At 74.0% G+C, this 55,940-nt stretch carries 58 protein-coding genes (1 of these 58 only partly in view); 23 read left to right on the top strand and 35 right to left on the bottom strand.

Annotation, left to right across the window (positions count from 1 at the left end; genetic code table 11):
• Complete coding sequence (locus HOP40_RS17530) at positions 1-459, bottom strand: peroxiredoxin (protein ID WP_172159944.1); 459 nt, start codon at positions 457-459, stop codon at positions 1-3.
• A gap of 53 nt (positions 460-512) precedes the next feature.
• Positions 513-947, bottom strand: coding sequence for a DUF3052 domain-containing protein (locus HOP40_RS17525; RefSeq protein ID WP_172159942.1), 435 nt, complete (start codon positions 945-947; stop codon positions 513-515).
• 170 nt (positions 948-1,117) lie between these two features.
• Between HOP40_RS17525 and aceE the strand changes: the two genes are divergently transcribed.
• Both aceE and HOP40_RS17515 read left to right on the top strand, forming a co-directional pair.
• A complete protein-coding gene (aceE, locus tag HOP40_RS17520) occupies positions 1,118-3,892 on the top strand; it encodes a pyruvate dehydrogenase (acetyl-transferring), homodimeric type (RefSeq protein ID WP_240157729.1) in 2,775 nt (924 codons plus the stop codon).
• Positions 3,893-4,137: 245 nt separating this feature from the next.
• Positions 4,138-4,344: a cold-shock protein gene (locus HOP40_RS17515; RefSeq protein WP_172159938.1), complete on the top strand. Its 207-nt coding sequence runs from the start codon at positions 4,138-4,140 to the stop codon at positions 4,342-4,344.
• Between the two features lie 77 nt (positions 4,345-4,421).
• On the opposite strand, the gene HOP40_RS17510 is transcribed toward HOP40_RS17515, so the two are convergent.
• Complete coding sequence (locus tag HOP40_RS17510; protein ID WP_172159936.1) at positions 4,422-5,171, bottom strand: pirin family protein; 750 nt, start codon at positions 5,169-5,171, stop codon at positions 4,422-4,424.
• A gap of 83 nt (positions 5,172-5,254) precedes the next feature.
• Here HOP40_RS17510 and HOP40_RS17505 point away from each other — a divergent pair, with 83 nt between their 5' ends.
• The 5 genes from HOP40_RS17505 (at position 5,255) to HOP40_RS17485 (ending at position 10,082) form a co-directional block, all read left to right on the top strand.
• A complete protein-coding gene (locus HOP40_RS17505) occupies positions 5,255-6,484 on the top strand; it encodes a PucR family transcriptional regulator (RefSeq protein WP_420821825.1) in 1,230 nt (409 codons plus the stop codon).
• A 102-nt stretch (positions 6,485-6,586) separates the two neighbouring features.
• Positions 6,587-7,495 (top strand): ACP S-malonyltransferase, encoded by a 909-nt coding sequence (locus tag HOP40_RS17500; protein WP_172159932.1) that lies wholly within the window; start codon positions 6,587-6,589, stop codon positions 7,493-7,495.
• Positions 7,492-8,496: a beta-ketoacyl-ACP synthase III gene (locus HOP40_RS17495; RefSeq protein WP_172159930.1), complete on the top strand. Its 1,005-nt coding sequence runs from the start codon at positions 7,492-7,494 to the stop codon at positions 8,494-8,496. The genes HOP40_RS17500 and HOP40_RS17495 overlap by 4 nt, the downstream gene beginning before the upstream one ends.
• Before the next feature lie 55 nt (positions 8,497-8,551).
• Positions 8,552-8,794: an acyl carrier protein gene (locus tag HOP40_RS17490; RefSeq protein ID WP_172159928.1), complete on the top strand. Its 243-nt coding sequence runs from the start codon at positions 8,552-8,554 to the stop codon at positions 8,792-8,794.
• 34 nt (positions 8,795-8,828) lie between these two features.
• Positions 8,829-10,082 (top strand): beta-ketoacyl-[acyl-carrier-protein] synthase family protein, encoded by a 1,254-nt coding sequence (locus HOP40_RS17485; RefSeq protein ID WP_172159926.1) that lies wholly within the window; start codon positions 8,829-8,831, stop codon positions 10,080-10,082.
• A gap of 9 nt (positions 10,083-10,091) precedes the next feature.
• On the opposite strand, the gene HOP40_RS17480 is transcribed toward HOP40_RS17485, so the two are convergent.
• The 4 genes from HOP40_RS17480 to HOP40_RS17465 form a co-directional block, all read right to left on the bottom strand.
• Positions 10,092-10,640 carry a hypothetical protein gene (locus HOP40_RS17480; protein ID WP_172159924.1) on the bottom strand — a complete coding sequence of 183 codons (549 nt, stop codon included), beginning with the start codon at positions 10,638-10,640 and terminating at the stop codon, positions 10,092-10,094.
• Between the two features lie 58 nt (positions 10,641-10,698).
• A complete protein-coding gene (locus HOP40_RS17475) occupies positions 10,699-11,187 on the bottom strand; it encodes a DUF3145 domain-containing protein (protein ID WP_172159922.1) in 489 nt (162 codons plus the stop codon).
• Positions 11,188-11,358: 171 nt separating this feature from the next.
• Positions 11,359-12,210: a hypothetical protein gene (locus HOP40_RS17470; protein ID WP_172159920.1), complete on the bottom strand. Its 852-nt coding sequence runs from the start codon at positions 12,208-12,210 to the stop codon at positions 11,359-11,361.
• A 65-nt stretch (positions 12,211-12,275) separates the two neighbouring features.
• Positions 12,276-13,307, bottom strand: coding sequence for an MBL fold metallo-hydrolase (locus tag HOP40_RS17465; protein ID WP_172159918.1), 1,032 nt, complete (start codon positions 13,305-13,307; stop codon positions 12,276-12,278).
• A gap of 211 nt (positions 13,308-13,518) precedes the next feature.
• Here HOP40_RS17465 and HOP40_RS17460 point away from each other — a divergent pair, with 211 nt between their 5' ends.
• The 3 genes from HOP40_RS17460 (at position 13,519) to HOP40_RS17450 (ending at position 15,596) form a co-directional block, all read left to right on the top strand.
• Complete coding sequence (locus HOP40_RS17460) at positions 13,519-13,722, top strand: helix-turn-helix domain-containing protein (RefSeq protein WP_172159916.1); 204 nt, start codon at positions 13,519-13,521, stop codon at positions 13,720-13,722.
• A gap of 55 nt (positions 13,723-13,777) precedes the next feature.
• Positions 13,778-14,572 (top strand): transglutaminase-like domain-containing protein, encoded by a 795-nt coding sequence (locus HOP40_RS17455; protein ID WP_172159914.1) that lies wholly within the window; start codon positions 13,778-13,780, stop codon positions 14,570-14,572.
• A gap of 64 nt (positions 14,573-14,636) precedes the next feature.
• On the top strand, positions 14,637-15,596 hold the full coding sequence (locus tag HOP40_RS17450) for an alpha/beta fold hydrolase (protein ID WP_172159912.1): 960 nt from the start codon (positions 14,637-14,639) through the stop codon (positions 15,594-15,596).
• 25 nt (positions 15,597-15,621) lie between these two features.
• Here HOP40_RS17450 and HOP40_RS17445 read toward each other — a convergent pair whose 3' ends face one another.
• The 4 genes from HOP40_RS17445 to HOP40_RS17430 form a co-directional block, all read right to left on the bottom strand.
• Positions 15,622-16,074 carry a pyridoxamine 5'-phosphate oxidase family protein gene (locus tag HOP40_RS17445; protein ID WP_172159910.1) on the bottom strand — a complete coding sequence of 151 codons (453 nt, stop codon included), beginning with the start codon at positions 16,072-16,074 and terminating at the stop codon, positions 15,622-15,624.
• A 123-nt stretch (positions 16,075-16,197) separates the two neighbouring features.
• Positions 16,198-19,026, bottom strand: coding sequence for a vitamin B12-dependent ribonucleotide reductase (locus tag HOP40_RS17440; RefSeq protein WP_172159908.1), 2,829 nt, complete (start codon positions 19,024-19,026; stop codon positions 16,198-16,200).
• Positions 19,027-19,201: 175 nt separating this feature from the next.
• On the bottom strand, positions 19,202-19,681 hold the full coding sequence (gene nrdR / locus HOP40_RS17435) for a transcriptional regulator NrdR (RefSeq protein ID WP_172159906.1): 480 nt from the start codon (positions 19,679-19,681) through the stop codon (positions 19,202-19,204).
• 159 nt (positions 19,682-19,840) lie between these two features.
• A complete protein-coding gene (locus HOP40_RS17430) occupies positions 19,841-20,458 on the bottom strand; it encodes a hypothetical protein (protein ID WP_172159904.1) in 618 nt (205 codons plus the stop codon).
• 297 nt (positions 20,459-20,755) lie between these two features.
• On the opposite strand from HOP40_RS17430, the gene lexA reads away from it, so the two are divergent.
• Positions 20,756-21,493 carry a transcriptional repressor LexA gene (gene lexA, locus HOP40_RS17425; RefSeq protein ID WP_172159902.1) on the top strand — a complete coding sequence of 246 codons (738 nt, stop codon included), beginning with the start codon at positions 20,756-20,758 and terminating at the stop codon, positions 21,491-21,493.
• On the opposite strand, the gene HOP40_RS17420 is transcribed toward lexA, so the two are convergent.
• The 6 genes from HOP40_RS17420 to HOP40_RS17395 form a co-directional block, all read right to left on the bottom strand.
• Positions 21,471-22,340, bottom strand: a complete 870-nt coding sequence (locus HOP40_RS17420; RefSeq protein ID WP_172159900.1) for a universal stress protein — start codon at positions 22,338-22,340, stop codon at positions 21,471-21,473. The two genes, lexA and HOP40_RS17420, sit on opposite strands and share 23 nt — an antisense overlap.
• Before the next feature lie 81 nt (positions 22,341-22,421).
• On the bottom strand, positions 22,422-23,372 hold the full coding sequence (locus HOP40_RS17415) for a hypothetical protein (protein ID WP_172159898.1): 951 nt from the start codon (positions 23,370-23,372) through the stop codon (positions 22,422-22,424).
• Positions 23,373-23,407: 35 nt separating this feature from the next.
• The gene (gene hflX / locus HOP40_RS17410; protein WP_420821824.1) at positions 23,408-24,838 is read right to left on the bottom strand and encodes a GTPase HflX; all 1,431 of its coding nucleotides are present in this window, start codon (positions 24,836-24,838) and stop codon (positions 23,408-23,410) included.
• A 33-nt stretch (positions 24,839-24,871) separates the two neighbouring features.
• The gene (gene dapF, locus HOP40_RS17405; RefSeq protein WP_172159894.1) at positions 24,872-25,687 is read right to left on the bottom strand and encodes a diaminopimelate epimerase; all 816 of its coding nucleotides are present in this window, start codon (positions 25,685-25,687) and stop codon (positions 24,872-24,874) included.
• A 1-nt stretch (position 25,688) separates the two neighbouring features.
• Positions 25,689-26,579, bottom strand: coding sequence for a tRNA (adenosine(37)-N6)-dimethylallyltransferase MiaA (miaA, locus tag HOP40_RS17400; protein WP_172159892.1), 891 nt, complete (start codon positions 26,577-26,579; stop codon positions 25,689-25,691).
• Positions 26,576-27,262: a class III extradiol ring-cleavage dioxygenase family protein gene (locus tag HOP40_RS17395; protein WP_338053075.1), complete on the bottom strand. Its 687-nt coding sequence runs from the start codon at positions 27,260-27,262 to the stop codon at positions 26,576-26,578. Before HOP40_RS17395 ends, miaA begins: the two co-directional genes overlap by 4 nt.
• A 1,232-nt stretch (positions 27,263-28,494) precedes the next feature.
• Here HOP40_RS17395 and HOP40_RS17390 point away from each other — a divergent pair.
• Positions 28,495-29,760 (top strand): DUF349 domain-containing protein, encoded by a 1,266-nt coding sequence (locus HOP40_RS17390; RefSeq protein WP_420821823.1) that lies wholly within the window; start codon positions 28,495-28,497, stop codon positions 29,758-29,760.
• A 123-nt stretch (positions 29,761-29,883) separates the two neighbouring features.
• Positions 29,884-30,759, top strand: a complete 876-nt coding sequence (locus HOP40_RS17385) for a type IV toxin-antitoxin system AbiEi family antitoxin domain-containing protein (RefSeq protein ID WP_172159888.1) — start codon at positions 29,884-29,886, stop codon at positions 30,757-30,759.
• 195 nt (positions 30,760-30,954) lie between these two features.
• On the opposite strand, the gene HOP40_RS17380 is transcribed toward HOP40_RS17385, so the two are convergent.
• Together HOP40_RS17380 and miaB are read right to left on the bottom strand one after the other, a co-directional pair.
• Complete coding sequence (locus tag HOP40_RS17380) at positions 30,955-31,419, bottom strand: Rv2732c family membrane protein (protein ID WP_172159886.1); 465 nt, start codon at positions 31,417-31,419, stop codon at positions 30,955-30,957.
• Complete coding sequence (gene miaB / locus HOP40_RS17375; protein WP_172159884.1) at positions 31,416-32,870, bottom strand: tRNA (N6-isopentenyl adenosine(37)-C2)-methylthiotransferase MiaB; 1,455 nt, start codon at positions 32,868-32,870, stop codon at positions 31,416-31,418. Before miaB ends, HOP40_RS17380 begins: the two co-directional genes overlap by 4 nt.
• Positions 32,871-32,929: 59 nt before the next feature.
• On the opposite strand from miaB, the gene HOP40_RS17370 reads away from it, so the two are divergent.
• Positions 32,930-33,895 (top strand): TAXI family TRAP transporter solute-binding subunit, encoded by a 966-nt coding sequence (locus HOP40_RS17370; protein ID WP_172159882.1) that lies wholly within the window; start codon positions 32,930-32,932, stop codon positions 33,893-33,895.
• Here HOP40_RS17370 and HOP40_RS17365 read toward each other — a convergent pair.
• Positions 33,874-34,590 (bottom strand): TetR/AcrR family transcriptional regulator, encoded by a 717-nt coding sequence (locus HOP40_RS17365; protein ID WP_172159880.1) that lies wholly within the window; start codon positions 34,588-34,590, stop codon positions 33,874-33,876. The genes HOP40_RS17370 and HOP40_RS17365 overlap by 22 nt on opposite strands.
• A 102-nt stretch (positions 34,591-34,692) precedes the next feature.
• Between HOP40_RS17365 and HOP40_RS17360 the strand changes: the two genes are divergently transcribed.
• The gene (locus tag HOP40_RS17360) at positions 34,693-35,556 is read left to right on the top strand and encodes a hypothetical protein (RefSeq protein ID WP_172159878.1); all 864 of its coding nucleotides are present in this window, start codon (positions 34,693-34,695) and stop codon (positions 35,554-35,556) included.
• 92 nt (positions 35,557-35,648) lie between these two features.
• Positions 35,649-35,993 (top strand): ABA4-like family protein, encoded by a 345-nt coding sequence (locus HOP40_RS17355; RefSeq protein WP_420821822.1) that lies wholly within the window; start codon positions 35,649-35,651, stop codon positions 35,991-35,993.
• On the opposite strand, the gene HOP40_RS17350 is transcribed toward HOP40_RS17355, so the two are convergent.
• Positions 35,979-37,355, bottom strand: a complete 1,377-nt coding sequence (locus HOP40_RS17350) for a sensor histidine kinase (RefSeq protein WP_172159876.1) — start codon at positions 37,353-37,355, stop codon at positions 35,979-35,981. The genes HOP40_RS17355 and HOP40_RS17350 overlap by 15 nt on opposite strands.
• Positions 37,356-37,358: 3 nt before the next feature.
• Positions 37,359-38,036, bottom strand: coding sequence for a response regulator transcription factor (locus HOP40_RS17345; protein WP_172159874.1), 678 nt, complete (start codon positions 38,034-38,036; stop codon positions 37,359-37,361).
• Between the two features lie 138 nt (positions 38,037-38,174).
• Between HOP40_RS17345 and HOP40_RS17340 the strand changes: the two genes are divergently transcribed.
• The 4 genes from HOP40_RS17340 to HOP40_RS17325 all read left to right on the top strand — a co-directional run bounded on the left by HOP40_RS17340 (position 38,175) and on the right by HOP40_RS17325 (position 41,440).
• Positions 38,175-38,903 carry an amino acid ABC transporter ATP-binding protein gene (locus tag HOP40_RS17340; RefSeq protein ID WP_172168502.1) on the top strand — a complete coding sequence of 243 codons (729 nt, stop codon included), beginning with the start codon at positions 38,175-38,177 and terminating at the stop codon, positions 38,901-38,903.
• A 39-nt stretch (positions 38,904-38,942) separates the two neighbouring features.
• Entirely contained in the window at positions 38,943-39,833 is an 891-nt protein-coding gene (locus HOP40_RS17335; protein ID WP_172159872.1) for a glutamate ABC transporter substrate-binding protein, read from the top strand.
• A 93-nt stretch (positions 39,834-39,926) separates the two neighbouring features.
• Complete coding sequence (locus tag HOP40_RS17330; RefSeq protein ID WP_172159870.1) at positions 39,927-40,577, top strand: amino acid ABC transporter permease; 651 nt, start codon at positions 39,927-39,929, stop codon at positions 40,575-40,577.
• On the top strand, positions 40,574-41,440 hold the full coding sequence (locus HOP40_RS17325; protein ID WP_172159868.1) for an amino acid ABC transporter permease: 867 nt from the start codon (positions 40,574-40,576) through the stop codon (positions 41,438-41,440). Before HOP40_RS17330 ends, HOP40_RS17325 begins: the two co-directional genes overlap by 4 nt.
• Positions 41,441-41,450: 10 nt before the next feature.
• On the opposite strand, the gene HOP40_RS17320 is transcribed toward HOP40_RS17325, so the two are convergent.
• Genes HOP40_RS17320 through HOP40_RS17290 form a run of 7 tightly spaced genes read right to left on the bottom strand, consistent with a single transcriptional unit; the run spans position 41,451 to position 46,411 of the window.
• Positions 41,451-43,406 carry a S9 family peptidase gene (locus HOP40_RS17320; RefSeq protein ID WP_172159866.1) on the bottom strand — a complete coding sequence of 652 codons (1,956 nt, stop codon included), beginning with the start codon at positions 43,404-43,406 and terminating at the stop codon, positions 41,451-41,453.
• Between the two features lie 10 nt (positions 43,407-43,416).
• Positions 43,417-43,731: a hypothetical protein gene (locus HOP40_RS17315; RefSeq protein ID WP_172159864.1), complete on the bottom strand. Its 315-nt coding sequence runs from the start codon at positions 43,729-43,731 to the stop codon at positions 43,417-43,419.
• Entirely contained in the window at positions 43,728-44,240 is a 513-nt protein-coding gene (locus tag HOP40_RS17310; RefSeq protein WP_172159862.1) for a hypothetical protein, read from the bottom strand. The genes HOP40_RS17315 and HOP40_RS17310 overlap by 4 nt, the downstream gene beginning before the upstream one ends.
• A gap of 54 nt (positions 44,241-44,294) precedes the next feature.
• Positions 44,295-44,438, bottom strand: a complete 144-nt coding sequence (locus tag HOP40_RS17305) for a hypothetical protein (protein ID WP_172159860.1) — start codon at positions 44,436-44,438, stop codon at positions 44,295-44,297.
• The gene (locus tag HOP40_RS17300) at positions 44,435-45,163 is read right to left on the bottom strand and encodes a hypothetical protein (protein WP_172159858.1); all 729 of its coding nucleotides are present in this window, start codon (positions 45,161-45,163) and stop codon (positions 44,435-44,437) included. The genes HOP40_RS17305 and HOP40_RS17300 overlap by 4 nt, the downstream gene beginning before the upstream one ends.
• On the bottom strand, positions 45,160-45,654 hold the full coding sequence (locus tag HOP40_RS17295) for a hypothetical protein (RefSeq protein ID WP_172159856.1): 495 nt from the start codon (positions 45,652-45,654) through the stop codon (positions 45,160-45,162). The genes HOP40_RS17300 and HOP40_RS17295 overlap by 4 nt, the downstream gene beginning before the upstream one ends.
• 13 nt (positions 45,655-45,667) lie before the next feature.
• Complete coding sequence (locus tag HOP40_RS17290) at positions 45,668-46,411, bottom strand: hypothetical protein (RefSeq protein WP_172159854.1); 744 nt, start codon at positions 46,409-46,411, stop codon at positions 45,668-45,670.
• Between the two features lie 163 nt (positions 46,412-46,574).
• Here HOP40_RS17290 and HOP40_RS17285 point away from each other — a divergent pair, with 163 nt between their 5' ends.
• On the top strand, positions 46,575-46,853 hold the full coding sequence (locus HOP40_RS17285) for a PspA domain-containing protein (protein WP_172159852.1): 279 nt from the start codon (positions 46,575-46,577) through the stop codon (positions 46,851-46,853).
• A 102-nt stretch (positions 46,854-46,955) separates the two neighbouring features.
• Here the strand turns inward: HOP40_RS17285 and HOP40_RS17280 are convergent, their stop codons facing one another.
• The 6 genes from HOP40_RS17280 to HOP40_RS17255 form a co-directional block, all read right to left on the bottom strand.
• Positions 46,956-47,723 (bottom strand): succinate dehydrogenase/fumarate reductase iron-sulfur subunit, encoded by a 768-nt coding sequence (locus HOP40_RS17280; RefSeq protein ID WP_172159850.1) that lies wholly within the window; start codon positions 47,721-47,723, stop codon positions 46,956-46,958.
• Entirely contained in the window at positions 47,720-49,669 is a 1,950-nt protein-coding gene (locus tag HOP40_RS17275; protein WP_172159848.1) for a fumarate reductase/succinate dehydrogenase flavoprotein subunit, read from the bottom strand. Before HOP40_RS17275 ends, HOP40_RS17280 begins: the two co-directional genes overlap by 4 nt.
• A 6-nt stretch (positions 49,670-49,675) precedes the next feature.
• Positions 49,676-50,461, bottom strand: coding sequence for a hypothetical protein (locus tag HOP40_RS17270; protein WP_172159846.1), 786 nt, complete (start codon positions 50,459-50,461; stop codon positions 49,676-49,678).
• 183 nt (positions 50,462-50,644) lie between these two features.
• Positions 50,645-51,400 carry a succinate dehydrogenase/fumarate reductase iron-sulfur subunit gene (locus tag HOP40_RS17265; protein ID WP_172159844.1) on the bottom strand — a complete coding sequence of 252 codons (756 nt, stop codon included), beginning with the start codon at positions 51,398-51,400 and terminating at the stop codon, positions 50,645-50,647.
• Complete coding sequence (locus tag HOP40_RS17260; protein ID WP_205347218.1) at positions 51,397-53,337, bottom strand: fumarate reductase/succinate dehydrogenase flavoprotein subunit; 1,941 nt, start codon at positions 53,335-53,337, stop codon at positions 51,397-51,399. Before HOP40_RS17260 ends, HOP40_RS17265 begins: the two co-directional genes overlap by 4 nt.
• 2 nt (positions 53,338-53,339) lie before the next feature.
• A complete protein-coding gene (locus HOP40_RS17255; RefSeq protein ID WP_172159840.1) occupies positions 53,340-54,056 on the bottom strand; it encodes a succinate dehydrogenase cytochrome b subunit in 717 nt (238 codons plus the stop codon).
• Between the two features lie 208 nt (positions 54,057-54,264).
• On the opposite strand from HOP40_RS17255, the gene HOP40_RS17250 reads away from it, so the two are divergent.
• Positions 54,265-55,218: a LysR family transcriptional regulator gene (locus tag HOP40_RS17250; protein ID WP_172159838.1), complete on the top strand. Its 954-nt coding sequence runs from the start codon at positions 54,265-54,267 to the stop codon at positions 55,216-55,218.
• Positions 55,219-55,230: 12 nt separating this feature from the next.
• On the top strand, positions 55,231-55,940 hold the 5' portion of the coding sequence (locus HOP40_RS17245; RefSeq protein ID WP_172159836.1) for a DsbA family protein. It continues 13 nt past the right edge of the window; only the first 710 of its 723 coding nucleotides appear in the window; its start codon is at positions 55,231-55,233; its stop codon lies off the right edge, out of view.

Genomic DNA, 55,940 nt, shown 5'->3' with positions numbered 1-55,940 from the left:
TCACACGGCCGCGAGGGCCTTCTTCCAGACGTCCTGGTCGCGGGCCTCGCCGGGCCCGTTGACCTCGGCGAAGCGCACCACGCCGGTCTTGTCGACGAGGAACGTGCCGCGGACGGCCATGCCGGCCTTGTCGTGGAACACGCCGTAGGTCTGCGCGGTCCGGCCGTGCGGCCAGAAGTCGGAGAGCAGGGGGAACTCGTAGCCCTGCGCGTCGGCCCAGGCCTTCAGCGAGAAGGTGGGGTCGACGGAGACGCCCAGCACCTGCACGTCGTCGTTCTGGAACGTGGGGAGGTCGTCGCGGATCGCGCACAGCTCGCCGGTGCACGTGCCGGAGAACGCGAACGGGTAGAACACGACCAGCACGTTCTTCTCGCCGCGGAACGACGAGAGGGTCACCTCTTCGTTGTTCTGGTTCTTCAGGGTGAAGTCGGGGGCTTCGGTTCCCACCTCGGGCGCCATGTGTACGTGCCTCTCCAGAATTGCCGGTTGCTCGGGCAACAGGAGCCTACTGTTCAGCGGCGGGACTTGGCCGCCTTCGGGGCGACCAGGCGGGCCCCGGCCCACTTGTCGCCCACGCTGACGTTGGAGGTCTGGGAGAGCCCGGCCGTCGGTGCGGCCTCGGCGATCTCGCTGGGCTCGACGTGCCCGGGGCGGCCGGTCTTGGGGGTGAGCACCCAGATCACGCCGCTCTCGGCGAGGGGCCCGCCCGCGTCGACGAGCGCGTCGACGAGGTCGCCGTCGCCCTCCCGCCACCACATCAGCACGAGATCGACGACGTCGACGGCGTCCTCGTCGAGCAGGTCGTCGCCCGCTCTCTCCTCGACGGCGTCGCGCACCGCCTCGTCGACGTCGGTGTCCCACCCGAGTTCCTGGACGACCATGCCCGGCTCCACGCCGAGCTTGCCCGCGATGTCGGACTGCCGTCCGGCATCTTCCGCGGCGACCACGCCTGTGTACCCCACTCTCCTGCTGTCGGTCCGGATCTCAAATCCGAACACGTGACCCGATGACGCGCAACCACGCGTTACGGGATCCTACGTCGGAGGGCACGATAGGGGATGACCCCGACGGACACCGAGTCCGAGACCCCACGAGCTACGCCATGCAGGGAGATCCCTTGACCGGCCAGACCACCGGCGGAGCACCGCGCGTCAACATCATCCGCGACGGGCTCGCCGCCCACCTGCCCGACATCGACCCGGAGGAGACCGCGGAGTGGATCGACTCGTTCGACGCGGTCCTCGACGCGGCCGGGCAGCAGCGCGCCCGCTACCTGATGCTGCGGATGCTGCAGCGCGCCCGGGAGCGCCACGTCGGTGTCCCCTCGCTGACCAGCACCGACTACGTCAACACCATCCCCACCGACCGCGAGCCGTGGTTCCCCGGTGACGAGGAGGCGGAGCGCACGTTCCGCCGCTGGATCCGCTGGAACGCCGCGATGACGGTGCACCGGGCACAGCGTCCCGGGATCGGCGTCGGCGGCCACATCTCCTCCTACGCCTCCTCGGCGACCCTCTACGAGGTCGGGTTCAACCACTTCTTCCGCGGCAAGGACCACCCGGGCGGGGGCGACCAGATCTACATCCAGGGCCACGCCTCCCCCGGCGTCTACGCCCGCGCCTACCTCGAGGGCCGCCTCACCGAGGACCGCCTCGACGGCTTCCGCCAGGAGCTCAGCCACGGCGGCCCCGGCCACGGGCTGCCCTCCTACCCGCACCCGCGGCTGATGCCGGACTTCTGGGAGTTCCCCACGGTCTCGATGGGCCTGGGCCCGATGAACGCGATCATGCAGGCGCGCTACAACCGCTACCTGGGCGATCGCGGCTTCACCAACACCGAGGACCAGCACGTGTGGGCCTTCCTCGGCGACGGCGAGATGGACGAGCCCGAGTCGCGCGGCCAGCTGCAGATCGCGGCCACCGAGGGGCTCGACAACCTCACGTTCGTCGTCAACTGCAACCTGCAGCGCCTCGACGGCCCGGTCCGCGGCAACGGCAAGATCATCCAGGAGCTGGAGGCGTTCTTCCGGGGCGCCGGCTGGAACGTCATCAAGGTCGTGTGGGGCCGGGAGTGGGACGCCCTGCTGCACGCCGACCGCGACGGCGCGCTGATCAACCTCATGAACACCACGCCCGACGGCGACTTCCAGACCTACAAGGCCAACGACGGCGCCTACGTCCGCGACCACTTCTTCGGGCGCGACCCGCGCACGAAGGCGCTGGTCGAGCCGATGACCGACGCGCAGGTCTGGAACCTCAAGCGCGGCGGGCACGACTACCGCAAGGTGCACGCGGCCTACGCGGCGGCGCTGGAGCACCACGGCCAGCCCACCGTCATCCTGGCCAAGACGATCAAGGGCTACGGCCTGGGCTCGCACTTCGCCGGCCGCAACGCCACGCACCAGATGAAGAAGCTGTCCCTGGCCGACCTCAAGGAGTTCCGCGACTCCCAGCGCATCCCGATCACCGACGCGCAGCTCGAGGCCGACCCGTACCTGCCGCCGTACTACCACCCCGGCGAGGACGACGACGCCCTGCAGTACATGCGGGAGCGCCGTCGCAACCTGGGCGGACCGCTGCCCAGCCGCCGCGTCACGGCCAAGCCGCTCGTGCTGCCCGGCGACAAGGTCTACGACTTCGTGCGCAAGGGGTCGGGCAAGCAGGAGGTCGCCACGACGATGGCGTTCGTCCGGCTGCTGCGCGAGCTCATCAAGGACAAGGACGTCGGCAACCGGTTCGTGCCGATCATCCCCGACGAGGCGCGCACGTTCGGGATGGACTCCATGTTCCCGACGCAGAAGATCTACAACCCGAACGGGCAGCAGTACACCTCGGTCGACGCCGAGCTCATGCTCGCCTACCGCGAGTCCGAGCAGGGCCAGCTGCTGCACGAGGGCATCAACGAGGCGGGGTCGGTGGGCTCGTTCACCGCCGTCGGCACCTCGTACGCCACGCACGGGCAGCCGATGATCCCGGTGTACGTCTTCTACTCGATGTTCGGCTTCCAGCGCACCGGCGACTCGATCTGGGCCGCCGCCGACCAGATGGCCCGCGGGTTCCTGATCGGCGCCACCGCCGGGCGCACCACGCTCACCGGCGAGGGCCTGCAGCACAACGACGGCCACTCGCTGCTGCTCGCGGCCACCAACCCGGCCGTGCTGGCCTACGACCCGGCGTTCTCCTACGAGGTCGCGCACATCGTCAAGGACGGCCTGCGGCGGATGTACGGCGAGGGCGGCGACACCCTCGAGGGCGAGAACGTCATCTACTACATGACGGTCTACAACGAGCCCTACGTGCAGCCGGCCGAGCCCGCGGACGTGGACGTCGACGGCCTGCTGCGCGGCATCCACCGGATCGCCACGACCGCGCGCGAGGACGGGCCGCAGGTCCGGCTGCTCGCGTCGGGCGTCGCGGTGCCGTGGGCGCTGCAGGCGCGCGACATGCTCGCCGAGCAGTGGGGCGTCGGGGCCGAGGTGTTCTCGGTGACGTCGTGGGGCGAGCTGCGCCGCGACGGCGTCGAGACCGAGCAGCACAACCTGCTCCACCCCGACGGCGAGCGCCGCACGGCCTTCGTCGCCGAGGCGCTGGCCGGGGACGCCCCGGTCGTCGCGGTGTCGGACTGGATGCGGGCCGTGCCCGACCTGATCCGCCAGTGGGTCCCGGCGCGCTTCACGACGCTGGGCACCGACGGGTTCGGCCTGTCCGACACCCGGCCCGCGGTGCGGCGCCACTTCAACGTCGACGCGGAGTCCATCGTGGTCGCGGCGCTGCAGTCGCTGGGCGCCGAGGGCGCCCTCGACACGTCCGCGGCGGCCGAGGCGGCGGCGAAGTACCGGATCGACGACCCCCGGGCCGCGGGGCCGCAGACGAGCGACAGCGGCGTCGCCTGACGGGCGCGGGGCCGCCTCCGGCGCACCGGCGGCGGCCCCGTGCGCGGCTCTTTACCACCTCGGCGCCCCGGAACCACAAACACACAGGTCATTTGGGTCTCGGCAGACGGCGATTCTCGCGATACGCTCCGCGCGACGCCGACCTCGTGATCGCGGACGGCGTCCCGACCGGGCCGCGTACTCCAGGTCTCCGGGCGGACGTTGCCGGGGCGTGGGCCCTGGCTGAAGGTACGAGGAGAGCAAGAATGGCAGAGGGCACCGTCAAGTGGTTCAACAGCGAGAAGGGCTACGGCTTCCTCGCTCCTGACGGTGGTGGCGCGGACGTGTTCGTGCACTACTCGGCAATCCAGACCAACGGCTACAAGAGCCTCGACGAGGGCCAGCGCGTGTCGTTCGACATCGAGCAGGGCCAGAAGGGGCCGCAGGCCACCAAGGTCGAGCCGCTCGGCTGAGCACCCCGCACGTGGTCACGCCGGACGGTGGGCTCCGTCCGGCGTGACACCCCTGTCGAGCCGCCCTCCGGGGCCGCTCAGCCGAGGGTCGCGTGCATCTCCCACACGAGCACCTCGGCGCCGTCGGGGCCGGCCGCCAGCGTGCGGCCGTCCGACGCCGTGACCCGCGCCGAGTCGCCCGCCTGCAGGACCCCGACCCCCTCCAGGTCCACCGCGCCGCGCGCCACGAACAGGTGCGCCAGCGGGGACGTCGGGAGGGACACGACCGCGCCCGCCGCCGGGCGGGCCGCGTAGAGCGCCGCGTGCCGCTGGCTGATCGAGATGGCCCGGTCCGAGGCGTGCTTCCCCATGCCCGAGGCCACGACCACGAGCCCTCCCCCGTCGAGCTCGGAGGAGATGTCGAGCTGCTCGTAGCCGGGCGCCACGCCGCTCTCGTCGGGCACCACCCACATCTGCACGAAGTGGACGTCGGTGGCCGCGCCGACGGCGTCGTTCTTCTCGGAGTGCAGGATCCCGGTGCCGGCGCTCATCCGCTGCGCCAGCCCGGGCGTGATGAGGCCGGAGTGCCCGGTCGAGTCCTGGTGCACCAGCGAGCCGTCGAGCACCCAGGTGACGATCTCCATGTCGCGGTGCGGGTGCGTGTCGAAACCGCTCCCCGCGCGCACGACGTCGTCGTTGCTCACCATCAGCACGCCGAAGTGGGTGTTGTCCGGGTCGTAGTGCGGGCCGAACGAGAAGCTGTGCTTCGAGTCGAGCCAGTCGATCCGGGTGGCGTACCGGTCACCGGCGCGCCGGACGTCGACGGCCGGGGTCAGGGTGGTGGACATCAGGGCCTCCTCACGTGGTTGTTGACTCTGCAACTACCGGTGGTCTCGCGCCATTCCCGGCGCTCGCGCGCGTGCCTGCGATGATGCCCCACGTGCCGGTCCGCAGGTCCACCGTGCGCCGCCTGGAGCTCGCGGCGGGCGGCCTCGCCACGGCCTGCCTGGGTGCCATGGAGGACCGCCTCCCCTGGTTCGCGCGCCTGCCCGCCGAGCAGCGGGCCGGGGTCCTGCTCGTCACCCAGACCGGCGTCAGCAACTTCGCCGCCTGGCTGACCCATCCCGGCGAGACCATCCGCCTGACGGCCGAGGCCTTCCGGATCGCCCCCCGCGACCTGGCCCGCCGGCTCTCGCTGCGCCAGACCGTCGAGCTCGTGCGCGTGGCCACTGACGTGTTCGAGCAGCACCTGCCCCCGCTCGCGGCCGACGACGACGAGCACCGGGTGCTCGTCGAGGCCATCCTGCGCTTCGGCCGGGAGATCGCGTTCGCCGCGGCCACGGTCTACGCGGGGGCGGCCGAGACCCGCGGCGCGTGGGACGCGCGGCTGGAGGCACTCGTCGTCGACGCCGTGGTGCGCGGCGAAGCCGATGACGCCATGGTCTCCCGCGCCGCCGCGCTGGGCTTCGACCCCGCCGCCGCGCTGCGGGTCGTCGTCGGCTCCACGCCCGTCGACGTCCCGGAGGAGGCGTTGGGCGAGGTGCGCCGCCACGCCCACCGCTCGGGCCGCTCGGTCCTCGTCGGGGTGCAGGGGCAGCGGCTGATCGTGCTGCTGTCGGAGCCGTCGGGGGGCGCCGCGCGCACGCCGGCGGGGTCGCTGCGCGGGCTGGGGCGGATCGTCGACGGCTTCGGCCCCGGCCCCGTCGTCCTGGGGCCGGTGGTGGGCGACCTGACCGCCGCCCGGGCCAGCGCCCGCGAGGCGCTGGGCGGGCTGCGCGCCGCTCCGGGGCGCCCGGACGCGCCCCGCCCCGTCGCGGCCGACGACCTGCTCCCCGAGCGCGCGCTCTGCGGCGACGCCGACGCCCACCGCGCGCTGACCGCCCTGCTCGCCCCGCTGCACGCCGCGGGCGGGGCGCTGCTCGACACCCTCACCGCCTACCTCGACGGCGGCGGCGCGCTGGAGTCCTGCGCCCGCGCGCTGTTCGTGCACCCCAACACCGTGCGCTACCGGCTGCGCCGGGTGAGCGAACTCACCGGCCGCCACCCGTCCGAACCGCGCGACGCCCAGGTGTTGCGCACGGCGCTCGTGACGGCCAGGTTGAACGCCGATGAGCTGCGGAATCCCTACAACGAACGGCAGGACGGCGATGTGCTCCGGTGAGGTCGGCACGCGTGGCTTGGTAGGAGTCCCACAAAAGGGCGCGGGAGGATTCGTGCCCCCCGGCATGCCCGCGACGGCCCTGCGCCGTGTTGGGTTCGAGCTGTGATCGCGCTGCTCGCTCCCGGACAGGGATCCCAGACCCCCGGCATGCTCGCCCCCTGGCTCGCCGACCCCGACGCCGAGAAGCAGCTGGCGGCGTGGTCCGACGTCGCGGGGCTCGACCTCGTGCGCCTGGGCACCACCGCGGAGGCCGCGGAGATCAAGGACACGGCGGTGACGCAGCCGCTCGTCGTCGCCGCGGCGCTGCTGGCCGCCGCCCGCCTCGACCTCCCCCTCGACGTCCCGGTCGCCGGGCACTCGGTCGGTGAGCTCGCCGCGCTGGCGGTCGCGGGCGTCATCACCCCCGACGCCGCCGTGGCGCTGGCCGCCGTGCGCGGCCGGGAGATGGCCGCGGCCTGCGCGCTGGAGCCCACGGGCATGAGTGCGGTCCTGGGCGGGGACCCCGACGCCGTGCTCGCGCGCCTCGAGGAGCTGGGACTGGACCCGGCCAACCGCAACGGCGGCGGCCAGGTCGTGGCCGCCGGGCCCGTCGACGCGCTCGCCGCGCTCGCCGAGAACCCCCCGGAGCGGGCGCGGGTGATGCCGCTGCCGGTGGCCGGCGCGTTCCACACGCGCTTCATGGCGACCGCCCAGGACGCCCTGCGCACCCACGCCGAGGGACTGTCGACGAGCGACCCGGTCCGGCCCCTGCTGTCCAACGCCGACGGGGCCGTCGTCACCGACGGCGCCGACGCCCTGCGCCGCCTGGTGGACCAGGTCACCCGCCCCGTACGGTGGGACGCCTGCATGGACGCGCTGCGCGAGCTCGGCGTCACCGCGACGGCCGAGCTGCCGCCGGCGGGGGCGCTCACCGGGCTCGTGAAGCGGGCCCTGAAGGGCACCACCACGCTCGCGCTCAAGACCCCCGGGGACCTCGACGCGGCGCACGAGCTGATCGGAGCCGACCGATGACACCGGTACTGCGTCTGGCCGAACCCGCCGCCGGGGCCCGCCTGCTGGGGCTGGGCAGCCACTCGCCCGAGCGCGTCGTCACCAACGACGAGCTCGCGCAGCGCATCGACACCAACGACCAGTGGATCCGCGAGCGCGTCGGCATCCAGAGCCGCCGCGTCGCCGCCGAGGACGTCTCGCTCGTCGACATGGCGTCCGACGCCGGGGCCCGCGCGGTCAAGGACTCCGGGCTCGACCCGTCGGAGATCGACGGCGTGCTCGTCGCGACCTGCACGATGCCCAACTTCATCCCGAACGCCGCGGCGCAGACCGCCGAGCGCATCGGCATCCGCGCGCCCGCCGCGTTCGACCTCAACGCCGCCTGCGCCGGGTTCTGCTACGGCCTGGGCATGGCCGCCGACATGGTGCGCGGCGGCTCCGCCCGCAACGTGCTCGTCATCGGCGCCGAGAAGCTGTCGGACTGGCTCGACTGGGACGACCGCTCCACCGCGATCATCTTCGCCGACGGCGCGGGTGCCGCGGTGATCGGTCCGGCGGCCGACGCGGCGTCGGTGGGCGTCGGCCCCGTCGCCTGGGGCAGCGCGGGTGACATGAACCAGGCCATCCGGATCCTCGACGGCCACGGCTCCAAGGCGGGCGGCGCGCTGCACCAGGAGGGCCAGGCGGTGTTCCGCTGGGCCACCACGCAGGTCGCGCCGGTCGCGCTGCGCGCGATCGAGCTGGCCGGGCTCACCCCCGCCGACATCGACGTGTTCGTGCCGCACCAGGCCAACCTGCGGATCGTCGAGGCCGTCGCGAAGAAGCTGCGCAAGCAGGGTGCCCGCGAGGACATGCGGGTGGCCGACGACATCGTGCACTCCGGCAACACCTCGTCGGCGTCGGTGCCGCTCGCCCTGGACCACATGCGCGCCGACGGCCGCATCCGCTCGGGCGACACCGTGCTGCTCGTAGGCTTCGGCGCGGGCCTGTCCTACGCCGGGCAGGTCGTCCGCTTCCCGTGAGCGGCGCGGTCGCCAGCACCACCCCCTGATTCCCCCACCACCAGAAGGAGTTCCCGTGGCAGACAAGACCGAGATCCTCGCCGGCCTGGCCGAGATCGTGGAGGAGGTCGCCGGCATCGACACCGCCGAGGTCGACGCCGACAAGTCCTTCGTGGACGACCTCGACATCGACTCGCTGTCGATGGTGGAGATCGCCGTGCAGGCCGAGGACAAGTTCGGCGTGAAGATCCCGGACGACCAGCTGGCCGAGCTCAAGACGGTCGGTGACGCGGTGGACTACATCGCGAAGAACCAGTGACGGCAGTAGGCACACACATCCCCGCGGAGGCGCGATGAGCACGGGCGACATCGAGGTCGTCGTCACCGGACTGGGAGCGACGACCCCACTGGGTGGCGACGTCACGTCCACCTGGGAGGCGCTGCTGGCCGGCAAGTCCGGCGTCCGGCGCATCGACGACGACGAGCACGAGTGGGTCACCCGGCACGACCTGCCGGTGAAGATCGCCTCGCCGCTCGCGGTGTCGCCGCTCGAGGTCATCCCGCGCGTCCAGGCGCGCCGGCTCGACCGCTGCGAGCAGGTGGCGATCGTGGCGGCAAAGGAGGCGTGGGCGCATGCTGGTCTGGGTGGGCGGGACGACATGCAGGTGGAGCCCGAGCGGCTCGCCGTCGTGATCGGCACCGGGATCGGCGGCGCGGTCACCCTGCTCGACCAGGACGACCTGCTGGAGGGGCCCGGCCTGCGCAAGGTCTCCCCCCTCACCGTGCCCATGCTCATGCCGAACGGGCCCGCGGCCTGGGTCGGTCTCGAGCTGGGCGCCAAGGGCGGGGTGCACGCGCCGGTCTCGGCGTGCGCGTCCGGCGCCGAGGCGATGGCGTGGGCGATGCGCCTGCTCCAGGCGGGCGAGGTCGACGTCGTGGTCGCCGGCGGCGCGGAGGCCTGCATCACGGGCATCACCGTCGCCGGGTTCGTGCAGGCGCGCACCCTGAGCCAGCGCAACGACGACCCGGCGCGGGCCTCGCGCCCGTTCGACACCGGGCGCGACGGCTTCGTCCTCGGCGAGGGCGCCGGGATCATGGTCCTGGAGCGCGCGGAGTTCGCGGCGGCCCGCGGGGCCACGGTGCACGGCCGGCTCGCCGGTTTCGGCATCACCGCCGACGCGTACCACATCACCGGGCCCGACCCCGAGGGCACGGGACAGGCCCGCGCGATCACGAAGTCGATCGAGAAGGCCGGGGTCGCCGCGGCGGACGTCACGCACGTCAACTGCCACGCGACCTCCACGGTGGCCGGCGACGTCGGCGAGACCCGCGCGGTCCGCAAGGCGCTCGGCGACCACCCGGTCCTCACGGCGCCGAAATCGGCGATGGGTCACCTGGTCGGCGCGGCCGGGGCGGTCGAGGGCATCATCACGCTGCTCTCGATCAAGGAGGGGATCATCCCCGCCACGCTCAACCTCGACGAGCTCGACCCGGGCGTCGAGCTGGACGTGGTGGCGGGCGAGCCCCGCAAGCTCGACATCACCGCGGCCGTCAACGACTCGTTCGGCTTCGGCGGGCACAACGTCGCGCTGACGTTCGTGAAGTAGGAGGCCTGCTCAGCAGGGCACGGCGATCGAGCTGCCGGCCCCGGTCTGCTCGATGAGCGGCGGTTCGCCGCTCATCGGCAGCGAGCTGTGCCAGCAGATGCGGCGGGCCGGCACGCTCGGCGGGGCGTCCTCGACGTCCTGGATGCTCACGAAGCGGACGCGGACCAGCACCCGCGCGCCCTCCAGGTCGTCGATCCGGTCGATCCGGACGGTGCCGTCCTGCGAGGAGTCGTAGGCCTCCCGCCACGCGGCCTCGTCGAGCGCGGCGCTCCGCTCGGGCACGACGGTGGTCACCCACGCGGCGTAGTCCTTGGCGTTGATGGCGTCGTAGTGGCGCTGGAGCTGGGCCCGCACGAGCTCGTGCGCGGGGTGGGCCAGCGCGTCGGCGGAGAACAGCACCTCCGACGACCCGACGCCCGACGCGGGCACGGGCGGGGCCGCGCGCAGCGGCGGCGCGAGCGAGGCGCCCGACCCCGTCCCGAGCCGCGCCAGCAGGAACCCGGCCAGCAGCAGGACGCCGAGCAGCGCCACCGTCAGCGTCGCGCTCCTGATCCGCACGCGGTGCATCCTGCCGCAGGCGGCACGCGGAGCAGTCCCGGGTACTCCGGTGGGCGGACTACCCGACCTGGTGCAGCCAGGTGACCGGGGCGCCGTCGCCGGCGAGCCGGAACGGCTCCAGGGCCTCGTCCCACGCGGTGCCCAGCAGGTCGTGCAGGCGGCCGGGGATCTGCGCGGGCGTCGAGCTCGCCATCAGCGTCCGCAGCTGGTCCTCGGCCACGACGATGTCGCCGTTGGCGCTCGTGCGCCCGCTCCACAGCCCCAGGTTCGGGACGTGGCAGAACCGCTCCCCGTCGACGCCCGGCGTGGGCTCCTCGGTCACCTCGAACCGGAGCATCGACCACGCCCGCAGGGCGCCCGCGATCGCGCCCCCGCTGCCGGCCGGGCCGTTCCAGGTGCACTCCGCGCGGAGCTGACCCTGGACGGCGGCCTGGGGGGTCCAGTGCAACGAGACCTTGGTCCCGAGCACGCCAGAGATCGCCCACTCGACGTGCGGACAGACCGCAGTCGGCGACGAGTGGACGAAGACCACGCCGCGTGCGTTCACTGCAGACCTCCAACGTCGACGAGGATCGTCTTCCCCTACGTCCTCGCGTCGTGGCGCGCCTGCTGCTTGAAGCTGTCCGGGTGGCACCCGGGCTCGGTGATGTTGGGCGCGAGTCTGCCCGGTCCCGCCCGCCGCTGCCAACACCCGCGGCACGCCGGGCGTGTCGCGCGGTCAGCGCACCGGCGCCCCGTCGACGTAGGTGTTGCCCGCGGCCTCGGCGGCCGCCGGGAGGCGCAGCGGGGCCCGCACGGCGTCGTGGGCGAAGCGGTTGTCGACGACGTGCACGTCGTCGCCCGTGCCCTCGTCCTGCAGCACGGAGTACTGCCCGCCGCCCAGCACGTTGGAGCGGACGACGATCGGCCCGTCGCCGCCCGCGGGCGAGACGCGGACCGCGCTGCGGTGCTCACCGCCCATCCGCACGGTCGTGTCCTCGACGACCACGTCGGACGCCGTCAGCGTCAGCCCGTCGACGTCGGAGCCGGGGGCGAAGCGCGACAGGACGCTCGCGCGGAGCCTGCTCCCCCGCCCCGCGTGCGCGCCGTCGCCGCCGACGCCGACGACCTCGATCCGCTCGGCGGTCCACCGGTCACCGCCCACGGCGGCCTCGGTGAAGCGCCCGGTGAGCGTGGTGTCCTCGATCCGCACCGACCCCGCCGCGGTCGTGACGATCCCGTAGGCGCGCGACCCGTCGCCGGTGATCCGGCTGCGGCGCACCACGACGTCCGCCGCGTCGACGACGATGCCGCCGCGCAGGTCCATCCCGTCGACGACCGTGCCCGGCGTCGTGATCGTCAACGGGCCGGCCGTGCAGAGGCGGACCGAGGGCGGCAGGCCGACGCTCCCCCGCTCCGGCGCGGCGTAGGGCCCGGCGGCCGCGCACCCCGTCGACGCCACGGGCGCGAGCGCGACGACGGGCGGCGCGACGGCGGGCACGACCCCGTCGGTGGCGACCACCACCCCGGACACGGCGACGCCGAACGCGACGAGGGCGAGGCACAGGCGCCCCGCTCCGGGAACGGACACGGCGGCGAGAGTACGGCCGATCGGAGCAGCACCAGCGCGGATCGCCTACCTGGAGTGAATCGTTATCACGATGTGTAGTGAGCGACTCCGTCCTGCAACGTGATCGTCACGGCGCCCCGCTCGACGAGCACGTCGAGGTGCGCCAGCGTCTCCATGACCGCCAGCATCGCGTTGAAGGTGTCCATGTCGGGCAGGCGCCTGCGGTGGCGCGTCCAGGGCAGCGCCTCCGCCACGGCCAGGCCCGTCGAGCGGCCCTCGCGGACGGCGGCGAGGGTGGCGTCGAGGCGCTCGCCGTGGTGCTCGAGCAGGGCGTCGACGCGCTCGTGCACGCGCATCCCGACCGCCCCGTGCGCGGGCAGCAGCACCGCGTCCTTGCGCGAGCGGATGAGCTGCAGGGAGGTCAGGAAGTCGGTCAGCGGGCTCACCGAGGGGTTGGGCTCGAAGCCGATCGACGGGGTGATCCGCGGCAGCACGTGGTCGCCGGCGAACAGCAGCCCGGCGGTGTCGTCGGCGAAGACGACGTGCCCCCGCGTGTGGCCCGGCGTCTCGACGGCCGTGAGCACCCGCTGCTCCCCCACCGCGATCTCGGCGCCGTCCTCGATCCACTCGTCGGGCATCTCCCACACCGAGAGGTCACCCGCGTCCATCTCGCGCCGCTCGATCTGCTCGACGAGCGCGGAGGCCCCCGCGCGCAGGAGGCGGACGCGGTGGACCTTGAACGGGTCGCGGGCCGAGCGGTTGACCTCCTCCAGGCCGACCTGCTCGCCGCGCCCGACCGCGACCCGCGAGCCGAACTCGCGCCGCAGCGTCACGGCCTGGGTGTAGTGGTCGCGGTGGATGTGGGTGACCAGGAACCGGCGGACGTCGCCGAGGCCCGCGCCCAGCTGCCCCAACGCCGCCGCGAGCAGCTCGCGCGACTCCGCGAGCGCCCATCCCGAGTCGATGAGCGTCCAGCCGTCGCCGTCGGGCACCGCGTACACGTTGACCGCCCGGAGGCCGTCCTGCGGGAGCGGCAGCGGGATGCGGTACACGTCGGGGGCGCAGCGGAACAGACCGGCGCTGGTCCAGTCGCCGTCCGGGTCGTCGTCGAGGATCACCGCCCGACCTTATGCGCTGCCACCCGCGGGCACCGCGCACCACCCGGCCGCGCCCCGCGATCACGCACTCCGCGTGCCGAACCGGACGGATCGGGCCCCGACGCCACCCGTCGGTGCAGGTCGGATCACCCCGGAGGGTGGCCCCTGCTCCCGTACTGTCCCACCCACGGTGAACAGCGCCCCTGGGGGCGGGACGAGAGGCGTGGGCAGGATGGCTGCAGAAGTGCCGGGGATGATCGGCGCACCGTTCCTCACCGTGGCCGAGGTGGCGGACCGGATGCGGGTCTCGAAGATGACGGTGTACCGGCTCGTGCACAGCGGGGAGCTGCCGGCGGTGCGGTTCGGGAGGTCGTTCCGCGTGCAGCGCAGCGCGGTGGAGGAGCTGATCCGCGCCGCGCGGTACGAGGCGGGGTGAGGGCGGACGGCGGTGCGGACACGTGGTCGTCATCGACGGCTGCGACGATCACGGCGTGCACCGTCGTCACGTCACCGCGTTCCTCGAGCTGGACGTCACCGAGCCCGCCCTCCTCGCCTTCCAGGTCGCGGCCGCGACCCGGCCCGCCGAGGAGCGGCTCTCCATCACCCGCGACGGGGAGGCGGTCCCCTTCAGGGAGGTCGCGGCCCCGCACGAGGGGCGCCTGCACGTGATCGACGCGCAGGTGGGGCGCACGGTGCTGGAGTACTCGGCCACCGTCGAGGGCGCCCTGCCCGCGCCGGAGACCACCGAGCTCGACCTGCTGGCCTACCGCCGGCCCAGCCGCTACTGCCCGTCGGACCGGCTGCTCTCGATCGCCAACGCGCAGTTCGACGGCATCGACGACACCGGTGAGCTCGTGTCCGCGGTCCGCGACTTCGTGCACGGGCGCCTGTTCTACCTGGGCGGCTCCAGCAAGCCCACCGACGACGCGATCGACACGCTGCTGCTCGGCGAGGGCGTGTGCCGCGACTACGCCCACCTCGTCGTCGCCCTGCTGCGGGCCCGCGACGTGCCCGCACGGCTCGTCGCCGTCTACGCGCCGGGGCTCGACCCGATGGACTTCCACGCCGTCGTCGAGGCGTGGGTGGACGGGTCGTGGCGGGTCGTCGACGCCACCGGGCTCGCGCCGCGGCCGTCGATGCTGCGGATCGGCACCGGCCGCGACGCCGCCGACACCGCGTTCCTCTCGGTGCACCACGGCCTGGCCGAGCTGCTGTCGGTCAACGTGCTCGCCGTCGTCGACGAGCTGCCGAACGACGACGGGACCGCGGTCGTCGCGCTCTCCTGACCCCCGAGCACGTCACGTCGTGGAAACGGCGCGGTGACCGGGCGCTCCTACCCTCGGCCGGACCATGGCCACCGTCCACGCCCTGCCGACCGGCACCGAGCTGCAGTTCCGCATGGTGCACGGCTACCGGCGGGCGTTCCGGATCGCCGGGTCCGGCCCGCCGGTGGTGCTCGTGCACGGCATCGGCGACAGCTCGGCCACGTGGGCGCCGGTGCTCCCCGCGCTGGCCCGCCGGCACCTGGTGATCGCCCCCGACCTGCTCGGCCACGGCAGCTCCGACAAGCCGCGCGCCGACTACTCGGTGGCCGCCTACGCCAACGGCGTGCGCGACCTGCTCGGCGTCCTGGGCGTCGAGAGGGCCACGCTGGTCGGGCACTCCCTCGGCGGCGGGGTGGCGATGCAGTTCGCCTACCAGTTCCCCGAGCGCACCGAGCGGCTCGTGCTGGTGGGCAGCGGGGGCGCCGGGCCCGACGTCACCCCGGTGCTGCGGGCGATGACGCTGCCCGGGGCCGCCGCGGCGCTCGGGCTGCTGCGGATGCCGACCGCGCGGCTGCAGGTCGGCGCCGGCGTCGCGCTGCTGCGGCTGCTCGGCACCGACCTCGGGCAGGACGCGCCCGACCTGCTCCGCATGGTCGACGCCCTGCCGGACGCGACCGCCCGCGCCGCGTTCATCCGGACGCTGCGCGCCGTCGTCGACTGGCGGGGGCAGGTGGTGACGATGCTCGACCGCTGCTACCTCACCCGCGGCATGCCCACGATGCTCGTGTGGGGCGCCCGCGACGCCGTCGTGCCCGTGGCGCACGCCCACCGCGCGCACGACGCGATGCCCGGCAGCAGGCTGGAGATCTTCCCGGGCGCGGGTCACTTCCCGTTCCACACCGACCCGGTGCGGTTCGTCGACCTGCTCGAGGACTTCCTGACGACCACCGCGGCGGCGCGCTGGAGCCCGCACCAGTGGCGGGAGCTGCTGCGCGACCCCGAACCCGGCCCCCTGCACGCGCCGGACCAGCGCAACGCGACCTGACCGGGCGGGCCCGGTGCCGTGCCGGTTAGGCGCCGGTGCCGGCCAGCTCCCGGGCGGGGAGCCAGCCGTTGCGGACGTCGGTGGCCTGCCAGCGGTCGATGGTCAGCCGGACGACCGCGTGCGGCGTCGACAGGAAGGGCTCGACCGAGGGGACCTTCGCCACCAGCACCCGGACGGCCTCGTCGGCCTCCGGCCCCTCGGGCAGGATCTCCGCGGCGGCGCGGGCCTGCAGGAACGGGTCGAAGGGCGTTCCCGAGGAGACGACCAGCCCCACCGTCGGGTTGGCCCGGACCGCCTGCAGGGTGTGGCCGTGCCGGGCGAGGACCAGCACGAGCGAGTACAGGCCCGTCTCGGCGAAGTGCACCCCGCTCGCCCACGGGACGTTGTCGGTGCAGACCGCCAGGAACATCGACCCGTGGCTCGCGAGGGTCTCGCGCACCTTGTCCTCGACCTGCGCCCGTTCTACGGTCACGCTCATCGGACCATCCTCTGCGGATCCATGCGGTGCGGGGATCCAGGATGAGGGGCGACGGGCGGGCGCGCCAGCGACCGTTCGGCCCCTGACCTGCGGCAACCGGCCGCAGGTCAGGGGCGGGACGGGTCAGCTGCAGCCGCTGGTGCTGCCGCAGCCCTCGCACAGGTAGCAGGAGCCCGCGGGGCGCATCTTCGTGCCGCAGGTCATGCAGAGCGGGGCGTCGGCGGCCTTGCCCAGGCGCAGCTCGAGCAGCTCGGTGGAGCTGCCCACCTCGACCGGGGCCTTCGACGCGCCGGTCGGGACCGCCGGGGCGGCCGGCTCGGTCTCGACGCCCTGGCGCAGGCCCTCGACGTCGACGACCTCGCCGTACTGGTCGGCCACCTGGGCGGTGCGCTCGTCGGCGGAGAAGATGCCGAGCTGCGCGCGCTTCTCGTAGGGCAGGTGGTCGAGCGCGAGGCGCCGGAACAGGTAGTCCAGCACGCTCGTGGCGATCCGGACGTCCGGGTCGTCGGTCATGCCCGCCGGCTCGAAGCGCAGGTTCGAGAACTTCGAGACGTAGAACTCCAGCGGGATGCCGTACTGCAGGCCCACCGAGATGGACATGGAGAACGCGTCCATGACGCCCGAGAGCGTGGAGCCCTGCTTGCCGAGCTTGACGAAGATCTCGCCGAGGCCGTCGTCGGGGTAGGAGCCCGCGGTGAGGTAGCCCTCGGCGCCGCCGACGGTGAACGAGACCGTCTCGCTGGGGCGCTTCTTGGGCAGGCGGCGCCGGACCGGCCGCTGCTCGACGACGGTGACGGTCTCCTTCTCCCCGCCGCCCGAGGACTTCGCCGACTTGCCCGCCGACAGCGGCTGGCCGACCTTGCAGTTGTCGCGGTAGATCGCGAGGGCCTTGAGGCCGAGCTTCCAGCCCTCCATGTAGACGCGCTCGACGTCCTCGACGGTGGCCGTCTCGGGCATGTTGACCGTCTTGGAGATCGCGCCGGACAGGAACGGCTGCACCGCGGCCATCATCCGGACGTGCCCCATGGCGGCGATGACCCGCTCGCCCATGGCGCAGTCGAACACCTCGTAGTGCTCGGGGCGCATGCCCGGGGCGTCGATGACGTGCCCGTGCTCGCCGACGAACTCGACGATCGCCTCGGCCTGCTCGGGCTGGTAGCCCAGCTTCGCCAGCGCGCGCGGCACCGTCTGGTTGACGATCTGCATCGACCCGCCGCCGACCAGCTTCTTGAACTTGACCAGCGCCAGGTCCGGCTCGATGCCGGTGGTGTCGCAGTCCATCATCAGGCCGATGGTGCCGGTGGGGGCGAGCACGGAGGCCTGCGCGTTGCGCCAGCCGTTGCGCTCGCCGATGGCCAGGCAGTCCTTCCACGCGGTGGTGGCCAGCTGGTGGATGCCGCTGCTCGCCGGGAACGTGCGGACGTCGTCGTTGGCGGCGGCGTGCTTGCGCATGACCCGCTGGTGGGCGCTCGCGTTGCGGGCGTAGCCCTCGTACGGGCCGACGACGCCGGCCAGCTCCGCGGAGCGCTTGTAGGACGCGCCGGTCATCAGCGAGGTGATGGCCGCGGCCAGCGAGCGGCCGCCCTCGGAGTCGTAGGCGTGGCCGGTGGCCATCAGCAGCGCGCCGAGGTTGGCGTAGCCGATGCCGAGCTGGCGGAAGGCGCGGGTGGTCTCGCCGATCGGCTCGGTCGGGAAGTCGGCGAAGCAGATGGAGATGTCCATCGCCGTGATGATGAGCTCGACCGACCTCTGGAACCGGACGGCGTCGAACCGGCCGTCGTCGCCCAGGAACGTGAGCAGGTTCAGCGAGGCGAGGTTGCAGCTCGAGTTGTCGAGGTGCATGTACTCCGAACACGGGTTGGACGCGGTGATCCGGCCCGATTCCGGAGTGGTGTGCCAGTCGTTGATGGTGCCGTCGTACTGGATACCGGGATCGGCGCACGCCCAGGCGGCCTCGGCGATTCCGCGGAACAGGTTCTTCGCGTCGACGGATTCGATGACCTCACCGGTCATCCGCGCGCGCAGGCCGAACTGCGAACCCGATTCGACGGCGCGCATGAACTCGTCGGTGACGCGGACGGAGTTGTTGGCGTTCTGGTACTGCACCGAGGTGATGTCGGCGCCGCCGAGGTCCATGTCGAAGCCGGCGTCGCGCAGCACGCGGACCTTGGCCTCCTCCTTGGCCTTGGTCTGGACGAACTCCTCGATGTCGGGGTGGTCGACGTCGAGGACGACCATCTTCGCCGCGCGCCGCGTGGCGCCGCCGGACTTGATGGTGCCCGCGCTGGCGTCGGCGCCCCGCATGAACGAGACCGGGCCCGACGCGGTGCCGCCCGAGGACAGCAGCTCCTTCGAGCTGCGGATCCGGGAGAGGTTCAGGCCCGCGCCCGAGCCGCCCTTGAAGATCAGCCCCTCCTCGCGGTACCAGTTGAGGATCGACTCCATCTCGTCGTCGACGGCGAGGATGAAGCAGGCGCTGACCTGCTGCGGGGAGCTCGTGCCGACGTTGAACCAGACCGGGGAGTTGAAGCTGAACACCTGGTGCAGCAGCATCCAGGTGAGCTCGTGGGCGAAGACCTCGGCGTCGGCGTCGGTGGCGAAGTAGCCGTTCTCCAGGCCCGAGCGGTGGTACACCCCGACCACGCGGTCGATGAGCTGGCGCAGGCTCGACTCGCGCTCCGGGGAGCCGACGGCCCCGCGGAAGTACTTGCTGGTGACGATGTTGGTGGCGTTCACCGACCAGCTGCTCGGGAACTCGACGCCGCGCTGCTCGAAGTTGACCGTGCCGTCGCGCCAGTTGGTCATGACGACGTCGCGGCGCTCCCACGTGACCTCGTCGTAGGGGTGCACGCCTGCGGTGGTGTGGATCCGCTCGATCGTGAGGCCCGCTGGGCGGGACGAGCGCGAGGCCTTCTTCCCGCGTCCGGACGTGGTGCCGACGGTCTCGGTCATGGGTGTTCCCTCTCCTGCGCGCACGACGGACGGGGTCCGGGCGCGCCAAGTACGGCATGGGTGTCGGGGCGTGGCGGTCGAGCTGCGCGCTGTCGTAGAGACAACGGCACGGGGTGCGGTGACGGCGCGGCGATGCGTCGGGCGGCCGCGTGCGGCCGCCGATCGGACGGGTCGGTCAGGTGGGCGCGGCGCGGGCTGGTGTGTCGCGCGCCGGCGTGTCGCGCAGGTCGGCGATCTCCTTCTCGAAGTCCTCGATCGAGGAGAAGGAGCGGTAGACGCTCGCGAACCGGAGGTAGGCGACCTCGTCGAGCTCGCGGAGCGGCCCGAGGATGGCCAGGCCGACCTCGTGGCTGGGGATCTCGGCGGTGCCGCCCGCGCGGACGGCCTCCTCGACGCGGGCCGCGAGCTGGGCCAGCGCGTCCTCGTCGACGGGACGGCCCTGGCAGGCCCGGCGGACACCGCTGACGACCTTGTCGCGGCTGAAGGGCTCCGTGACCCCGCTGCGCTTGACGACGGCCAGCACCGCCTCCTCGACGGTGGTGAACCGGCGCCCGCAGGAGGCGCAGGAGCGCCGACGGCGGGTGGCGACCCCGTCGTCGACCTCACGGGAATCGATGACCCGGCAGTCGGAGTGACGGCAGAAAGGGCAGCGCACGAACACCACCTCCGACGAGCCGGAACCCCATCCCTGGGCTAACGACGTCCATGTAACCACAACATGTAGGGGCGGCAAAACCGGGGAGGCACTATCCGTGCCCCATGTCGTCCGAACGGGAACGCGGCCGCGACGGCGCCCGGCGCCGCGCGCGGAGCGTCAGTCGCCGACGGCCCCCGTCACCTGCAGGGACGGCGGCACCACCGCTGTGGGGGACGTGCTCGTCACCTCCGCGGGACGGTCGGTGTGCCGGGCTGCCGCGGCGACGTCGGCCAGCAGCCCCAGCAGGACGACGACCGCGGCCGACAGCAGCGCCATGCCGATCGTCGCCACCACCCGCCGGCGGCGCAGGACCTCCGGCGGGAGCACCGGGACCGTGCGCAGCAGGACGCGCTCGCCGCGGCGGCCGGGCTCGCCGACCCACCGCTCGTCGGCCCACCGCTCCCCCGTCCGCTGCTCCCCCGGCCGGTGCTCCCCGGGCCGCTGGTCGCCGGGCCGCTGCGGGCGCGGCGGCTGCACCGGGCGCGCGGCCGTGGCCACCACCCGCGGGCGGACCGGGCGCGGCCCGTGGGCCCGCCCGCGGCGCGGCACCGCCCGCGCCGGGCGCACCGCGGCCTGCGGGGCCTGCGGGGCCTGCGCGGCCTGCTGGGCCTGCTGAGTCTGGGCGGCCTGCGCGGCCGCGGAGCGCGCGGCCGCCCGCGGCGCCGCCGGGTGCGGTGCCACCGGGTGCAGTGCCGTGCCGCCCCGCCGCATTCCGTCCTCGATCTGATCGTGCACCGGACTCCACCTTCCGCTCGGACCCGCTCGTGCCGTTCGCCGTTCCGTTCCTGGTGGCCGTTCGAACGACGAACAGGTGTTCGAACGAGCTCTCCGCGATGTGTACCACCCACCACCGACAGAATCGAGGAATCGGGGCGTGTCGTTCGAACATGTGTTTGGCGGGAGCCGGGATCGGGGCTACGGTCGTGGTCACGACGGCGGAACCGGTGCGCGCGAGCGCGCCCGTCCGCCACGGCACGAACGGTTCCCGGACACTCCGGGAACCGCGCGGAATCGACGAGGAGGCGCGAGCACATGGCACGGGACGAGCCCGGCCGGACGGGTGGCGACGACGAGGGGGTGCGCCCCGGGCCCACCGCCCAGGTGAGCACGTTCCCCGACCCCGCGAGCGCCCCCGTCGGCCTCACTCCCCGCCAGCGCAAGGTGCTGGAGGTCATCCGCGACTGGGTGGAGCGCCACGGCTACCCGCCGAGCGTGCGCGAGATCGGCGACGCCGTCGGCCTGACGTCGACGTCGTCGGTGCACCACCAGCTCCGCACGCTGGAGCGCAAGGGCTACCTGCGGCGCGACCCCAACCGCACGCGCGCGGTCGACGTCCGCCCGCCCGACGACCAGCCCGAGGCGCCGCCGTCGGAGTCCGGCGTCGTCGAGCGGCCGGCGCCCGCGTTCGTCCCGCTCCTGGGCACGATCGCCGCCGGTGGGCCGATCCTGGCCGAGCAGGCGGTGGAGAGCGTCTTCCCGCTGCCCCGCGAGATCGTCGGCGAGGGCACGCTGTTCCTGCTGCGGGTCCGCGGTGACTCGATGGTCGAGGCGGCCATCACCGACGGCGACTGGGTCGTCGTGCGTCAGCAGCCCGTCGCCGAGAACGGCGAGATCGTGGCCGCGATGATCGACGGGGAGGCCACCGTCAAGACGTTCACCCGCCGCGACGGGCACGTCTGGCTGATGCCGGCCAACGCCGCCTACGACCCGATCCCCGGCGACGACGCCACCGTGCTCGGGCGCGTCGTCACGGTGCTGCGCCGCCTCTGATGCCACCTCCGGCACCGGCGTGGTCCGGACCGGGCACCACGATCACCGGGTAGCGGGCGGTGCGCACCAGCACCCCCGCCACCCCGCCGAGCAGCAGGCGCTGCATGAACCGGTAGCCGCGCGACCCGACCACCAGCACGTCGGTGCGGTCGGGCAGCGCGGCGAGGGTGGCGGCCACCGGTCCGACCACGACGTCGCTCAGGGCGTCGATCTCCACGGGCAGCGACGCGATGCCCTTGTGCGCGAGCGCCTGCGCGGCGGGCACGCCGTCGTCGTCCTCGGCCACGGTCACGACCCGCACCGCGGCCCCGGTCCGCCCGGCCAGGTGCACGGCCACGGTCATCGCCCGGTCGGCCTCCGCGCTGCCGTCGTAGGCCACCGCCACCACGGTCATCGTCCCCGTGCCGGTGTGCCGGTACCCCCGCGGGGCGATCGCCACCGGGCAGCGCGCGAGCGGCAGCAGCCGCTGCACCGTCCGGCCCGGCGCGAGGCGGCCCAGCAGCCCGTGGCCGGTGGAGCCCACCACGAGCACGGCCGCGCCCACGTCGTCGGCGTGGTCGGCCAGCACGTCGGCCACCGAGCCCGGTGTGAGCGCGGTGAACTGCGGTTCGGCGTCGCCCCAGCCGTCGCCGATGATCTCCCGCGCCCGCCGGAACCGGCCGGCGGCGACCGCGCGGGCCTTCTCCCGCCACCGCGGGTCGCGGGCGACGACGGCGAGGCCGCGGGCATCGACCGGGTACACCGTGGCGACCACCGCGCTCAGCCCCGTGAGCCGGGCCAGCTGCGCGCCCAGGACGAGCGCGTCGTGCCCGCCCGGCGTGTCCTCGTAACCGGTGACGATCGGCACCGCGCCCCCCTCCGACCGTGATCACGGTATCCGCGGGTGCGGCGGGTCCGGTTACGCGCGTGCTACGGCGCCCGCTCGTCCTCAGCGCCGCCGCGCGCGCAGCGACAGGGCCGCGGCGAGCAGGACGAGCACGCCGATCGTCACGCCGCCGCCGATCAGCGCGGGCAGCCACTCCGGCGCGGGTGGCTCCGCCGGGGCGGCGGGCTCCACCGCGGGCGGGGTGAACGGCTCCGCGGCGAGGGCGGCGGCCCCGGGCACGGCCCGCAGCTCGCCGGGCTCCCCGCCGCGCGTCTCGGAGCCCGAGAGCAGGGTGCCGTCGGGCTCGAACGCCACGGCCTCGCCCTGCGGCTCGCCGGGCAGCGGCACGCGGGCCGGCTCCGCCGCGAGCGCGGCGGCGAGGTCCCCGTCGGGCACCGGGAAGAGCCAGGCGTCGGTGTAGGTCCGCAGCGCGACGACCCGGCCGTCGGCGGACGCGCCGGCACCGGTGACGGTGCGCGAGCCCACGCCGCCGATCGGCCCGCCCTCGGTGTCCGACGCCGGCAGCGACACCTGCCCCACCCGCTCCAGCGGGAACGGCCCGCGGCCCTCGGGCGGCGCGGCCGGGCGGTACACCCCGGCGGGCGTGCCGACCTCCTTGGTGATCACGTACGGCACCCCGGACGCGTCGACGAGCAGCGCCTCGGCGTCGTGCGGGCCGTCGGGGTAGGTGAAGCGGTGCAGCCGGGCGTCGCCGCCGCGCTCCAGCACGATCGCGGCGACGGTGTCGCGGGAGCGGTCGTTGTCGCCGGTGTCGGCGATCCACAGCTCGCCGTCGGGCCCGAGCGCGAGGTCCTCGGCGTCGAACGGGTCGACGTCGGCCGTGCGCGTCTCCGCGACCTCGCAGTCGCCGTCGAGCCGGTGCAGGTCGACGCGGCGGCCGCCGTCGCTCATCGCCCACACCCGCCCGCCGTCGACGACGAGCCCGGACAGCTCCGCCAGCCGGTCGTCGGTGACGGTGCAGCGGGTCTCGGGCGCGGCGGGCGGCGCGGCCACCGCCGCGACGAGGGCGGCCGCGGCGAGCAGGCGGATCAGCGCGCGCCCTCCACCAGCACGTACGGCAGCACGGCGGTGGCCAGCTCGGCACCGACCCGCGCGTGCATCCGGGTGCCCTCGGGCGTGTGCTCCTCCGCGAGCACCTCGCCCTCGGCGTGCACCCGCGCGACGAGCGAGCCCTCGGTGAAGGGCACGAGCACGTCGACGTCGACCTCGGGCCGCGGCAGCATCTCCGCGATCCGCGCCTGCAGCTTGTCGATGCCGTCGCCCCGGCGGGCGGAGACGAACACGGCGTCGGGCAGCAGGTGGCGCAGCCGGGCGAGCTGGAGGTCGCCCGCCGCATCGGTCTTGTTGACGACGAGCAGCTCCTGGGGCATCCGACCCTGCTGCTCCTCGCCGACCTCGACCAGCACCTGGCGCACGGCCTTGATCTGGTCCTCGGGCAGAGCATCGGAGGCGTCGACGACGTGCACGAGCAGGTCGGCGCCCGCCGTCTCCTCCAGCGTGGACCGGAACGCCTCCACGAGCTGGTGGGGCAGGTGGCGCACGAACCCGACCGTGTCGGTGAGGGTGTAGGTGCGCCCGTCGCTCGTGGACGTGCGGCGCGTCGTCGGGTCGAGGGTGGCGAACAGCGCGTCCTCGACGAGCACGCCCGCGCCCGTCAGCGCGTTGAGCAGGCTCGACTTGCCGGCGTTGGTGTAGCCGACGATCGCGACGCCCGGGATCTCGTTGCGCCGCCGGGAGCCGCGCTGCGTCTCGCGGATCTGCTTCATCGAGCCGATCTCGCGGCGCAGCTTGGACATGCGGTTGCGGATGCGCCGCCGGTCGAGCTCGATCTTGGTCTCACCGGGGCCGCGGCCGCCGATGCCGACACCGCCGGCGGCACGGCCACCGACCTGCCGGGACAGCGCCTCGCCCCAGCCGCGCAGGCGCGGCAGCAGGTAGGACAGCTGGGCCAGCTCGACCTGCGCCTTGCCGTCCCGGCTGCGGGCGTGCTGGGCGAAGATGTCGAGGATCAGCGCGGTGCGGTCGACGACCTTGACCTTGAGCTTGTCCTCCAGCTGGCGCAGCTGGCCGGGCGAGAGCTCGCCGTCGCAGATCACGGTGTCGGCGCCGGTGGACTGCACGACGTCGCGCAGCTCGTCGACCTTGCCGGAGCCGATGTAGGTGGCGGGGTCGGGCCGCGGGCGGCGCTGGATGAGCGCGTCCATGACCTGGGAGCCGGCGGTCTCGGCGAGCCGGGCCAGCTCCTCCATCGACCCGCGGGCCTGTTCGGAGGTTCCCTCGGTCCACACGCCGACGAGGACCACGCGCTCCAGCCGGAGCTTGCGGTACTCGACCTCGGTGACGTCGGTGAGTTCGGTGGAGAGCCCGGCCACGCGGCGGAGCGAGGAGCGTTCCTCGAGCTCGTAGTCGCCGGTGGTGGGGCGCAGCTGCGTCGGAGGGGTCTGGGCGGGTTCCGTCATCGTGTTCGTCATGCTCCCACGACAACGCCGGTTCTAGGCGAGGGATTCCCAGTCGAGGTCGCCGTGGGCGACCAGGACGGCGGGCCCGTGCAGCACGGTCGTCGTGTCCGTGACGGTGACGCGCAGCCGCCCGCCCGGCGTCGAGACGCCGACGGTGCCGGTGTCGCGCCCGGCGTGGCGCAGGGCCGCGACCACCGCGGCGACGGTGCCGGTGCCGCACGAGCGGGTCTCCCCCACGCCGCGCTCGTGGACGCGCATCGTGATCTCGTCGTCGTGCAGGGGCGTCACGAACTCGACGTTGACCCCGTGCGGGAACAGCGCCGGGTCGTGGCCGGGCGGGCGGGTGAGGTCGAGGTGGTCGACGGGCACCTCGGTGACGCACGCCAGGTGCGGGTTGCCCACGTCGACGGCCACGCCCGGGAACGCCACCCCGTCGATGCTCGCGGTGCTCGACTCGCCGACGGCGGCGTGGCCCATGTCGACCGAGACCTCGTCGCCCTCGATGCGCACGGTGCGCACCCCGCCGCGGGTGCCCAGCGGCAGCTCGTCACCGGTCAGCCAGCCCCGGTGGGCGAGGTAGCGGGCGTAGACGCGCACGCCGTTGCCGCACATCTCGGCGAGGCTGCCGTCGCCGTTGCGGTAGTCCATGAACCACTCGACGCCCGGCTCCGGCGGCGGCCCGTCGCCCAGCGCGGCCCACCGGACCACGCGCAGCACGCCGTCGGCCCCGAGGCCGCGGCGGCGGTCGCACAGGGCGGCGACGCGCTCGGGCGTCAGGTCCAGGGACCCGTCCGGGTCGGGGAGCACCACGAAGTCGTTCTCGGTGCCGTGACCCTTGCTGAACTCCACGTCACGACGATAGCGCCGTCAGGGCCCGCCCGAGCAGGTCGGGCGCGGCGGCGTCGAGCCAGCGGGTGCGGGCGTCGCGGCGGAACCAGGAGCGCTGGCGCCGGACGAACCTCCGGGTGGCGCGGACGGTGTCGGCGGCGGCGGTGCTCATCGACCCGCCGGCGAGCACCTGCTGGTACCCCAGCGCGCGCGAGGCCGTGAGGCCGTCGCGCAGGCCGGCGGGCTCCAGCGCGCGCGTCTCGTCGACGAGGCCGGCGGCGAACATCCGGGCGACGCGGCGGGCGACGCGGGCGTCGAGGTCGTCGGTGGGGCGGTCGACGCCGAGCAGCACGGCGTCATAGCGGGGCACCGCGGCGGCCGGCATCCGCGCCGGGAACGGGCGTCCGGTGAGCGCGATGACCTCCAGCGCCCGCACGATCCGCCGCCCGTTGCCCGGCAGCACGACCTCCGCGGCCGCCGGGTCGAGCGCCTCGAGCCGGGCGTGCAGGGCGGCCGGACCGTGCGCGGCCAGCTCGGTCTCCAGCTCGGCACGCAGGGCCGGGTCGGTGCCGGGGAACTCCAGCTCGTCGACGACGGCCTGCACGTACAGCCCCGACCCGCCCACCAGCACCGGGGTCCGCCCGGCGGCCAGCAGCGCCTCGACCGCCGCACGGGCGTCGCGCTGGTAGGCGGCGACGGACGCGGTCTCGGTGACGTCGAGGACGTCGAGCAGGTGGTGGGGCACCGCGGCGCGCTCGGCGGGCGTCGGCTTGGCGGTGCCGATGTCCAGGCCGCGGTAGAGCGCCATGGCGTCGGCGTTGACGATCTCGCCGTCGAGGCGGCGGGCGAGCTCCAGCCCCAGCGCCGACTTGCCGGCCGCCGTCGGCCCGACGACCACGACCAGGCGGTTCACGGCGTCCAGACCGCCACGTGGTAGCCGACGCCGTAGGGGGCGCCGGAGTACAGCAGCTCGCCGGTCCACGAGCGGCCGGCGGTGGCGCCCGCGAGCACCTGCCACGGCGCGCGCCCGATGGCCCACAGCTCGCGGCCCAGCTCGGGGTCGAGCGCGGCGAGCGCGGCCGGGTCGGCGTCGCGCAGTGCGGCGGCGACGGCGTCGTCGAAGGGGCCGGAGCGCTCGTCGAGGTGCCCGGGTGCCTTGAGCGTGTGCTTGGCCGAGCCGTCGCCGACGACCAGCAGCCCGACCGGCTCGCCCGCCAGCGACGCCCCGAGCTCCGCGCACTCCCGCGGCGACGCGTCCGGCGCCACCAGCTCGCCGCGGATCCGCGCCCCCGTGCCCGCCGCGGCCCAGCCGGCGACGAGCAGCGGGAGCGGGAGGTCGGGGTCGACCGGGGCCGTCGAGGACGGGTCGAGGGCGACGACGACGTCGGCGCCGAACCCGACGAACGAGCCGCGCGTGTCGGGGTCGACGGTGCGGCGCCCGCCGGCGTCGGCGCCGACGGCGACCCACGTCGACGCGGCGGCGCCCAGGCGGGCGGCGGCGGCGCGGCAGGCGGCGCGCAGGTCGGCGGTCTCCGCGGCCGCGGCCCCGGCCAGCTCCGGCACGAGCAGCGGGGGTTGCGGGAGCACGACGACCATCGACAGCACGGACGCGAGCCTAGGCGTGCCCGGCAGGTCCACGCCGGGCCGCGGCGTTCCCGGCCGTTCCCCGCCGGGCGGCGGCGTGCCCGTCGTTCCCCGCCGGGCGGCGGCCTTCCCGGTCGTTCCCCGCCGGGCGGAGGCCTTCCCGGTCGTTGCCCATCGGGCAGGGCCGGACTCCTCGCCGCCCGGGAGCGGCCGCTGGCGGCGCACCAGCCACCCGGGCGGTTCCCGTGGCCAGGCCGAGCTGTTTGGATGGCCGGACGGCCGCCGGTCACCACGACCGGCCTCGGCCGCTGTGCACGGCCCCGCCACGGCGGGGCGCCCGCCGTCCGCGGCGGGCCGGACTACAGGAGGACACGGTGTCGGAGCAGCACACGACGGAGGACCAGGCCACCGGGACGCCCCCGGCCCCGGACGAGCAGGGAGCGGCCCCGGACGAGGTGGGGACGGACGGAGCCACGGCCGGCGCGGACGCTGCGGACGCCGAGGCCGCCTCCTCGGAGGCCGGTTCCGCGGACGCTCCCTCCGCGGACGCCCCGTCGTCGGACGCCCCGGTCGTGGACGCCCTGTCGTCGGACACCCCGGTCGTGGACGCCCCGTCGTCGGACACCCCTTCGTCGGACGCCCCTTCGTCGGACGCCCCTTCGTCGGACGCGCCCTCGTCTGATGGCCCGGCGGCGGATGCCCCGGTGGCGGACGGTGCCGCCTCCTCGCCCGACGCCTCGACTCCGGACGAGCCTCGGGTGGTGCCCGGTCCCCCGGCTCCGGCCGACCCGCCCGGCACCGCGGCCGCCTCTCCGACCGGGGCAGGGGACGCCGCTCCTACCGGGGACGGGGGCGCCGCTCCGACCGGGGACGGGGGCGCCGACCCGGCAGCCGCCGGGCCCGCCGCAGCGGCCACCGACGCCCCGCCCACCGAGGCCCCGCCCACCGAGGCCCCGCCCGCCGAGGTCCCGCCCGCCGAGACCCCGGCCGCCGAGGTCCCCGCCGTCGCACCCACCGAGGGCCCCGCCGCGGATGCGGAAGCGCCCGCCGAGGCCCCCGCCGCCGAGGCCGGCTCCGCCGCCGCCGTGGCGCGCCCGCCCGTCACGCCGGCGCCGTCCGCCCCGCAGCCGGGTTCCGCGTCCGGGGCACCCCGGCCCGGCCCGCCGCGCCCGGCCCCCCCGCGCCCCGGGCCGCCGCCCGCCGCCGCGCGTCCGGCCGCCCGGCCCACGGCCGTCGCGGCCGCAGTGGAGCCCGAGGCCGTGCCCGTCGCCCAGCCCTCGCCGGTCACGGCGGCGAGCACCGACCCGTCGCGGTGGGGCCGCGTCGACGAGGAGGGCACCGTCTACCTGCGCACTCCCGACGGCGAGCGGGTCGTCGGCTCCTGGCAGGCCGGGGCCCCCGTCGAGGGGCTCGCGCACTTCGCCCGCCGCTTCGACGACGTCCTCACCGAGGTCGAGCTGCTCGTCGCGCGCCTGGGCGCGGGCGGCGGCGACCCGAAGCAGACCCTCACCGCGGCCCGCGGGCTGCGCAGCGGCCTGGACGAGGCGTCGATCGTCGGGGACGTGCCCGGCCTCGCCGCCCGCCTGGACGAGCTGATCGGGATGGCGGAGCAGGGCGTCGCCGCGGCGCGCACGGCCCGCGACGAGCAGCGCGCGGCGGCCGTCGCGCGCAAGGAGGAGCTGGCCGCCGAGGCCGAGGCGCTCGCCCAGGAGGCGACGCAGTGGAAGCAGGCGGGCGACCGCTTCACCGCGATCCTCGACGAGTGGCGCACCATCCGCGGCATCGACCGCAAGACCGACGAGCAGCTGTGGAAGCGCTTCTCCAAGGCGCGCGAAGCGTTCAACCGCCGCCGCGGCTCGCACTTCGCCGACCTCGACCGCCAGCGCGGCGCCGCCCGCGCCCGCAAGGAGGAGCTGGCCGTCGAGGCCGAGAAGCTCGCCGGCTCCGACGACTGGGCCCCCACCGCCGCCCGCTTCCGCGACCTGATGGCGGAGTGGAAGGCCGCGGGCCGCGCGCAGAAGGACACCGACGACGCCCTCTGGCAGCGCTTCCGCTCCGCCCAGGACGCGTTCTTCGCCCGCCGCTCGGCCACCTTCGACGAGCGCGACGCCGAGTTCGCCGCCAACGCGGAGGCGAAGAAGGCGCTGCTCGCCGAGGCCGAGAAGATCGACGTCTCCGACCCGACCGCGGCCCGCAACGCCCTGCGCGGCTTCCAGGAGCGCTGGGAGGAGATCGGCAAGGTCCCCCGCGACGACATCCGGCCCCTGGAGGCCCGGATGCGCGCCGTCGAGGAGAAGGTGCGCGAGGCGGGCGACCGCCAGTGGCGGCGCACCGACCCCGAGGCCGAGGCGCGCGTCGCCCAGTTCCGCGACCGCGTCGCCCAGTTCGAGGCGCAGGCGGAGAAGGCCGAGGCGGCGGGCGACAAGCGGCGCGCCGAGCAGGCCCGCAGCCAGGCCGAGCAGTGGCGGGAGTGGCTGACGACCGCGGAGCAGGCGGTCCAGTCCCGCTGATGATCACCGGTTGGGCAGCGGATCCGTCGTTCCGCGTCGGTTCTGCTGCCCGGACGGTGATCATGCTCGACGGGTTGTCCGGAACGGCCACGGCGCGCCCCTGCCCGCGGCCATCCTCACCGGATGCGCAACCGCCGGGTGCACGACCTGCTGGCCCGCCAGGACGGGCTCATCACCCTGGCCCAGGCCGCTGACCGCGGGATGTCGGCCGCCACCGTGCAGCGCCTGGTGCGCTCCGGCGAGTGGCTGCGTCTGGCGCCCCGGGTGTTCCTGGCCGCCGGCCACCCGCCGACGGACGCGGTACGCGTGCGGGTCGTCGGGCTGTGGGCCGGCGCCGACTCCGCGGTGCACGGACAGGCCGCCGCCTGGTGGCACGGCATGGGCGTCCCGGCCCCGTCCGAGGTGGGGGTGACGGTGCCGCGGCGCCGCGCACCCGTCGCACCGGCCGGTGCCCGGGTCCGGCGCCGCGACCTGAACCCCGCCGACCGGATGCTCGACCGCGGGCTCTGGCTGACGGCCGAGCCGCTCACCGCGCTCGAGACGGCGATCAGCGTCGCCGAGGGCTCGGTGTTCCTCGACCGGGCCCTGCAGCGCCACGTCCGCTTCCCGGCCGTGTACGCGGCCTACTGCCGCAACCTGGGCGCCGAGGGGTCCGCCGCGATCGCCGCGATGCTGACCGCGGCCGCCGACCGCGCCGACTCCGCGGCGGAGCGCCTGATGATCGCCCTCCTGCGCGGAGCGGGTCTGGGCGGCTGGGAGCACGGCGCACCGTTCGGCCGGTGGACGATCGACTTCGCCTTCCACGAGGCCAAGCTGGCCATCGAGGTCGACGGGTGGGCGTGGCACGTCGACGTGGCCCGGTTCCGCGCGGACCGGCACAAGGGCAACGCGCTGCACCGCGGAGGCTGGGACCTGCTGCGGTTCACCTGGCACGACCTGGACCAGCGGCCCGGGTACGTCCTCGCGGAGGTCCGGGCGGCGCTGCGGGCCGCTGCATGATCACCGGTTCGGCAGCGGACGGTGCGGTTTCGCGAGCTTCCGCTGCCGAAACGGTGATCTTGGGGGCGGGGCGGGGCGGGGCGGAGGCGGCGGAGCGGGGGCAGCGGGCAGGAGCGGCGGCGGGCGGGAGCGGCGGCCGGCGGCGGGCGGGAGCGGTGGCCGGCGGCGGGCGGGAGCGGTGGCCGGCGGCGGGCGTCAGCGCCGCAGCGCGATCCGCGACCACGAAGCGGCCAGGACCACCATCGCCAGGACCGCCAGCACCATGCCCACGTGCGGGCCGGTGCCGCCGTCGGGCACCACCGTCTGCCGCGACCACACCGCCCAGATCCCGGTGACGACCGAGATGCCGCTGCCCACCGCGCACACCCAGGCCAGCGCCCACCAGCGCGTCGAGAGGGCCAGGGCCGAGCCGAGGACGCCGAACCCCACGGAGGTGAAGGTGAACAGACGCGGCAGCACGCCGAGGTCGGGGGCGAGCCCGGCGAGGACCTGCCAGCCCAGCACCGCGCCCGTCCACGGCAGGGCCAGGGAGCCGAGCACGACCAGCACCGCGACGGCGACGGTGACCGCGGTGGCGCCCGGGTCGGTGCGCCGCTCCATCGTGCGGGCGATGCCGCGGATCTCCGCCTCGAGCGCGGGGTCCGACGAGGGGTCGGTCATGAGGTCTCTCCACATCCACCGGTGACCGGCGCGGGTGCGCCGAAGCCGGGGAGGCCCAGTCCCGTGCCGCGCCGGACGCCCGCCTCGGACGCGTCGCCCGCGCGGGTCCTGCGGTGCGAGAGCAGCGGCGAGTCCGAGACGAGGTGGTGCGGTGCGCCGTAGGTGACCTCGACCTCGACGACGTCGCCGGGGCGCACGCGGGCCTCCCCCGGTGTGAAGTGCACCAGACGCCCGTCGCGCGCGCGACCCGACAGCCGCTGCGTGGCGCTGTCCTTCTTGCCCTCCCCCGCGGCGACGAGGACCTCGACGACCCGGCCCTCCAGCGCGCGGTTGGCCGACCAGGAGATCTCCTCCTGCAGTGCGACGAGCCGCATGTAGCGCTCCTGCACGACGGCCTTGGGCAGCTGGTCGGGCAGGTCGGCGGCGGGGGTGCCGGGCCGCTTCGAGTACTGGAACGTGAACGCCGAGGCGAACCGCGCCTGCGCGACGACGTCGAGCGTGGCCTGGAAGTCCTCCTCGGTCTCGCCGGGGAAGCCCACGATGATGTCGGTGGTGATCGCGGCGTCGGGGAGCGACGCGCGCACCTCGTCGATGATCGACAGGTACCGCGACGACCGGTACGAGCGGCGCATCGCCCTCAGCATCCGGTCGGAGCCCGACTGCAGCGGCATGTGCAGCTGCGGGCAGACGTTGGGCGTCTCGGCCATGGCCGCGATGACGTCGGAGGTGAAGTCGCGGGGGTGCGGCGAGGTGAAGCGGACGCGCTCGAGCCCGTCGATCGACCCGCACGCGCGCAGCAGCGAGGCGAAGGCACCGCGGTCGCCGAACTCGACCCCGTAGGCGTTGACGTTCTGGCCCAGCAGCGTCACCTCGAGCACGCCGTCGGCGGCCAGCGACTGCACCTCGGCGAGCACGTCGCCGGGACGCCGGTCCTTCTCCGTGCCGCGCAGCGCCGGGACGATGCAGAACGTGCAGGTGTTGTTGCAGCCGACCGAGATCGAGACCCAGCCCGCGTAGGTGCTCTCGCGGCGCGCGGGCAGCGTCGACGGGAAGACCTCCAACGACTCGGCGATCTCGACCTGCGCCTCGGCGTTGTGCCGCGCGCGCTCCAGCAGGACCGGCAGCGCGTGCACGTTGTGGGTGCCGAACACGACGTCGACCCAGGGCGCGCGGCGCACGATCTCGGCGCGGTCCTTCTGGGCGAGGCAGCCGCCGACGGCGATCTGCATGCCGGGGCGGTCGCGCTTGACCGGCGCGAGGTGGCTGAGGTTGCCGTAGAGGCGGTTGTCGGCGTTCTCGCGCACGGCGCAGGTGTTGAACACGACGACGTCGGCGCCGTCGTCGGTGGCCGAGCGGGTGTAGCCGGCGGACTCGAGGAGCCCGGCCATCCGCTCGGAGTCGTGCACGTTCATCTGGCAGCCGTACGTGCGGACGGTGTAGCTGAGACTCACTCCTGCAGGGTAGGCCGCCGCAGCTCGACGGCCCGGCCCGGGACCGGCAGGATGCGCCCATGACGGGGGCGCTCTCGCGGCGCACCGTGCTGGCCGCGCTCGCCGCGGCGGGTGCGGTGGGGGTCCTGCCCGGCTGCGCCGCCCCGTTCGCGCAGGCCCGGCTGCGGCTGGCCACGGGTTCCGCGCGCGGCGTCTACTACCGCCTGGGCACGGCGCTGGCGCAGGCGTGGAAGTCCCAGCTCGACCTGGAGCGGCCCCCGGTCGTGCTCAGCACCGCCGGATCGCTGCAGAACGTGTCGATGCTCGCGGCGGGCGACGCCGACGTCGTGTTCAGCCAGGTCGACGCCGCGGCCGAGCAGCTGGTCGGCACCGCCGCCGACGGCGCGGACGCCCCGCGCGCCCTCGCCCGCATCTACGACGACGTGCTGCACGTCGTCGTCCCCGCCGCGTCGGCGTTCACGACGGTCTCCGGCCTGCGCGGTGCCCGGGTGTCGGTGGGGGCGGCCGACTCGGGGGTCTCGGTCGTGGCCCGCCGCATCCTCGACGCCGCCGCCCTGGGCGCCGCCGACGTCCGCGCGACCCAGCTCGGCCTCGACGACTCGGTCGAGGCGATGGCCGCGGGCTCCATCGACGCCTTCTTCTGGTCCGGCGGCCTGCCCACGCCCGCCGTCGAGCAGCTGGCCGCCGCGGTCCCGATCCGGCTGCTCGACCTCACCGAGGACGGCGTGCTCGACGTCGTCCGCGCCCGCTACCCCGTCTACGCCCCCGGCACCGTCCCCGCGCTGAGCTACGCCGGCATCGCGGCGCCGGTCACGACGATGCTGGTGCGCAACCTGCTGCTGGTGGCCGCGTCGATGCCCGACGACTTCGCCGAGGCGCTGGTCCGGGTCCTGTTCACCGAGCAGGAGCAGCTCGCGCAGGCCGGCCCGGCGGCGCTGACGATCGACCCCCGCGCCGCGATCGGCACCGAGCCGGTGCTGCTGCACCCCGGCGCGGAGCGGTTCTACCGGTCGCAGCGGGACTGACCCGCGACGGTGGCGGCCGCCGCGGTGTGCCGGGCGTCGATCTCGGTGCTCATGTGGTGCATGGCCCCGGCGAACAGCGCGGCCGCGTGCTCCTGCAGGGGCTTCAGGTGGCCGAGCAGCTCCAGCACGACGAGCCCGTGCATGCGGGCGCGCAGCTCCAGGAAGAAGGCGAGGGCCCCGGGAGGGAGCGGGACCTGCGGCGCGTCGACCCCGGCGATGTCCTCGGCCCCGGGCGCCAGGGGCAGCGCGGCCAGCTCCTCGGGGGTCCAGCCGGCGAACACGACCTCGAGGAACGGCGCCGCGAGCCGGATGGCGGCCTCGCCGGTGCGCCCCTCGGGCAGCGGGGCGAAGTCGGGCACCGGCGTGCCGTAGAGCAGGAGGAACTCCGAGCCGTGGCCCAGCGCCCACGCCCGGTACGCCTCCGTCGTGACCCGGCGGCGTTCCGCCGGCGGACGGCCCAGGGACCCCTCGGCGGCGGCCGCCACGGCGTCGGCGAGCGCGTGGTGCGCGTCGGCGATGAGGGTGTCGAGCAGGGCGTCGCGACTGTCGAAGTAGTGGTAGAGCGACTGCACGGTCATGCCGACCTCGCGGGCGACCGCCCGCAGCGAGAGCGCCGCCGGTCCGACGGCGGCCAGCTGGGCCCGGGCCGCGGCCGTGATCTCGCGCAGCGTCTCGGCCCGCCGGCGCTCTCTCACCGTGTTCTCAGCTGACACCGCTCGCCTTCCTTGACACTGTTAGGCAGACAGTCGCACACTGACGCCGTTCGACGAGACTAACACTGTCAGACGGGGGTCCTCATGAACGTCCTCTCCACCGCCCGCCGCGGGCATCCCGGGCTGTACTGGTGGGCGGTCGCGATGGCCGCCCTCGCCGTCGTCCTCGCCGTGGCGGCCGTCGTCGACCAGCGGACGCTGATGGGCGCCCCGCTGTGGTTCAAGCCGCTGAAGTTCGCGGTCTCCTTCGTCGCCTACGGCGGCGCGCTGGCCTGGATGCTCGGGCAGCTGCGGGTGCCGGCGCTGCGGCGCACCGGCTGGGTGATCGTCGCGGCGTCGGCGGTCGAGATGGCGGTCATCGTCGGGCAGGCGGCGCGCGGGGTCCGCAGCCACTTCAACGACGACACCGTCGGCGACCAGCTCCTCTTCGGGCTCATGGGCGCGACGATCGTGGTGCTCTACCTCGCCACCGCCGCGATCGCGCTGCGCTTCCTGCGCGAGCCGGGCCGCGACCGCGCAGCCGGCACCGCGATCCGGCTCGGGCTGCTCGTCGGGCTCGTCGGACTGGGGGTCGGGTTCGTGATGTCGGCGATCGGGTCGCACGCCGTGGGCGTCGCGGACGGCGGTCCGGGGCTGCCGTTCGTCGGCTGGAGCACCACCGGCGGCGACCTGCGCGTCGCGCACTTCGTCGGCATGCACGCCCTGCAGGCGCTCCCGCTGCTCGCCGCGGCGCTGGCGGCGACGGGGCGGTTCACCGAGGAGGCGCGCACGCGGGCCGTCACGGTCGCGGCGCTCACCTACGGCGCGGTCGTCCTGCTGCTGACCTGGCAGGCGCTGCGCGGGCAGCCGCTGCTCGCCCCGGACGCGCTGACCCTCGGCACGCTCGCGGTGGTCGTGCTGGGCGCGGCGGGCGCGCTCGCGACCGGCCGCGAGCGGGTGCCGCGATGAGCCCGGAACTGCTCTTCTCCCTGGCCTTCCCGCTCGCCCTCCCGTTCTGGGCTCTGATGATCGTGGCCCCGGGCTGGTAGTGGACGCAGCGGATCGTCTCCTCCCCGCTGATCGTCGTGCCGCCCGCACTGGTCTACGCCCTCGCCGTGCTGCCCGACCTCGGCACGGTGCTGCCGGCCGTCGCGGACCCGCGGATCGCGGGCGTGGCCGCGCTCCTCGGCACGCCGGTCGGCGCGGCGGCCGGGTGGGCCCACTTCATCGCGTTCGACCTGTTCGTCGGCCGTTGGTGCCACCTCGACGCCCGCGAGCGCGGGATCCACCCGCTCGTCATGGCGCCGGTGCTGCTGCTGACGATCCTGCTCGCCCCGCTGGGGCTGCTCGCGCACCTCGTGGTGCGCGCGGTGGCGCCGGTGCGCGAGCCGTCACGCGCGGGGTAGCCGCGCCGTCACCCGCAGCCCGCCCCCGGCGGGCAGGTCCAGGCCCAGCTCGCCGCCCCCGAGCTCGACCGTGCGCGCGGCGATGGCCAGCCCGAGCCCCGAGCCCTCGGTGTTGATCTGGCCGGGGCTGCGCCAGAAGCGGTCGGTGGCGCGCTCGAGCTCGTCGGGGGCCAGCCCCGGGCCGGTGTCGCGGACGGCGATCTCCACCTGCCCGTCGACGACACCGGTCCGCACCCGCACCGTCCCGCCGGGCGGGGTGAACTTCACGGCGTTGTCGAGCACCGCGTCCAGCACCGTCTCGACCGCGCCCTCCGGCCCGATCGCCCGCAGCCCGCGGGTGCCCTCGCGGACCAGGTGCAGGCCGCTGTGCTCGGCGAGCGGGCGCCAGGCCTCCAGCCGGTCGTCGACGCCGGCGTCGATCCCGAGCGGTACGACCGGCCGGGTGCGCTCGGCGCGGGCGAGCGCCAGCAGCCCGTCGAGCAGCGTGGAGAGGCGCTCGGCCTCCTCCAGCGCGGCGACGTGGTCGTCGGCGGCGTCCTCGGCGACGTGGCCGTGCAGGTTGGACAGGCGCAGCCGCAGCGCCGTGAGCGGGTTGCGCAGCTGGTGGCTGGCGTCGGCGACGAACGCGCGCTGCGCCGAGTAGGCCTGCGTGACCTGCTCGGCCATGCGGTCGAACGACGCCGACAGCCGCCGCAGCTCGGGCGGCCCGGAGCCGTCCGCGACCGGGTCGGGCCGCTCCCCCGCCAGCACCGCGACGGCGACGCGCCCGGTGCCCTCGTCGAGGCGGCGCACCGGGCGCAGGATCCAGCGCACCACCGGCAGCGCGACGAGCACGCCGACGGCCAGCGCGACCAGCGCCGCCGCGGCCACCAGCGTCCAGGTGCGCAGCTCGTCGGCGCGGAGCGGGGCCGTCGAGGAGATCGTGACGACGACCCCGCGCACCTCGGTGTCGGCCAGCACCGGCTCGGCGAGCACCATCGGCCGGTCGTCCCAGGGCAGGAGCAGCGGGTAGGGCTTGGACGGCTGGCGGGCCAGCGCCAGCACCACGCGCTCGCGCCCGTCCTCGTCGAGCACCGGCGCGGGCGTCCGGGAGGCCACGACCGGCTCGCCGGCGGCGTCGAGCACCAGCACGGCGTCGCCGTAGACCTCGTCGTAACGGCGCAGGGCGGCGGCGAGCTGGGAGGTGTCGGCCTCGGTGAGCGGGCGCTCGGCCGACGAGGCGTAGTAGATGGTGTCGATGAGGCGCCGGGTGAACAGGTCCTGCTGGGCGGCCGCGGCGCTGGCCAGCGCGAGCGGCACCCCCAGGCCGGCGGCGAGCAGCCCCACCACCACGACCATGATCACCAGCAGGCGCGTGCCCACGCGTCACTCCGCCCCGGGGAGCCCGAGGCGGTACCCGACCCCGCGGACGGTCTGCACGAGCTCGGGCCGCCCGAGCTTCGTGCGCAGCGTGGCCACGTGGACGTCGAGCGTCCGGTTGGCCCCCGCCCAGCTGCGCCCCCACACCTCGGCGACGATCCGGCTGCGGGTGCACACCGCCCCGCCCGAGCTGGCCAGCAGCGCGAGCACCTGGAACTCCTTGCGCGTGAGCGTGACCGGGCGGCCCGACACCGTGACCGCGTGCCGGGTGAGGTCGACGCTCACGCCGTCGACCTCCACGACGTCGGGCGCCCCGTCGACGGCGGCCTCCGCGCGCCGGCGCCGGTACACCGCGTGCACCCGCGCCACGAGCTCGCCGATGTCGTAGGGCTTGACGATGTAGTCGTCGGCGCCGGAGTGCAGGCCCAGGATCCGGTCGTCGACCTCGCCGCGCGCGGACACCACGATCACCGGCACCCCGCTGACGGCGCGGATCTCCCGGCACACGTCGACGCCGTCGACGTCGGGCAGGCCGAGGTCGAGCAGCACCACGTCGACGCCGGCCAGGTGCTCGACGGCCCCGCGCCCCCTGGCGAGCCGCGCGGTCGTCATCCCGTGCCGGTGCAGGGCGGGGCGCAGCGCGGCCGCGATGCGGTCGTCGTCCTCCACGAGCAGGATGTGCACCGGCCCAGCATCCCCGAGAACGATCTCGTTATGGGAGCGAAACCCTATGGGTCCCTCAAGATGCTGGACTGTGCTGTCCGATCCGCCCTAGCGTCCCGCCATGCTCGGAGGCCACGCATGACCACAGCCGGCACGCCCATGATCAGGATGGCGGCCGTCGACAAGCACTTCGGCGACCTCCACGTCCTGCGCGACATCAACCTCGAGGTCGAGCCGGGCCAGGTCGTGGTGGTGCTCGGACCGTCGGGGTCCGGCAAGTCGACGCTGTGCCGGACGATCAACCGCCTGGAGCCGATCGACTCCGGCACCATCCAGGTCGACGGCACCGACCTGCCGGCCGAGGGCAAGGCCCTGGCCGGCCTGCGCGCCGACGTCGGCATGGTGTTCCAGAGCTTCAACCTGTTCGCCCACAAGACGATCCTCGAGAACGTCACGCTCGCGCCGCTCAAGGTGCGCAAGGTGAACAAGGCCGAGGCGGAGAAGGACGGGCTCGCGCTGCTCGAGCGCGTCGGCATCGCCAACCAGAAGGACAAGTACCCCGCCCAGCTCTCCGGCGGGCAGCAGCAGCGCGCCGCGATCGCCCGCGCGCTCGCGATGAAGCCCAAGGTCATGCTGTTCGACGAGCCCACCTCCGCGCTCGACCCGGAGATGGTCAACGAGGTCCTCGACGTCATGACCACGCTGGCCAAGGAGGGCATGACCATGCTCGTGGTCACCCACGAGATGGGCTTCGCCCGCCGGGCCGCGCACCGCGTCGTGTTCATGTCCGACGGCGAGATCGTCGAGGACGCCGCACCGGAGACCTTCTTCTCCAGCCCCACCTCCGACCGCGCCAAGGACTTCCTCGGCAAGATCCTCTCCCACTAGTCGCTCGTACGTAGTTCCCGACGGAAGGACCCGCTCCAGATGCGCCTCTCCACCCTCACGAAGGTCGCGGCCGTCGTCGCGGCCGTCGTCCTCACGGCCACCGCCTGCGGTGGCTCGTCGCCCGAGAGCGGCGACGGTCCCCCGGTCGCCGACGCCCCGACGTTCGAGGCCGGCACCACGATGGCCCGTCTGGCTGAGGCGGGCACGCTGCGCGTCGGCACCAAGTTCGACCAGCCCGGCTTCGGCCTGCAGGGCCTGGACGGCACCCCCACCGGCTTCGACGTCGAGATCGCCAAGATCATCGCGGCCGGCCTGGGCATCGCGCCCGACGGCATCACCTACACCGAGGCGCCGTCGGCGCTGCGCGAGGAGGTCCTCGAGACCGACCGCGTCGACATCGTCGCCGCCACCTACACCATCAACGACGCCCGCAAGGAGCGCATCAGCTTCGCGGGGCCGTACTACGAGGCCGGCCAGACCCTGATGATCCGCAGTGACTACACCGCGGTCACCGACAAGGAGTCGCTCCGCGCCTCCGGCGCCCGGGTGTGCACCGTGGCCGGCTCCACCCCCGAGAAGAACATCGCCGAGTTCATCGACCCGGCCCAGCTGACGAGGTTCGACGTCTACAGCAAGTGCGCCGACGCGCTGCGCACCAACCAGGTCGACGTGGTCACGACCGACAACGTCATCCTGACCGGCTTCGTCGCCGACAGCGACGGCGCGTTCAAGCTGACCGGCGAGTCCTTCACCCAGGAGCCCTACGGCATCGGCATCACCAAGGGCGACGTGGCGTTCTGCGAGTTCATCAACACCACGCTGCAGGCCGCTGCCGCGGACGGCAGCTACGCGGCGGCGTGGGACTCCACCGCCGGCGAGATCTCCGGGGAGCCCGCTCCCGAGCTGCCCGCGGCCGCCCCCTGCAGCTGATCACCGCCTGAACGTCGTCGGGGACGTCGACCGCCCTACCGGGTCGGCGTCCCCGACGTGCTGTGCGGGCCCCATCGAACCAGGAGGACCGGCGTGAACGCCGTCACCGACAACCTCGGGCTGTACGGGACGGGGGTGCTGACCACCCTGCAGATCTCGCTGCTGTCCGGGATCGGGGCCCTCGTCCTCGGCACGATCATGGCGGGGTTCCGGGTCTCCCCGGCCCCGCCCCTGCAGTGGGTGGGCAGCGCCTGGGTCACGGTGCTGCGCAACACGCCCCTGAGCGTCGTGCTGTTCACCATCGCGTTCGGCCTGCCGGAGATCGGCGTCAACGGGTCGTTCTTCTGGTTCGGCGTGACCGGCCTGGCGCTCTACACGTCCGCGTTCGTCTGCGAGGCGATCCGCAGCGGCATCAACTCCGTCGCGCCGGGCCAGGCCGAGGCGGCGCGGTCGGTGGGCATGACGTTCGGTCAGACGCTGACCGTCGTGGTCCTCCCCCAGGCCGTCCGGACCGTGGTGCCCCCGCTCGGCAACGTCTTCATCGCCATGATCAAGAACTCGGCGATCGTCGGCGCCGTCGGCGTCGGCGGCGACCTGTACTCCGTCGGGGTGCAGCTCACCGGGGCCGGCGGTCTCGCCGTGATCCCGGTGCTCATCGGGGTCGCGCTGGGCTACCTCGTCCTGACCATCCCGGCGGGGCTGCTGCTGGGCCTGGCCGAGCGGAAGGTGGCGATCGCGCGATGAGCGTCCTCTACGACATCCCGGGGCCGCAGGCGCGGCGCCGGATCCTGATCGGCAGCCTCATCGCGGGGGTCGTCGTCCTGGCCGTCCTCGTGGTGGTGATCCTGCGGCTGGCGGAGCAGGAGCAGTTCACGGCGGAGAAGTGGGGGCCCCTGCTCGACCCCACGACCGAGGAGTTCCCGCTGGTCTGGCAGCGCATCGGCCTGGGGCTGCAGGCCACGCTCGCCGCCGCGGCGCTGGCGGTCGTGTTCTCGCTCGTGGTCGGCACCCTGCTGGCCGTGACCAGGATCGTCAGCGCCCCCTGGTACCGCTGGCTGGTCGTCGGGGTGGTCGAGCTGCTGCGCGGCCTGCCGGTCGTGGTCACGATCTTCTTCGCGGCCCGGGCGCTCCCCGCGCTCGGCATCGACCTGCCCACGCTGGCCTACCTGGTGATCGGCCTCACCCTCTACAACTCGGTGATCATCGCCGAGATCGTCCGGGCGGGCGTCGCGTCGCTGCCGCGCGGTCAGGCCGAGGCCGCCGCGGCGGTGGGGATGACCCGGGGGCAGAGCCTGCGCCTGATCCAGCTCCCGCAGGCGTTCCGGGTGATGCTCCCGGCGCTGATCAGCCAGCTCGTCGTGGTGCTCAAGGACACCGCTCTGGGCTTCATCATCCTCTACCCGGAGCTGCTGCGGACGGCGCAGATCATCGTGCAGACGACCAAGAACCCGCTGCAGATGTTCTTCGTCGTCGCCGTCATCTTCATCATCATCAACTACGCACTGAGCCGGCTCGCGACGTACGTCGAGAAGCGCCTGTCGCGCAGCAGGACCACACCCGACGGCGCGGCGCCCGCGCCGGTCGTCCAGGAGGGCGCGGTCGTGTGAGGCGCCGGGTTCAGAGGTTCTCGACGGCCACGGGCTCGATGCCCTCGCCCTCGGGGAGCGCGAAGCCCAGCACCTGGCTGTAGAAGCTCAGCTCGGCGTCCAGCGCGCGGCGGATGTTCTCCGCGCGCCGGAAGCCGTGCTGCTCGCCCTCGAAGAGCAGGTACGCGACGGGCACGCCCTTGGCCCGCAGCGCGTCGACGATCATCTCCGACTGCTCCGGCGGCACGATCGCGTCCTCCGCGCCCTGCAGCACGATCAGCGGCGCCGAGAACTGCGTGAGCTGGTGGATCGGCGAGCGCTCGACGTAGGTCGCGCGCTCCTCCGGGTAGGGCCCCACGAGCCGGTCGAGGTAGCGGCTCTCGAACTTGTGCGTGTCGCGGGCCAGCGCCTCGAGGTCGGCCACGCCGAAGTGGTCGGCGCCCGCCGCGAAGGGCGACTCGGCCCGGGCCAGCGCCGAGAGCACCGTGAAGCCTCCCGCGGAGCCGCCGCGGATGAGCAGGCGGCCGGGGTCGGCGCGGCCGGTGCCCGCGAGGCGCCGGGCCACGGCGAGGCAGTCCAGGACGTCGATGACGCCCCACTGCCCGAGCAGCTCGTCGCGGAAGGCGCGGCCGTAGCCGGTGGAGCCGCCGTGGTCGACGCTGACGACGGCGAACCCGCGGCTGGTCCAGTACTGCACCGCCACCGAGAACGACGACGACGCCGACGACGTCGGCCCACCGTGGATGACGACGAGCAGCGGCGGCAGCTCGCCCTCGGGGCCGGTGTGCGTGGCGCTGGCCGGCGGGAAGTGCAGGGCGTGCGCGGTGCGCGGCTCCCCCGCCGCGTCGGTGGACGGGACCGTCAGGTGCTCGGCGACGGAGATCCCGGCGGGGTCGAGCTCGAGGTCGCGCGGCGCGCACAGCACGACGGCGGTGGTGTCGGTGTCGGGCCCGGGCGGGGTGACGCGGTAGACGCCGGGCTCCGCGGTCGGCGTCCCGGCGACGACGACGGCCGACTCCCCCGCCGCGCGCAGCACCGCGACCTCGCAGAACGGCAGGTCGAGGTCGGCGATGAGGCCGCCGGTGCCGCGCACGGACAGGGCGTCGGAGCCGGCGCGGCGGCGGGCGAACACGACCGACCCGTCGGCCAGCACCGCGTAGCGCGACCCGGCCAGGCGCCAGCCGGGCACGCCGACCTCGGCGTCGATGCGGACGATCGGCTCGATGTCGGAGCCGGGGAGCCAGCGGTAGAGGTTCCACCAGTCGGTGCGGTCGGAGATGAACCACAGCGATCCGTCGGGCTGCCACGACGGCTCCGACACCGACTCCCACGGCCCGCCCGCGACGACGGTCTCCTCGCCGGTCGAGAGCTCGCGCACGACGAGCTCGACGGCGTCCCAGGGCATCGACGGGTGGTTCCACTGCAACCAGGCGAGCGTGGCGCCGTCGGGGCTGATCCGGGGCGCGGCGACGAAGTCGGGGCCGCTGACCAGCACCTCGGGCTCCGACGGGCGGTCGGCGGCGAGCCGGACGACCTCGTTGCGCGGCTCCCCGTCGCCGTGCCGCTCGCGGACGCAGACGATGACGTCGCCGTCGGGGCCGGCGTGCACGTCGCCGTCGGCGTAGCGGTCGCCGCGGGGCTGCGCGGGCTCGGGCGTCAGGGCCTGCGGGGTGCCGCCGGGCGCGAGCCGGTAGAGGCGCTGGTCGGCCCACTCGGTGAACCACACGACGCCGTCGCGGACCCACCAGGCGCCGCCGCCGTACTCGTGCACCGCGGTCCGGGCGTTCGCCCCGGCGGGCAGCAGGTCGGCGGTGGCGCCGTCGGCGGCGCGGCGGACGAGCTGCGTGCGGCCCCCGTCGGCGGGGCGGGCCTCGGACCAGTAGACCTCGGCGCCGTCGACGCGGACCTCGGAGAGCGACACGGCCGCCGCGACGACGAGCTCGGAGGTGATCGGGGTGGGCCAGGATCCGAACGGCGCGGTCGTCACGGCCCCAACGCTAGTGTCTCGGGGTGCGGAAAGCGCTCCACAGGAGCGCCACGGCCTCGCGCGCCGCCCCCGGCCGCACGACCGGCAGCACCCCGACCGCACCCGTCAGCCCCGTCCACCAGCGCACGGAGCCGTCGGGGCGCACCGTGCCCAGTGCCGGGGTGCCGCAGCGGCGCACCGCGGCCGGCACCGAGGCGGGCAGCTCCGGGTCGCGGCAGGAGCGCACCGTGACGGGCACGCGGAGCAGCTCGGGCAGCTCGCGCGCGATCTCCGAGCAGCTGGGGCAGGACACGTCGTAGACCGCGACGACCGACACCGTCTTCACGCGCCCAGCATGATCCCCGCCAGCGCGCCCACCACGGTCAGGGCCAGCAGCGGCCGCACCCGGGCCTGTGTGCGCTCCCACACCGCGGTCCAGCCGCCGTCGTCGCTCCAGGCGTTGGAGAGCAGGGGCATCGCCAGCCGGCCCGCCGCGAACCCGGCCGCCACGGCGAACGCCGCCGGGAACGGCACCACCAGCACGACGGCCAGCAGGACCAGGTGCGGCAGCGCCGACGGCGAGTACGTCCGCATCCCGGTGCCCATCTCGAACCCGAACTGCAGCGCGCCCCACTCGCGCAGGTGCTGCACGTCCTCGGGCACGAGCCGCGCGTTCTCCGGCACCCGGAACGCCACCAGGCCGCACTCGCGCGCCAGCACCGCGAGCGCCGCCGCGCCGAGCAGGGCCCAGCGGACGGGCGCGGGCACGAGCGCCTGGGGCACCGCCCCCACGACGCCCGCGACGAACGCCACGAGCACCGCGCCGAGGAGCAGGCCGGCACCGAAGTACCGCACGACCGGGGATCCGCGCCAGACCGACGCGCTCAGCAGGAACGCCGAGTTGTGGCTTCAAGTGCTGCCGGAGTTGGCGAACCCGGCGCCCGCGCCGGCCACCGCGGCGAGCAGCAGCGGTGCGGGCAGCCACGCGCCGAGCCCGGCCAGCACGAGCAGCGCCACCGCGGTGGTGGCGGGGTGCAGGGCGTGGCGGGTCACCGCGCCGGGACCGGGGCCCAGCGCCCGGCCGGGAAGCGCGCGCCGATGCCGGACAGCAGGCCGCCGCCCTCGTCGTCGCCGCGGCCGGGATCGCTCTGCGTGTCGTCGTCACCGCGGCCGGGGTCGCTCTGCCCGTCGTCGCCGCCGGTGCGCTCGGGGGTCTCGGCCGGCGGGTCGGGCTCCGGGGTGTTCGCGGGCGAGCCGGCCGGCACGGGGCAGGCGGCGATGGTGATGCCGCGGTAGTCGGTGCCGTCGGCGTAGACGACCGTCGTCGTCGCGTCCGAGCAGCGGTAGCCGTTCCACCGCCAGGCGTTGCGGCCGTGGCAGCTCTGGGTGACGCGCGTGGACTCGTAGGAGTCGGGGCCGTCGGTGTAGCTGCCCTCGCGGTGGTATCCGTTGGAGCAGGGGAAGCCGCCGCGGCGCCAGCCGCCGTAGCAGACCGCCGTGCCGGTGGAGGGCCAGTTGTCGGCCTCCTCGCGGTAGCTCTCGGGCTTGCAGCCCAGGTGCTCGGCCTTGTCGTCGCCCTCGGTCGACTGCGCCGCGGCCTCGCGCCGCACCAGGAACCAGTCCAGCGGCACGAGCGCGGCGGCGGCCGCGGCGATCACGAGCCCGCGCAGCACCGTGCGCCGGCTCGGGCGCACGGCCCGGATGCGCGCGACGACGGCGCTGGGCACCGCGCCGGCGGGCGGCTGGGACGCCGTGGGGATCTCGTCGAGGCGCGTCATGCGCGGGCCACCTCGTGCTCCGCGACCAGGTCGAGCAGCAGGGCCCGGACGTCGGTGTCGGCGTAGACGAAGCGGCGGCGGACGACGACGCCGCGGGCGTCGAGGGCGAGCACGGTCGGCGAGTAGCCCTCGAACAGCGCGCCGCGGACCTCGGGGTCGACGACGAGCTCGGCCAGCGACTCGGCGAAGTCGGCGCGGTCGGCCACCGCGGCGAACCGGACGCCCGGGCGGCTGACCTCGCCGAGGAGGGCGTAGACGTCGTGGCACTGCGCGCAGTCGGCGTCGAGGACGGCCACCAGCGCGCCGCTCTCCCCCTCGCGGGGGCGCACCGCGGCGGGCGCCGGGCGTCCGACGAGCGGGGCGTAGCCCGACAGCTCGGCCGCGCGGCCGGTCTCCAGGGCGCGCACCCGCGCGTACACGGCGACGAGCGCGACGAGCGCGAACAGGGCGACGAGCAGCGCGATCAGCGCCACGGCGAGCGTGAGGGTCATGTGTCCGTTCCCGTCAGGTCCAGCGTCCGGACAGTGCGCCGAGCGCGTCGACGATCTGGTCCTCGGCCATCGTGGTGGGCGCGCGGCCGGACTCCGGGCCGAGCAGCACCAGGTCCATCGCGACGCTGTCGCCGGCGAGGACGTAGCGCCAGCTGTGCGGGCCGCCCGCGGTCAGCGCGGCGGCGCGGGCGTCCATCTCGCGCCCGGCGCGCCACAGCTCGCCGCCGGGCAGGGCGAGCCCGGCCCACTCCGGCAGGCTCGGCAGGACGTCGACGGAGCGGCGGACGATCAGCGTGGCCGACTCGCTGTGCCCGATCAGCGCGACGTCGGGCTGCGACACCAGCAGCGGCGCCGCCGGCGTCAGCGCCGCGCCGCGCGGGCCGTCGTCGTAGCGGAAGGAGGTGAGCATCGTGCTGACGCCCATGAGGTCGGGCGCGGGCCCGCCGAACCAGGTGGTGGCCTCGTGGTGCGGGCCGGCGAGGACGAGCGCGGAGTCGGAGCGGTCGCGCGCCTCGTAGACGACGGCGTCGTAGCCGCGCATCGGCTGCACGCGCTCGGTCGCGCCCGGCATCACGTGCGTCGGGATCGCGCGGTGCTGCCCGAGCGGCGCCAGGAAGAACTGCCGCGACATGTACGGCCCGGCGAACCGGGTGCTGCCGTACCACCGGAAGTCACCGAACGCGTCCGGCACCTCCAGCTCCACCGGCGCGCCGGAGGGGGCGACCAGCGACACCGCCCGGGTGGTGGCAGCCACCATCGTCGACCTCCGCGTCCGTTCCGGGACGCCGTGCGGGTCCCACGTCGTCCAACGACCGGGTGACGGTCGCGTGACGCCGCCACGCGGGTCGCGAGCTGAGCCGATCGGGTGGTCGCGGGGGTAGCGTGGCCGGGGCCCGCACCGCCCGCGCGAAAGGTCCCCGATGACCGAACCGACGCCCTCGCAGGAGCCGATCGACGCCGAGATCGTCGCGTCCGAGGAGGTCCCACCGGTCGAGGCGCCCCGTCCCGACTACGACGAGCACGGCGTCCCGAGCTTCGACTACGTCCGTGACCGGATCGAGGGTCGTCACGCCGTGTCACAGGGGGCGTCCGAGCTGGCCGACGCCACCCCGGAGGGCCGCAGCGTCGAGGAGCAGTTCACCGAGCGTGAGCGGGCGGCGAAGGCGCGGCTCGAGGAGATCCGGCGCTCGATGGGCTGACGGCGGCCGCTCTCCCGCGGCCCCCACCCCGGAATTGCAGGAAGGCCACCTTGTGGACGTTTATCGTCCACAGGGTGGCCTTCCTGCAACTCGGGCCCGTGGTTACTGCTGCGCGCGCGAGTCCCCGCGCTTGAAGATCTTGCTGCCCAGCCACACCAGCGGGTCGTACTTCCGGTCGACGACGCGCTCCTTGAGCGGGATCAGCGCGTTGTCGGTGATCTTGATGTGCTCGGGGCAGACCTCGGTGCAGCACTTGGTGATGTTGCAGTACCCGAGGCCGTGCTCCTCCTGGGCCGCCTTCTGGCGGTCGGCGGAGTCGAGCGGGTGCATGTCGAGCTCCGCGATCCGCATGAGGTAGCGCGGGCCGGCGAAGTTCTCCTTGTTCTCCTCGTGGTCGCGGACCACGTGGCAGGTGTTCTGGCACAGGTAGCACTCGATGCACTTGCGGAACTCCTGGCTCCGCTCGACGTCGACCTGCGCCATCCGGTACTCGCCCGGCTCGACACCCTCCGGCGGCGCGAACGACGGGATCTCGCGCGCCTTCGTGTAGTTGAACGACACGTCGGTGACGAGGTCCCGGATCACCGGGAACGTCCGCAGCGGCGTGACCGTGATGACCTCGTCCTCGGCGAACGTGCTCATCCGGGTCATGCAGGCCAGGCGCGGGCGCCCGTTGATCTCGACGCTGCACGAGCCGCACTTGCCGGCCTTGCAGTTCCAGCGCACGGCCATGTCCTGGGCCTGGGTCGCCTGCAGGCGGTGGATGATGTCGAGGACGACCTCGCCCTCGTTCACCTCCACCGGGTAGTCGACGAGCTCGCCCTTCTCGTCGTCGCCGCGCCAGACGCGGAAGTGCTGGTCGTGGGTCATGCCTTCTCCCCCTTGTCGGCCGCCGAACCCGCGCGGTGACCGCCCAGCTCCTCGCCGGTGTAGTACTTCTTCAGCTCGTCGAGCTCGAACAGGTCGAACAGCTCGGGCCGCATCGGGACCTGCTCCTTGCGGACAAGGTCGACGTTGTCCTCGCCGAGCGCGGACAGCACCAGCAGCACGTGCCGCCAGTCGGAGTCCATGACCGGGTAGTCGTCGCGGGTGTGCCCGCCGCGGCTCTCCTGGCGCTCGAGCGCCGCCTTCGCGACGCAGAGCGACACGAGCAGCATGTTGCGCAGGTCCAGTGCGAGGTGCCAGCCCGGGTTGAAGATCCGCTCGCCCTCGACGCTGACGGTGCGGGTGCGGACGGCGATGTCCTGCAGCGCCTTGAGCGCCAGCTCCATCTCGTCTTCCTTGCGGATGATGCCGACGAGGTCGTTCATCGTCTTCTGCAGCTCCTGGTGCACGACGAACGGGTTCTCCCCGCCCTCCGTGGCGCTGGAGAACGGCAGCAGCGCGCGCTTCTCGGCCTCGACGACGTCGTCGACGAGGACGGCGGGACGCGTGCCGCCGAGCGCGTCGACGTACTCCGACGCCCCGGCGCCGGCACGGCGGCCGAAGACCAGCAGGTCGGACAGCGAGTTGCCGCCCAGCCGGTTGGAGCCGTGCATGCCGCCCGAGCACTCACCGGCCGAGAACAGGCCCGGCACGACCGACATCGCGGTGTCGGGGTCGACCTCGACGCCACCCATCACGTAGTGGCAGGTGGGCCCGACCTCCATCGGCTCCTTGGTGATGTCGACGTCGGCCAGCTCCTTGAACTGGTGGTACATCGACGGGAGCCGCTTCTGGATCTCCTCGGGCGACAGGCGCGAGGCGATGTCGAGGAACACGCCGCCGTGGGGCGACCCGCGGCCGGCCTTGACCTCGGAGTTGATCGCGCGCGCGACCTCGTCACGGGGCAGCAGCTCCGGGGGGCGCCGGTTGTTGTCGGCGTCGGTGTACCAGCGGTCGCCCTCCTCGGGCGTCGTGGCGTACTGGTCCTTGAACACGTCCGGCACGTAGTCGAACATGAACCGCTTGCCCTCGGAGTTCTTGAGGATGCCGCCGTCGCCGCGCACCGACTCCGTGACCAGGATCCCCTTCACCGACGGCGGCCAGACCATGCCCGTCGGGTGGAACTGCAGGAACTCCATGTTGATCAGCGTGGCGCCCGCGCGCAGGGCGAGCGCGTGGCCGTCGCCGGTGTACTCCCAGGAGTTCGACGTGACCTGGTAGCTCTTGCCGACACCGCCGGTGGCCAGCACGACGGCCGGGGCGTCGAAGCGGACGAACTGCCCCGTCGACCGGTAGTAGGCGAACGCGCCCGCGATGCGGCCGTCGGCCTTGAACAGCTCGGTGATGGTGCACTCGTGGAAGACCCGGATGTTGGACTCGTAGTCGCCGGTGGCGATGTAGTCCTCCTGCTGCAGCGACACGATCTTCTGCTGCAGGGTGCGGATCATCTCCAGGCCCGTGCGGTCGCCGACGTGCGCGAGCCGCGGGTAGGTGTGCCCGCCGAAGTTGCGCTGGCTGATCTTGCCGTCCTTGGTGCGGTCGAACAGCGCACCGTAGGTCTCGAGCTCCCAGACGCGGTCGGGCGCCTCCTTGGCGTGGAGCTCGGCCATCCGCCAGTTGTTGAGGAACTTCCCGCCGCGCATGGTGTCGCGGTAGTGGACCATCCAGTTGTCGTTGCTGTTGACGTTGCCCATGGCGGCCGCACAGCCGCCCTCGGCCATCACGGTGTGGGCCTTGCCGAACAGCGACTTGGAGATGATCGCGGTGCGCTTGCCCCGGGCGCGGGCCTCGATGGCCGCGCGCAGCCCGGCGCCGCCGGCGCCGATCACGACGACGTCGTACTCGTGCCGCTCGATCTGGGTCTCGGTCCGGTCGTTCTCGTTCGAGGTCATGTCAGATCACCCCACGATCCGAAGGTCGGAGATCCACCCGGCCGCGACGGCCATGATGTAGAAGTCCGTGAAGGCCAAGGTCCCCAGTGTGAGCCACGCGAGCTGCATGTGCTTGGCGTTGAGCCGCGAGACGAACTGCCAGCTCTTGTAGCGCATCGGGTGCTTGGAGAAGTTGTTGATGCGGCCGCCGACGATGCTGCGGCAGGAGTGGCACGAGATCGTGTACGCCCACAGGGCGACGACGTTGACCAGCAGGATGATGTTGCCCAGACCGATGCCGGTCGTGAACGACAGGACCATGTCGTAGGTGTTGATCACCGAGATGATCGCGGCGGCGTAGAAGAAGTACCGGTGCAGGTTCTGCCCGAGCAGCGGGAAGCGCGTCTCGCCGGTGTACTTCTTGTGCGGCTCGGCCACCGCGCACGCGGGCGGCGACAGCCAGAAGGCCCGGTAGTAGGCCTTGCGGTAGTAGTAGCAGGTGAGCCGGAACAGCAGCAGGAACGGCAGCGTCAGCGACGCGTAGGGCAGCCACCAGACGTCGGGCAGGAACTGGCCGAAGTGCGCCGACTCCGGGACGCAGCCCACCGAGACGCAGGGCGAGTAGAACGGTGTCAGGTACTCGTACTCGCCCACCCAGTAGTTGTCCTGCTGGAAGGCGCGCACGGTCGCGTAGACGACCCAGGCGGTGAGCCCGGCGAAGTTGAGCAGTGGTGGCAGCCACCACCGGTCGGTGCGCAGCGTCCTGGCCGAGATCTGAGCCCGGCCCGTGGACGCGTCTGTGGTGGATGACACGTCAGTGGGTCCTCAATCTTCCGCGGTCGAATCTGGGCGGAGCGTACGACGTAACGCCTGCCACTTCAGTGACGGGTCGGGAACAAAGAGCGTGGTCGAGACAGGCGTCACAGTCGGCGCGACGGGCCCGGGCACGACGAGTGGCCCGGCCCCCGTGGGGGCCGGGCCGTCGTCGGCGGCGGGTCAGGCCGAGTGGCGCCTCCCGGTCGTGGCGGTGAGGTAGTCGCGGTTCAGCTGGGAGATCACGTCGAGCGGGATCTCCTTTGGGCACGAGACGGTGCACGCGCCGGTGTTGGTGCAGCCGCCGAAGCCCTCGGCGTCGTGCTGCTCGACCATCCGCACCACGCGCGCGTCGCGCTCGGGCTGGCCCTGGGGCAGCTCACCGAGGTGGGTGATCTTCGCGCCGAGGAACAGCGACGCCGAGCCGTTGGGGCACGCCGCGACGCACGCGCCGCAGCCGATGCAGGCCGCCGCGGAGAACGCGCGCTCCGCGTTGGGCTTGGGCACCGGGGTGGCGTGGGCGTCCGGGGCGGCACCGGTCGGGGCGCTGATGTAACCGCCCGCGGCGATGATCCGGTCGAACGACGTGCGGTCGACGACCAGGTCCTTGACGACGGGGAACGCCGACGCGCGCCACGGCTCGACGTAGATCGTCTCGCCGTCGCGGAAGTGCCGCAGGTGCAGCTGGCAGGCCGTGGTGGCCTTCTCCGGGCCGTGCGGGTCGCCGTTGATGACCATCGCGCACGAGCCGCAGATGCCCTCGCGGCAGTCGTGGTCGAACGCCACCGGCTCGTCGCCGGACAGGATCAGCTTCTCGTTGAGGACGTCGAGGAGCTCCAGGAACGACATGTCCTCGTCGGCGTCGTCGACCTGGTAGCCGACCATGCGGCCCTTCTCCTCGGCCGAGGCCTGGCGCCAGATCTTCAGGGTCAACTTCACTTGTAGCTCCGCTGGCTCGGGGTGACGTAGTCGAAGGTCAGGTCCTCCTTGTGCAGGACCGGGGCCTCGCCGACACCGGTGAACTCCCACGCCGCGGCGTAGGAGAAGTGCTCGTCGTCGCGCTCGGCCTCGCCGTCCTCGGTCTGGCTCTCGGCGCGGAAGTGGCCGCCGCAGGACTCGGCGCGGTGCAGCGCGTCGAGGCACATGAGCTCGCCCAGCTCGAGGAAGTCGGCCACGCGGCCGGCCTTCTCCAGCGACTGGTTCAGCGTCGCCGCCGCGCCCGGGACCTTGACCGTGCGCCAGAACTCGCGGCGCAGCTCGGCGATGAGGTCGAGCGCCTTGCGCAGGCCGTCCTCGGTGCGCTCCATGCCGCAGTAGTCCCACATGATGTGGCCCAGCTCGCGGTGGAAGGAGTCGACGGTGCGCGTGCCGTCGATCGAGAGGAGCTTCTCGATGCGGCCGGTGACCTCGTCGCGCGCCTCCACCACCTCGGGCGCGTCCGGGGAGACCGGCTGCAGGTGGCTCTTGGCCAGGTAGTCGCCGATCGTGTTCGGCAGCACGAAGTAGCCGTCGGCCAGGCCCTGCATCAGCGCGGACGCGCCGAGCCGGTTGGCGCCGTGGTCGGAGAAGTTGGCCTCACCGACCACGAACATGCCGGGGATCGTGCTCTGCAGGTCGTAGTCGACCCACAGCCCGCCCATCGTGTAGTGCACGGCGGGGAAGATGCGCATCGGGACCTCGTAGGGGTCCTCGCCGGTGATGCGCTGGTACATCTGGAACAGGTTCCCGTACTTCGCGGCGATGGCCGGGCGCCCGAGGCGGTCGATGGCGTCGGCGAAGTCCAGGTAGACGCCCAGGCCCGTCGGGCCGACGCCGCGCCCCGCGTCGCACACGTTCTTGGCGGCGCGGCTGGCGATGTCGCGGGGCACCAGGTTGCCGAAGCTCGGGTACTGGCGCTCGAGGAAGTAGTCGCGCTCGTCCTCGGGGATGTCCTGCGGCGGGCGGGCGTCGCCCATCTCCTTGGGCACCCAGATGCGGCCGTCGTTGCGCAGCGACTCGCTCATCAGCGTCAGCTTCGACTGGTGGTCGCCGCTGACCGGGATGCACGTCGGGTGGATCTGCGTGAAGCACGGGTTGGCGAACAGCGCGCCCTTGCGGTGCGCCCGCCAGCTCGCCGTGACGTTGCAGCCCTTGGCGTTCGTCGAGAGGTAGAAGACGTTGCCGTAGCCGCCGCTGGCCAGCACCACGGCGTCGGCGAGGTGGGTCTCGACCTCGCCGGTCACCATGTCGCGGGCGATGATGCCGCGCGCCCGGCCGTCGACGACGACGAGCTCGAGCATCTCGTGGCGGGAGTACATCGTGACGCCGCCGGCGTCGATCTGGCGCTCCAGGGCCTGGTAGGCGCCCAGCAGCAGCTGCTGGCCGGTCTGGCCCTTCGCGTAGAAGGTGCGCGAGACCTGCACGCCGCCGAAGGAGCGGTTGTCGAGCAGGCCGCCGTACTCGCGGGCGAACGGGACGCCCTGCGCGACGCACTGGTCGATGATCTGCACGCTGATCTCGGCCAGGCGGTGCACGTTCGACTCGCGGGCGCGGAAGTCGCCGCCCTTGACGGTGTCGTAGAACAGCCGCTGCACGGAGTCGCCGTCGTTGCGGTAGTTCTTCGCGGCGTTGATCCCGCCCTGCGCGGCGATCGAGTGGGCGCGGCGCGGGCTGTCCTGGTAGCAGAAGCTCGACACCTGGTAGCCGGCCTCGGCGAGCGTCGCCGCCGCCGAGCCGCCGGCCAGGCCGGTGCCCACCACGATGATCTTCATCTTGCGCTTGTTGGCCGGGTTGACCAGCTTGACGCCGAAGCGGCGGCGCTCCCACCGGGTCTCGATGGGGCCGTCCGGGGCGGCGGTGTCGACGATCGGGTCGCCGATCTGGAAGTCCGAGTACATGTCTAACCCACCCATCCGAAGGTGACGGAGATCGGGACGGCGAGGAAGCCGACGGCGAGGCCGATCGCGACGACGTTCGCCGTGGCGCGGACCGCCCTGCGGTTGCGCTCGCTCGTGCGCCCCAGCGACTGCAGCGCGCTCCAGAGGCCGTGGCGCAGGTGGAGGGCGACCGCGACGACGGCGAGGACGTAGAACAGCGTCACGTACCAGCGCTGCGGCGCGAAGTCGGCCACGACGTTGGCGTACACCTCGCCGTACTGCCCGTTCGGGTTCAGCGTGCCCGTGGTCAGGTCGAGGATGTGGTAGACGATGAACAGCGCGATGATCACGCCGCCCCAGCGCATCGTGCGGGCGGCGTAGGAGCCCTCCACGCGGCTGCGGTGCGCGTACTTGACCGGCCGGGCCTTCGCGGCACGGCGGGCGAGCATCGTGGCGGCGACGATGTGTCCGATCACGGCGGCCAGCAGGACGACGCGGACGATCCACAGCACCGTCTGCGCGGGCACCGCGGGCTCGCCGACGACCCGGAGCCACTCCGCGTAGAGGTCGATCGACTCGGCCCCCAGGAAGATCTTCAGGTTGCCGACCATGTGCGCGACGAGGTAGAGGAACATGATCGCGCCGGAGACGGCCATCACGTACTTGAGCTGCACGGACGACGGCCGCGGAGCACGACGGGGCGGCGCGCCCACATCACCGCGCTGAGCCAGGGACACCATGCAGCAAGGGTGACTACCGGAGCAGGGGGTCGTCCAATGCATCGAACCCGCGCCGTCCATGCCCGTTCGCTATGCGTGTCGCTGCCGCCCTGCTCAGCGGGACGGCCGCGGCCGTCGACGTGGGCCGGTTCACTCGGGCGGAGGAGCGCCCGCCGCTCCCCCGCCGCGGCATGAGCGGCACAGGTTCGATGCTCCTACGCTATGGCCCGTGACGTTGACGCAGCTCGCGTACCTGGTGGCGCTGGCCGACTCCCGCAGCTTCACGCGCGCCGCCGACGCCGTGGGGGTCGCGCAGCCGACGCTGTCGCGGCAGCTGCGCGTGCTGGAGGACGAGTTCGGGGCGGCGCTGGTGGAGCGGGGCGGGCGCGAGGGCGTCACGCTCACCCCGGCCGGTGAGGTGGTGCTGCCGCTGGCCCGGCGGATGCTGGCCGACGCCGACCGCGCCCGCACCGGCGTCGCGGAGCTGATCGGGCTGCGCAGCGGGCGCGTGCGCGTCGGCGGCACCCCGTCGCTGTGCATCGGCGTGCTGGCCGACGTGCTGCGGGTGTTCCACGAGCAGCACCCCGACGTGCGGCTGGAGCTGGTGGAGAGCGGGTCGCAGCCCCTGGTGCGCTCGCTGGTGCGCGGGGAGCTCGACGTCGCGCTGGTGATCGTGCCGACCGCCGGCATCGACACCGCGCTGCACACCACGCCGGTGCTGCGCGAGCGGCTGTCGGTGGCCTCCCCCGCCTCCGACCGCGCGCCGACCACCCGGGCGTCGCTGACGATCCACGAGCTCGCCCGCCGCCCGCTCATCGTGCCGCGGCAGGGCTACGACGTGCGGGAGGCGACGCTGCAGGCCTACGCCGACGCCGGCGAGACCCCGCGGTTCGCCGTCGAGGGCGGGGAGATGGACGCGGTGCTGCGCCTGGTCGAGGCCGGGACGGGCGTCGCGGTGGTGCCCGACCTCGTGTTCGCCGGGCGCCCGCGGCTGCGCCGCACCGTCCTCACGCCCGCGCTGTACCGCACGGTCGCACTGGCCCGCCGCGCCGACCTCGCCCCGACCCACGCGATGCAGGCCTTCCGCGACACCCTCCTGTCCTTCCTCGCCGACCTGTCGGCCGGCGACAACCTGCCCGGCGACGTGCAGGTGCTGCGCCGCCCCGATCCGCTCCCGGGCTGATTGACTGGCCGCATGGCCGACGTGCACTTCTACTTCGATCCCGTGTGCCCCTTCGCGTGGATGACCAGCAAGTGGGTGCGGCAGGTGCAGGCGGCGCGCGACTACACCGTCGACTGGCGGTTCATCTCGCTGCGGCTGCTCAACGCCCACATCGACTACGACGCCCACTTCCCGCCGGAGTACGAGGCCGGGCACACCGCGGGCCTGCGCCTGCTGCGCCTGGCCGCCGCCACGCGGCAGGCGCACGGGCGCGAGGCGGTCGACGGGCTGTACGCCGCGCTCGGCGCCGAGGTCTTCGACCGCGCCCCGGTGCCCGACGCCCCCGCCGACCACGGCCGCCGCGGTACCGCGGACTTCGTGGCCCCGGTGCTCGCCGGGCTCGGTCTGCCCGCCGACCTCGCCGACGCCCTCGACGACGACTCCCACGACGCGGTGATCCAGGCCGAGACCGACGAGGCGCTGGCGCTCACCGGCAAGGACGTCGGCACGCCGATCCTGCACTTCGAGCCGCCGCAGGGCGTGGCGTTCTTCGGGCCGGTGATCAGCCGCCTGCCCGCGCCCGACGAGGCCGCGGAGCTGTGGGACCACGTCATCGCGCTCGCCCGCTTCCCCGGGTTCGCCGAGCTCAAGCGGAGCCTGCGCGAGCTCCCCCGTCTGCGCGCGCTCGGGGTGGCCGACGACGAGGTCGGGGTGGAGCAGGACTGGCACGCGGGGAGCAGGCG

Origin of the sequence: Pseudonocardia broussonetiae, assembly GCF_013155125.1 — a bacterium.
Classification (GTDB): Bacteria; Actinomycetota; Actinomycetes; order Mycobacteriales; family Pseudonocardiaceae; genus Pseudonocardia; species Pseudonocardia broussonetiae.
Note: the sequence above shows the minus strand (reverse complement) of the source record. Positions and strands in the feature narration are given on the sequence as shown.

Coding starts and splice junctions, on each gene's coding strand:
- HOP40_RS17495 (WP_172159930.1), top strand. CDS start 7,492: ATGACACCGGTACTGCGTCTGGCCGAACCCGCCGCCGGGGCCCGCCTG.
- HOP40_RS17450 (WP_172159912.1), top strand. CDS start 14,637: ATGGCCACCGTCCACGCCCTGCCGACCGGCACCGAGCTGCAGTTCCGC.
- HOP40_RS17510 (WP_172159936.1), bottom strand. CDS start 5,171: ATGTCCACCACCCTGACCCCGGCCGTCGACGTCCGGCGCGCCGGTGAC.
- HOP40_RS17295 (WP_172159856.1), bottom strand. CDS start 45,654: ATGACCCTCACGCTCGCCGTGGCGCTGATCGCGCTGCTCGTCGCCCTG.
- HOP40_RS17485 (WP_172159926.1), top strand. CDS start 8,829: ATGAGCACGGGCGACATCGAGGTCGTCGTCACCGGACTGGGAGCGACG.
- HOP40_RS17460 (WP_172159916.1), top strand. CDS start 13,519: ATGGCTGCAGAAGTGCCGGGGATGATCGGCGCACCGTTCCTCACCGTG.
- hflX (WP_420821824.1), bottom strand. CDS start 24,838: ATGACGGAACCCGCCCAGACCCCTCCGACGCAGCTGCGCCCCACCACC.
- HOP40_RS17530 (WP_172159944.1), bottom strand. CDS start 459: ATGGCGCCCGAGGTGGGAACCGAAGCCCCCGACTTCACCCTGAAGAAC.
- HOP40_RS17385 (WP_172159888.1), top strand. CDS start 29,884: ATGCGCAACCGCCGGGTGCACGACCTGCTGGCCCGCCAGGACGGGCTC.
- HOP40_RS17360 (WP_172159878.1), top strand. CDS start 34,693: ATGAACGTCCTCTCCACCGCCCGCCGCGGGCATCCCGGGCTGTACTGG.
- HOP40_RS17275 (WP_172159848.1), bottom strand. CDS start 49,669: ATGACCTCGAACGAGAACGACCGGACCGAGACCCAGATCGAGCGGCAC.
- lexA (WP_172159902.1), top strand. CDS start 20,756: ATGGCACGGGACGAGCCCGGCCGGACGGGTGGCGACGACGAGGGGGTG.
- HOP40_RS17340 (WP_172168502.1), top strand. CDS start 38,175: ATGATCAGGATGGCGGCCGTCGACAAGCACTTCGGCGACCTCCACGTC.
- HOP40_RS17280 (WP_172159850.1), bottom strand. CDS start 47,723: ATGACCCACGACCAGCACTTCCGCGTCTGGCGCGGCGACGACGAGAAG.
- HOP40_RS17290 (WP_172159854.1), bottom strand. CDS start 46,411: ATGGTGGCTGCCACCACCCGGGCGGTGTCGCTGGTCGCCCCCTCCGGC.
- HOP40_RS17515 (WP_172159938.1), top strand. CDS start 4,138: ATGGCAGAGGGCACCGTCAAGTGGTTCAACAGCGAGAAGGGCTACGGC.
- HOP40_RS17370 (WP_172159882.1), top strand. CDS start 32,930: ATGACGGGGGCGCTCTCGCGGCGCACCGTGCTGGCCGCGCTCGCCGCG.
- HOP40_RS17445 (WP_172159910.1), bottom strand. CDS start 16,074: ATGAGCGTGACCGTAGAACGGGCGCAGGTCGAGGACAAGGTGCGCGAG.
- HOP40_RS17335 (WP_172159872.1), top strand. CDS start 38,943: ATGCGCCTCTCCACCCTCACGAAGGTCGCGGCCGTCGTCGCGGCCGTC.
- HOP40_RS17260 (WP_205347218.1), bottom strand. CDS start 53,337: ATGTACTCGGACTTCCAGATCGGCGACCCGATCGTCGACACCGCCGCC.
- HOP40_RS17440 (WP_172159908.1), bottom strand. CDS start 19,026: ATGACCGAGACCGTCGGCACCACGTCCGGACGCGGGAAGAAGGCCTCG.
- HOP40_RS17395 (WP_338053075.1), bottom strand. CDS start 27,262: ATGGTCGTCGTGCTCCCGCAACCCCCGCTGCTCGTGCCGGAGCTGGCC.
- HOP40_RS17325 (WP_172159868.1), top strand. CDS start 40,574: ATGAGCGTCCTCTACGACATCCCGGGGCCGCAGGCGCGGCGCCGGATC.
- HOP40_RS17300 (WP_172159858.1), bottom strand. CDS start 45,163: ATGACGCGCCTCGACGAGATCCCCACGGCGTCCCAGCCGCCCGCCGGC.
- HOP40_RS17255 (WP_172159840.1), bottom strand. CDS start 54,056: ATGGTGTCCCTGGCTCAGCGCGGTGATGTGGGCGCGCCGCCCCGTCGT.
- HOP40_RS17285 (WP_172159852.1), top strand. CDS start 46,575: ATGACCGAACCGACGCCCTCGCAGGAGCCGATCGACGCCGAGATCGTC.
- HOP40_RS17380 (WP_172159886.1), bottom strand. CDS start 31,419: ATGACCGACCCCTCGTCGGACCCCGCGCTCGAGGCGGAGATCCGCGGC.
- HOP40_RS17505 (WP_420821825.1), top strand. CDS start 5,255: ATGCCCCACGTGCCGGTCCGCAGGTCCACCGTGCGCCGCCTGGAGCTC.